The sequence below is a fragment of the Clostridium rhizosphaerae genome, assembly GCF_016765585.1.
Lineage (GTDB): Bacteria > Bacillota > Clostridia > Clostridiales > Clostridiaceae > Clostridium_AT > Clostridium_AT rhizosphaerae.
Map to the genome: position 1 here is coordinate 576713 of NZ_JAESWC010000018.1, position 57671 is coordinate 634383.

Annotated in this window: 58 protein-coding genes, 1 pseudogene and 1 other annotated feature (1 of these 60 cut by a window edge); of the genes and pseudogenes, 14 read left to right on the forward strand and 45 right to left on the reverse strand. The window is 31.8% G+C overall.

Going from position 1 to position 57671, the window contains the following annotated elements:
• Nucleotides 1-267 precede the first annotated feature (267 nt).
• The 3 genes from JK636_RS21545 to JK636_RS21555 are packed head-to-tail and all read left to right on the forward strand — an operon-like array spanning nucleotide 268 to nucleotide 2482.
• On the forward strand, nucleotides 268-495 hold the full coding sequence (locus JK636_RS21545; protein WP_202751042.1) for a FeoA family protein: 228 nt from the start codon (nucleotides 268-270) through the stop codon (nucleotides 493-495).
• 12 nt (nucleotides 496-507) lie between these two features.
• Nucleotides 508-2313, forward strand: a complete 1806-nt coding sequence (gene feoB, locus JK636_RS21550; RefSeq protein WP_202751043.1) for a ferrous iron transport protein B — start codon at nucleotides 508-510, stop codon at nucleotides 2311-2313.
• 16 nt (nucleotides 2314-2329) lie between these two features.
• The gene (locus tag JK636_RS21555) at nucleotides 2330-2482 is read left to right on the forward strand and encodes a FeoB-associated Cys-rich membrane protein (protein WP_202751044.1); all 153 of its coding nucleotides are present in this window, start codon (nucleotides 2330-2332) and stop codon (nucleotides 2480-2482) included.
• Between the two features lie 20 nt (nucleotides 2483-2502).
• On the opposite strand, the gene JK636_RS21560 is transcribed toward JK636_RS21555, so the two are convergent.
• The 9 genes and pseudogenes from JK636_RS21560 to trxA all read right to left on the reverse strand — a co-directional run bounded on the left by JK636_RS21560 (nucleotide 2503) and on the right by trxA (nucleotide 12741).
• Nucleotides 2503-3300 (reverse strand): ribonuclease H-like domain-containing protein, encoded by a 798-nt coding sequence (locus tag JK636_RS21560; protein ID WP_202751045.1) that lies wholly within the window; start codon nucleotides 3298-3300, stop codon nucleotides 2503-2505.
• Between the two features lie 83 nt (nucleotides 3301-3383).
• Nucleotides 3384-5075, reverse strand: coding sequence for an arginine--tRNA ligase (gene argS, locus JK636_RS21565; RefSeq protein ID WP_202751046.1), 1692 nt, complete (start codon nucleotides 5073-5075; stop codon nucleotides 3384-3386).
• A 208-nt stretch (nucleotides 5076-5283) separates the two neighbouring features.
• Nucleotides 5284-5604: a binding site (T-box leader), on the reverse strand.
• A gap of 73 nt (nucleotides 5605-5677) precedes the next feature.
• Nucleotides 5678-7735, reverse strand: a pseudogene (locus JK636_RS21570) (thioredoxin domain-containing protein).
• Between the two features lie 205 nt (nucleotides 7736-7940).
• On the reverse strand, nucleotides 7941-8309 hold the full coding sequence (locus JK636_RS21575) for a DUF1634 domain-containing protein (protein ID WP_202751047.1): 369 nt from the start codon (nucleotides 8307-8309) through the stop codon (nucleotides 7941-7943).
• A gap of 41 nt (nucleotides 8310-8350) precedes the next feature.
• On the reverse strand, nucleotides 8351-9184 hold the full coding sequence (locus JK636_RS21580) for a sulfite exporter TauE/SafE family protein (RefSeq protein ID WP_202751048.1): 834 nt from the start codon (nucleotides 9182-9184) through the stop codon (nucleotides 8351-8353).
• A complete protein-coding gene (locus JK636_RS21585) occupies nucleotides 9181-10392 on the reverse strand; it encodes an ROK family protein (RefSeq protein ID WP_202751049.1) in 1212 nt (403 codons plus the stop codon). Before JK636_RS21585 ends, JK636_RS21580 begins: the two co-directional genes overlap by 4 nt.
• Before the next feature lie 88 nt (nucleotides 10393-10480).
• Nucleotides 10481-11254 (reverse strand): prolipoprotein diacylglyceryl transferase, encoded by a 774-nt coding sequence (lgt, locus tag JK636_RS21590; protein WP_202751050.1) that lies wholly within the window; start codon nucleotides 11252-11254, stop codon nucleotides 10481-10483.
• Between the two features lie 236 nt (nucleotides 11255-11490).
• Entirely contained in the window at nucleotides 11491-12360 is an 870-nt protein-coding gene (locus JK636_RS21595) for an NAD(P)/FAD-dependent oxidoreductase (protein ID WP_202751051.1), read from the reverse strand.
• Between the two features lie 66 nt (nucleotides 12361-12426).
• Nucleotides 12427-12741: a thioredoxin gene (gene trxA / locus JK636_RS21600; RefSeq protein ID WP_202751052.1), complete on the reverse strand. Its 315-nt coding sequence runs from the start codon at nucleotides 12739-12741 to the stop codon at nucleotides 12427-12429.
• Nucleotides 12742-13132: 391 nt separating this feature from the next.
• On the opposite strand from trxA, the gene JK636_RS21605 reads away from it, so the two are divergent.
• Complete coding sequence (locus tag JK636_RS21605) at nucleotides 13133-13837, forward strand: cytochrome c biogenesis CcdA family protein (RefSeq protein ID WP_202751053.1); 705 nt, start codon at nucleotides 13133-13135, stop codon at nucleotides 13835-13837.
• 18 nt (nucleotides 13838-13855) lie between these two features.
• Nucleotides 13856-14485 (forward strand): TlpA family protein disulfide reductase, encoded by a 630-nt coding sequence (locus JK636_RS21610; RefSeq protein ID WP_202751054.1) that lies wholly within the window; start codon nucleotides 13856-13858, stop codon nucleotides 14483-14485.
• A 320-nt stretch (nucleotides 14486-14805) separates the two neighbouring features.
• On the opposite strand, the gene JK636_RS21615 is transcribed toward JK636_RS21610, so the two are convergent.
• The 4 genes from JK636_RS21615 to JK636_RS21630 all read right to left on the reverse strand — a co-directional run bounded on the left by JK636_RS21615 (nucleotide 14806) and on the right by JK636_RS21630 (nucleotide 16549).
• The gene (locus JK636_RS21615) at nucleotides 14806-15126 is read right to left on the reverse strand and encodes a rhodanese-like domain-containing protein (protein WP_202751055.1); all 321 of its coding nucleotides are present in this window, start codon (nucleotides 15124-15126) and stop codon (nucleotides 14806-14808) included.
• Nucleotides 15127-15318: 192 nt separating this feature from the next.
• Nucleotides 15319-15648, reverse strand: coding sequence for a thioredoxin family protein (locus tag JK636_RS21620; RefSeq protein WP_202751056.1), 330 nt, complete (start codon nucleotides 15646-15648; stop codon nucleotides 15319-15321).
• A gap of 197 nt (nucleotides 15649-15845) precedes the next feature.
• A complete protein-coding gene (locus JK636_RS21625) occupies nucleotides 15846-16031 on the reverse strand; it encodes a glutaredoxin family protein (RefSeq protein ID WP_476727382.1) in 186 nt (61 codons plus the stop codon).
• 164 nt (nucleotides 16032-16195) lie between these two features.
• The gene (locus JK636_RS21630) at nucleotides 16196-16549 is read right to left on the reverse strand and encodes a DsrE family protein (protein ID WP_202751058.1); all 354 of its coding nucleotides are present in this window, start codon (nucleotides 16547-16549) and stop codon (nucleotides 16196-16198) included.
• Nucleotides 16550-16826: 277 nt separating this feature from the next.
• Here JK636_RS21630 and JK636_RS21635 point away from each other — a divergent pair, with 277 nt between their 5' ends.
• Nucleotides 16827-17222 carry a rhodanese-like domain-containing protein gene (locus tag JK636_RS21635; protein ID WP_243428281.1) on the forward strand — a complete coding sequence of 132 codons (396 nt, stop codon included), beginning with the start codon at nucleotides 16827-16829 and terminating at the stop codon, nucleotides 17220-17222.
• Between the two features lie 148 nt (nucleotides 17223-17370).
• Here the strand turns inward: JK636_RS21635 and JK636_RS21640 are convergent, their stop codons facing one another.
• Entirely contained in the window at nucleotides 17371-17565 is a 195-nt protein-coding gene (locus JK636_RS21640) for a hypothetical protein (protein WP_202751059.1), read from the reverse strand.
• 420 nt (nucleotides 17566-17985) lie between these two features.
• Between JK636_RS21640 and JK636_RS21645 the strand changes: the two genes are divergently transcribed.
• From JK636_RS21645 to JK636_RS21655, 3 genes are all read left to right on the forward strand, one after another.
• Nucleotides 17986-18249 (forward strand): SHOCT domain-containing protein, encoded by a 264-nt coding sequence (locus JK636_RS21645; protein WP_202751060.1) that lies wholly within the window; start codon nucleotides 17986-17988, stop codon nucleotides 18247-18249.
• A 77-nt stretch (nucleotides 18250-18326) separates the two neighbouring features.
• Nucleotides 18327-19037, forward strand: coding sequence for a response regulator transcription factor (locus tag JK636_RS21650; RefSeq protein ID WP_202751061.1), 711 nt, complete (start codon nucleotides 18327-18329; stop codon nucleotides 19035-19037).
• Nucleotides 19038-19057: 20 nt separating this feature from the next.
• Nucleotides 19058-20464: a sensor histidine kinase gene (locus JK636_RS21655; RefSeq protein WP_202751062.1), complete on the forward strand. Its 1407-nt coding sequence runs from the start codon at nucleotides 19058-19060 to the stop codon at nucleotides 20462-20464.
• 71 nt (nucleotides 20465-20535) lie between these two features.
• Here the strand turns inward: JK636_RS21655 and JK636_RS21660 are convergent, their stop codons facing one another.
• The 5 genes from JK636_RS21660 to mltG form a co-directional block, all read right to left on the reverse strand.
• Nucleotides 20536-21786 carry a DNA polymerase Y family protein gene (locus tag JK636_RS21660; protein WP_202751063.1) on the reverse strand — a complete coding sequence of 417 codons (1251 nt, stop codon included), beginning with the start codon at nucleotides 21784-21786 and terminating at the stop codon, nucleotides 20536-20538.
• A gap of 207 nt (nucleotides 21787-21993) precedes the next feature.
• Complete coding sequence (locus JK636_RS21665) at nucleotides 21994-22950, reverse strand: acyl-CoA dehydratase activase (protein WP_202751064.1); 957 nt, start codon at nucleotides 22948-22950, stop codon at nucleotides 21994-21996.
• Nucleotides 22931-24028: a 2-hydroxyglutaryl-CoA dehydratase gene (locus JK636_RS21670; RefSeq protein ID WP_202751065.1), complete on the reverse strand. Its 1098-nt coding sequence runs from the start codon at nucleotides 24026-24028 to the stop codon at nucleotides 22931-22933. The genes JK636_RS21665 and JK636_RS21670 overlap by 20 nt, the downstream gene beginning before the upstream one ends.
• A complete protein-coding gene (locus JK636_RS21675; RefSeq protein WP_202751066.1) occupies nucleotides 24000-24920 on the reverse strand; it encodes an acyl-CoA dehydratase activase-related protein in 921 nt (306 codons plus the stop codon). The genes JK636_RS21670 and JK636_RS21675 overlap by 29 nt, the downstream gene beginning before the upstream one ends.
• 132 nt (nucleotides 24921-25052) lie before the next feature.
• Nucleotides 25053-26060: an endolytic transglycosylase MltG gene (mltG, locus tag JK636_RS21680; RefSeq protein ID WP_202751067.1), complete on the reverse strand. Its 1008-nt coding sequence runs from the start codon at nucleotides 26058-26060 to the stop codon at nucleotides 25053-25055.
• A 351-nt stretch (nucleotides 26061-26411) separates the two neighbouring features.
• Between mltG and JK636_RS21685 the strand changes: the two genes are divergently transcribed.
• Nucleotides 26412-28241, forward strand: a complete 1830-nt coding sequence (locus JK636_RS21685) for an urease accessory protein UreH domain-containing protein (RefSeq protein ID WP_202751068.1) — start codon at nucleotides 26412-26414, stop codon at nucleotides 28239-28241.
• A gap of 47 nt (nucleotides 28242-28288) precedes the next feature.
• Here JK636_RS21685 and JK636_RS21690 read toward each other — a convergent pair whose 3' ends face one another.
• The 11 genes from JK636_RS21690 to JK636_RS21740 all read right to left on the reverse strand — a co-directional run bounded on the left by JK636_RS21690 (nucleotide 28289) and on the right by JK636_RS21740 (nucleotide 37915).
• Nucleotides 28289-28504: a heavy-metal-associated domain-containing protein gene (locus tag JK636_RS21690; RefSeq protein ID WP_202751069.1), complete on the reverse strand. Its 216-nt coding sequence runs from the start codon at nucleotides 28502-28504 to the stop codon at nucleotides 28289-28291.
• Between the two features lie 93 nt (nucleotides 28505-28597).
• Complete coding sequence (locus tag JK636_RS21695; protein ID WP_202751070.1) at nucleotides 28598-31057, reverse strand: heavy metal translocating P-type ATPase; 2460 nt, start codon at nucleotides 31055-31057, stop codon at nucleotides 28598-28600.
• 182 nt (nucleotides 31058-31239) lie between these two features.
• Nucleotides 31240-31506: a metal-sensing transcriptional repressor gene (locus JK636_RS21700; protein WP_202751071.1), complete on the reverse strand. Its 267-nt coding sequence runs from the start codon at nucleotides 31504-31506 to the stop codon at nucleotides 31240-31242.
• Between the two features lie 130 nt (nucleotides 31507-31636).
• Nucleotides 31637-32347, reverse strand: a complete 711-nt coding sequence (locus JK636_RS21705) for a hypothetical protein (protein ID WP_202751072.1) — start codon at nucleotides 32345-32347, stop codon at nucleotides 31637-31639.
• Between the two features lie 137 nt (nucleotides 32348-32484).
• The gene (locus JK636_RS21710) at nucleotides 32485-33585 is read right to left on the reverse strand and encodes a C40 family peptidase (RefSeq protein ID WP_202751073.1); all 1101 of its coding nucleotides are present in this window, start codon (nucleotides 33583-33585) and stop codon (nucleotides 32485-32487) included.
• Between the two features lie 338 nt (nucleotides 33586-33923).
• A complete protein-coding gene (locus JK636_RS21715) occupies nucleotides 33924-34808 on the reverse strand; it encodes a LysR family transcriptional regulator (RefSeq protein WP_202751074.1) in 885 nt (294 codons plus the stop codon).
• A 124-nt stretch (nucleotides 34809-34932) separates the two neighbouring features.
• A complete protein-coding gene (locus tag JK636_RS21720; RefSeq protein WP_202751075.1) occupies nucleotides 34933-35310 on the reverse strand; it encodes a carboxymuconolactone decarboxylase family protein in 378 nt (125 codons plus the stop codon).
• A 154-nt stretch (nucleotides 35311-35464) separates the two neighbouring features.
• Entirely contained in the window at nucleotides 35465-35995 is a 531-nt protein-coding gene (locus JK636_RS21725) for a hypothetical protein (RefSeq protein ID WP_202751076.1), read from the reverse strand.
• Between the two features lie 27 nt (nucleotides 35996-36022).
• Nucleotides 36023-36376 (reverse strand): cytochrome b5 domain-containing protein, encoded by a 354-nt coding sequence (locus JK636_RS21730; protein ID WP_202751077.1) that lies wholly within the window; start codon nucleotides 36374-36376, stop codon nucleotides 36023-36025.
• A gap of 191 nt (nucleotides 36377-36567) precedes the next feature.
• A complete protein-coding gene (trxB, locus tag JK636_RS21735) occupies nucleotides 36568-37503 on the reverse strand; it encodes a thioredoxin-disulfide reductase (RefSeq protein WP_202751078.1) in 936 nt (311 codons plus the stop codon).
• Between the two features lie 130 nt (nucleotides 37504-37633).
• Nucleotides 37634-37915 (reverse strand): ArsR/SmtB family transcription factor, encoded by a 282-nt coding sequence (locus tag JK636_RS21740; RefSeq protein ID WP_202751079.1) that lies wholly within the window; start codon nucleotides 37913-37915, stop codon nucleotides 37634-37636.
• Between the two features lie 170 nt (nucleotides 37916-38085).
• Between JK636_RS21740 and JK636_RS21745 the strand changes: the two genes are divergently transcribed.
• Nucleotides 38086-39093, forward strand: coding sequence for a YeiH family protein (locus JK636_RS21745; protein WP_202751080.1), 1008 nt, complete (start codon nucleotides 38086-38088; stop codon nucleotides 39091-39093).
• A 91-nt stretch (nucleotides 39094-39184) separates the two neighbouring features.
• Here JK636_RS21745 and JK636_RS21750 read toward each other — a convergent pair whose 3' ends face one another.
• A complete protein-coding gene (locus tag JK636_RS21750; RefSeq protein ID WP_202751081.1) occupies nucleotides 39185-39490 on the reverse strand; it encodes a cytochrome b5 domain-containing protein in 306 nt (101 codons plus the stop codon).
• Between the two features lie 110 nt (nucleotides 39491-39600).
• On the opposite strand from JK636_RS21750, the gene JK636_RS21755 reads away from it, so the two are divergent.
• Complete coding sequence (locus JK636_RS21755) at nucleotides 39601-40119, forward strand: shikimate kinase (RefSeq protein WP_202751082.1); 519 nt, start codon at nucleotides 39601-39603, stop codon at nucleotides 40117-40119.
• On the opposite strand, the gene aroD is transcribed toward JK636_RS21755, so the two are convergent.
• Complete coding sequence (gene aroD, locus JK636_RS21760) at nucleotides 40104-40868, reverse strand: type I 3-dehydroquinate dehydratase (protein ID WP_202751083.1); 765 nt, start codon at nucleotides 40866-40868, stop codon at nucleotides 40104-40106. The two genes, JK636_RS21755 and aroD, sit on opposite strands and share 16 nt — an antisense overlap.
• A 279-nt stretch (nucleotides 40869-41147) precedes the next feature.
• Between aroD and JK636_RS21765 the strand changes: the two genes are divergently transcribed.
• The gene (locus tag JK636_RS21765; protein WP_202751084.1) at nucleotides 41148-43637 is read left to right on the forward strand and encodes a CoA-disulfide reductase; all 2490 of its coding nucleotides are present in this window, start codon (nucleotides 41148-41150) and stop codon (nucleotides 43635-43637) included.
• A 122-nt stretch (nucleotides 43638-43759) separates the two neighbouring features.
• Here the strand turns inward: JK636_RS21765 and JK636_RS21770 are convergent, their stop codons facing one another.
• From JK636_RS21770 to JK636_RS21780, 3 genes are read right to left on the reverse strand one after another with little or no spacing between them, the layout of a single operon-like run.
• Nucleotides 43760-44176, reverse strand: a complete 417-nt coding sequence (locus tag JK636_RS21770; RefSeq protein ID WP_202751085.1) for an EamA family transporter — start codon at nucleotides 44174-44176, stop codon at nucleotides 43760-43762.
• 43 nt (nucleotides 44177-44219) lie between these two features.
• Nucleotides 44220-45584 (reverse strand): sensor histidine kinase, encoded by a 1365-nt coding sequence (locus JK636_RS21775; protein ID WP_202751086.1) that lies wholly within the window; start codon nucleotides 45582-45584, stop codon nucleotides 44220-44222.
• The gene (locus tag JK636_RS21780; protein WP_202751087.1) at nucleotides 45585-46271 is read right to left on the reverse strand and encodes a winged helix-turn-helix domain-containing protein; all 687 of its coding nucleotides are present in this window, start codon (nucleotides 46269-46271) and stop codon (nucleotides 45585-45587) included.
• A 287-nt stretch (nucleotides 46272-46558) separates the two neighbouring features.
• Here JK636_RS21780 and JK636_RS21785 point away from each other — a divergent pair, with 287 nt between their 5' ends.
• Nucleotides 46559-47344 carry a Cof-type HAD-IIB family hydrolase gene (locus tag JK636_RS21785; protein ID WP_202751088.1) on the forward strand — a complete coding sequence of 262 codons (786 nt, stop codon included), beginning with the start codon at nucleotides 46559-46561 and terminating at the stop codon, nucleotides 47342-47344.
• A gap of 145 nt (nucleotides 47345-47489) precedes the next feature.
• Here JK636_RS21785 and JK636_RS21790 read toward each other — a convergent pair whose 3' ends face one another.
• The 10 genes from JK636_RS21790 to JK636_RS21835 all read right to left on the reverse strand — a co-directional run.
• Nucleotides 47490-49202 carry a methyl-accepting chemotaxis protein gene (locus JK636_RS21790; protein ID WP_202751089.1) on the reverse strand — a complete coding sequence of 571 codons (1713 nt, stop codon included), beginning with the start codon at nucleotides 49200-49202 and terminating at the stop codon, nucleotides 47490-47492.
• 266 nt (nucleotides 49203-49468) lie between these two features.
• A complete protein-coding gene (gene phoU, locus JK636_RS21795) occupies nucleotides 49469-50125 on the reverse strand; it encodes a phosphate signaling complex protein PhoU (RefSeq protein ID WP_202751090.1) in 657 nt (218 codons plus the stop codon).
• A 75-nt stretch (nucleotides 50126-50200) separates the two neighbouring features.
• The gene (gene pstB, locus JK636_RS21800) at nucleotides 50201-50950 is read right to left on the reverse strand and encodes a phosphate ABC transporter ATP-binding protein PstB (protein WP_202751091.1); all 750 of its coding nucleotides are present in this window, start codon (nucleotides 50948-50950) and stop codon (nucleotides 50201-50203) included.
• A gap of 11 nt (nucleotides 50951-50961) precedes the next feature.
• Nucleotides 50962-51849 carry a phosphate ABC transporter permease PstA gene (gene pstA, locus JK636_RS21805; RefSeq protein WP_202751092.1) on the reverse strand — a complete coding sequence of 296 codons (888 nt, stop codon included), beginning with the start codon at nucleotides 51847-51849 and terminating at the stop codon, nucleotides 50962-50964.
• Nucleotides 51849-52751, reverse strand: a complete 903-nt coding sequence (gene pstC, locus JK636_RS21810; RefSeq protein WP_202751093.1) for a phosphate ABC transporter permease subunit PstC — start codon at nucleotides 52749-52751, stop codon at nucleotides 51849-51851. The genes pstA and pstC overlap by 1 nt, the downstream gene beginning before the upstream one ends.
• 67 nt (nucleotides 52752-52818) lie before the next feature.
• Nucleotides 52819-53721 (reverse strand): phosphate ABC transporter substrate-binding protein, encoded by a 903-nt coding sequence (locus tag JK636_RS21815; RefSeq protein WP_202751094.1) that lies wholly within the window; start codon nucleotides 53719-53721, stop codon nucleotides 52819-52821.
• Nucleotides 53722-54002: 281 nt separating this feature from the next.
• On the reverse strand, nucleotides 54003-55328 hold the full coding sequence (locus JK636_RS21820) for a hemolysin family protein (RefSeq protein WP_202751095.1): 1326 nt from the start codon (nucleotides 55326-55328) through the stop codon (nucleotides 54003-54005).
• Nucleotides 55329-55449: 121 nt separating this feature from the next.
• Entirely contained in the window at nucleotides 55450-56769 is a 1320-nt protein-coding gene (locus JK636_RS21825; RefSeq protein ID WP_202751096.1) for a sensor histidine kinase, read from the reverse strand.
• Nucleotide 56770: 1 nt separating this feature from the next.
• The gene (locus JK636_RS21830; protein WP_202751097.1) at nucleotides 56771-57460 is read right to left on the reverse strand and encodes a response regulator transcription factor; all 690 of its coding nucleotides are present in this window, start codon (nucleotides 57458-57460) and stop codon (nucleotides 56771-56773) included.
• A 103-nt stretch (nucleotides 57461-57563) separates the two neighbouring features.
• Nucleotides 57564-57671, reverse strand: partial view of an Nramp family divalent metal transporter gene (locus JK636_RS21835; protein WP_202751132.1) — the 3' end only. Its footprint extends 1104 nt past the window's final position; the window shows 108 of its 1212 coding nt (coding positions 1105-1212); its start codon lies off the right edge, out of view; its stop codon occupies nucleotides 57564-57566.

Sequence of the window (57671 nt, forward strand, 5' to 3'; positions counted from 1 at the left end):
CTTCTACAGTGCAACAGTTCAGTTTTCTGTAGCATTTTTGTTGTATTTCTGTTATATACCTCCGTTTTCTATGCCATTCAATAATAGTTATTTGAAGATTTTTATTATGACACATTTTAAAATTATTTATTCATATTTTTTCCATTAAAGTTATATTATTTTAATTAGGATAAAAATATGTTAATTTTTTAACTCTTTTTCATTGACATGTACACCTTTAAGTGGTATTATTTACTTGAGAATGATTTTCAGTGCGAGGTGGTAATAATGAGCATTTACGATTTAAGACCAGGTCAAAAGGCTTTTGTAAGCAGTATTGTTGGAGATGAAAAGCTCGCCAAAAGGCTTTTAGCTTTAGGTGCTATTGAAGGAACAGAAATTCACGTAAAGGCAGCCGCTCCTCTTGGTGATCCCATTATAATAAATTTTAGAGGATTTGATTTAGCAATAAGAAAAAGAGATGCTAGAAACATCGTAGTAAAAAATGTAGTATAAAGGAGGCACAATATGATTACTGCAGCACTTCTAGGTAATCCTAACGTAGGCAAAACTACTCTTTTTAATCTTTTAACAGGTTCTAATCAACATGTTGGAAATTGGGCTGGTGTAACCGTTGATAAGAAAGAGGGGTTTCTTAATAAGAGCGTTAATATTGTTGATTTACCCGGTATTTACGCTATGGATACCTATTCAAATGAAGAAAAGGTAGCAAAGAATTTTTTGCTAAACGGAAATGTAGATGTAATTATAAATATAGTTGATGCCTCAAATTTGAACAGAAACTTATATTTAACTACTCAACTTAAAGAATATAACAAACCTATAATCTTAGTATTAAATATGATAGATGCCGCCGACGCAAAGGGTATTAAAATTGATTATAAAAAGTTGTCAGAAGCTTTAGATGTCAATGTACTTCCTATAGTTGCATCAAAAGGCACTGGTATTGATGAATTAAAAAAGCTGCTTATTAGCGGTAATTTTTTAAGCCACTTTAATGATAACAATTATCATTTACAGAATAATGAACATAATAGTAAATACTGTTTTTCTTCAGAAAAAGAAGCCTATGAATATATAGAAGGTGTTTTAAAAATCTGTCTAACATACGCAAAAGAAAATAATATTACAACAACAGAAAAACTTGATAAAATATTTATAAATAAGTATTTAGCTTATCCTATATTTTTAGCAATCATAGCTTTCATATTTGAATTTACCTTCAGTTGGGTTGGCCAACCCCTTGCAGACTTACTTGATAAAGGAGTTAGCGATTGGTTTGTACCTTTGGTAGAAGGCTTACTTTCAAACAGCAGCGCCTGGTTTAAATCACTTATTATAGATGGAATTATAGGCGGTGTCGGCTCAGTAATAGTATTTTTACCAGTTATCTTAGTTTTATTTTTGTGTATATCCTTTCTTGAAGACAGCGGATATATGGCTAGAGTGGCATTTATAATGGACAGAATTATTAGAAAAATGGGTCTTTCGGGAAAAGCATTTATACCACTTATTATAGGATTCGGATGCTCAGTACCTGGAGTAATGTCAGCTAGAACACTTGAAAGCGAAAAGGATAGAAAGCTTGCAGCTCTTTTAGTACCACTAATGTCCTGTAACGCTAGACTTCCTGTTTATCTTGTTTTCGCAGCTGCTTTCTTTAGAGGACATGAGTCATTAATCGTAGCTTCATTATATGCTGTTGGTGTAGTAATTGCATTTTTTATTGGAATTCTATTTAAAAACACCATATTTAAGAAAGATGATGAACCATTCATCATAGAACTTCCAGAATATAAAATGCCAGAGATAAAAAGCTTAGCACTTCATACTTGGGAAAAAGGAAAAGGCTTTTTAAAGAAGGCTGGTACAATTATATTTTCCATATCAGTAATAGTGTGGGTCTTATCAAATTTCAACTTTTCAGGTATGACAGATATAAATTCAAGCTTTATGGCTTCACTTGGAAGAATTATAAGCCCAATATTTATACCTCTTGGTTTTGCTTCATGGCAAAATTCAGTAGCACTGCTTGCAGGAATAATGGCTAAAGAAGTTGTTGTTGGAACAATGGGAGTTATTTACGGCAGTGACCTAACCACTATACTTCCTACAGTATTTAGTCCGCTTTCAGCTTACAGCTTCCTCTTATTTGTACTTTTATATACTCCATGTGTATCTTTAATAGCTACTATGAAAAAAGAGTATGGAGGAAAAATGGCAGCATTTTCTGTAAGTTATCAAGTGGTACTTGCTTGGATAGTTTCTTTCCTATTCTATAATATCGGAACTCTTGTAATGAGATTTATATAAAAGGAGGCGAATACTCATGCCTGTTGAAATAATTATAACAGCTGTAATACTAGCTGCTGCAGGTTATATTTTCTTTAAGAATACTAAAAAAAGTGCTTCTGGAGAATGCAACTGCGGCTCCTGCTCAAAGAGCTGTCCTAAATATAATATGGTAAAAGAAAAGAAGTAGGGTCTTCCCTGCTTCTTTTTTTAATAACTATTATACAAAATATTATTTAGTCCTTCACCGCTTGTATTTCCATTTAAAATAGCATTGATTATTTTTGATGCGGACCTTTTTGATATCTTCTCTATATCAAAGGATAAGCTTATATTGTTTTTCTTAATAAGACTTTTTAAAAACTTAAGTTGTTTTTCTGTTATTGAATCCTCTCTTACTAATTCTGTGCTGCTTTCAACCTGATAAACGATATTAAAAATCTTAGGAAGATTTAATACATCCTCATAGTTATGAAGCATTATAATGTCTTTAATATCCTCTTCCTTAGTTTCAAGATACTTGTAATAAAGCTCAACACTCATGCCACCGTCAATTTGGTCTTCTCTTTCTACTCCAATATATTTTTCTACTGTTTTAAGATTACATCTTTCCATGCCGAGCTGCTTATGAAATGGTCTTATTAATCTGTATAAATCTACATGTTCTGCTGGAGGAGTAAAATATATACTGTTTTTTTCCATCCTTCTAACTATAAAAGGCTCATCAAAGGCCATACCATTATAAGAACACCATCTGTTAAACTTGCTTAAATCGCTTCCAAAAGCATATAAGACTTCTTTCTCATCTTCAAGTTCTTCTGCATAATATTGCTTTAAATTCAGATCACTATCTTCATCAAAATATCCTAGAGTTATTAAGATTATATGATCCTTGTCCTTTTCAAAGCCAGTTGTTTCTATGTCAAAATAAGCAATACTTTTCATATCATATTTCTGAATTACATGCTTGCCTATATTAATCTTCTCTTTGTATTGTTTAGTAAACATTTTATCCTCCGATTTATTTATTCTGTTAAGATTATATAACAAAAAAACAGAAAACTCCATAGAAAACTCTATGGAGTTTTTTACTACATCTTTTCTACTACATCAAGCCCGATTAAATACAGGCCATTTTTAATAGACTGGCAAGTAGCTTCTACAAGTTTAAGCCTTGTATTTTTAACTTCCTCATCTTCAGCATTTAATATTCCATGAGCATTGTAGAATTTATTAAAAGCCTTTGCAATCTCTATAACATGTCTTGTTACGATGGAAGGCTCAAGTTTATCTATAGCAAGCAGTACTGCATCTTGTAACCTGGATATTGCCTTAACAAGTTCAAACTCTTCACTGCTTGTTACCTTGCTGTAATTTACAATTCCTTTTATTTCCCCAGCTTTTCTTAGAATACTCTTACCCCTTGCATAGGTGTATTGAACATAAGGACCTGTTTCACCTTCAAAGTTAAGCATTTCCTTCCAATCAAATATAATATCTTTTTCCCTGTTATTCTTAAGATAAGTAAACACTATGGAACCAATACCTATCTTTTTAGCCACCTCTTCTTTATTTTCAAGATTCGGATTTTTTTCATTTATTACTTCTAAAGCCTTTACAACGGCTTCATTTAAAAGTTCTTCAAGATATATAGCGTTACCGCTTCTTGTAGAGAACTTGCCTTCTGCAAACTTAACAAGACCAAAACCCACGTGCTTGCAGTCTTCAGCCCATTCATGTCCCATAAGCTTAATAGTTGTAAATACCTGCTTAAAATGAAGTGACTGCGAAGAACCAACTACATAAATATTCTCATAAAAGTCATAGGTTTTCTTTCTATACATAGCCGCAGCCAAGTCTCTTGTTGCATAAATAGTAGCTCCATCTGATTTTTTAATTATGCATGGAGGCATATTATATTCATCTAGCATTACTACTTGCGCTCCATTGCTTTCAGTTAAAAGTCCCTTTTGTGCTATTTCTTCTACTACAGCATCCATCTTGTCACTGTAGAAGCTTTCTCCGGCATAGGAGTCAAATTCAACTCCAAGCATATCGTAAACTCTTTTAAACTCTTTTAAGCTAAGTTCCTTAAAAGTATTCCAAAGCTTTACTTCTTCCTCGCAGCCATCTTCAAGATTTTTAAAATGTTTTCTTGCTATATCCTCTAGAGAAGGATCTTTTTCTGCCTCTTCATAAAATTTAACATAGAGTCTTTCAAGTTCACGAATAGCATTTTTATTTAAAGCTTCTATATCTACCCATCTATGATAAGCAGCAATAAGCCTTCCATATTGAGTTCCCCAGTCTCCAAGATGATTAACTCCAATAGCATTATAGCCTTCAAAGCCCATCATTCTGTATAGCGCGTTTCCTATAACTGTTGTAGTCAAATGACCTACATGGAAATTCTTAGCTATATTTGGTGAAGAATATTCTACTATAACATTTTTGCCTTCACCAATACTTGAAGCACCATATTTTTCTCCTTCGCTTAAAACCCTCTCCACATGATCCTTTATAAAGTTTCCCTTATCCATAAAGAAATTTAAATAAGGTCCTTGACTTTCTATCTTTTCAAAGCCTTCTTTATTTATCTTTCCCTTAAGCTCATCTGCAATCATCACTGGAGCTTTTCTTAAAACCTTTGAAAGCTGAAAACAAGGAAAAGCAAAGTCTCCCATTTCAGGTCTTGGCGGAATTTCTATCAATCTTTCTATTAGATTAAGTTCAAGGTCAACATGTTCTTTTATTCTTTCAGCAACTAGCTTTTTGTAATCCATAAAATCATCTCCTATATAATATTAACTGTTAGTGCCTTGTCAAAGCCTTATATCTAGCAGAACTATATAAATATGTAAATATATAAGAAGTTATCTAGTTAAGAAGGTATCTTCTTATCGCGATAAATATTTATATATATTCTTAGCTTTTATGAACTTTTGTAAGCACAAAATTTGTTTATGTATATAAAAAGCCCGTCTCTAAAAATATAGAGACGGGCATAATAACCGTGGTACCACTCTAGTTGATGTAAATATTAAAAAAACTCACATCCACTCGAAACTTTAACGCAGTCAGCGGCTTACCTTACACATCTAGAAAAACAACTTCAACTAGAATTTATAAGCCGTCAAAAAGCGGTAAAGATTCGCTATTTTGTCATCTTATAAATTAAATTTACGTAGGTTTTCTACACTTCAGGTAGCTTCTCAGAGGCTCTCTTCCTTTTTTATATTCTTCCGGTCTTTCACCAAACGCCGGCTCTCTTTGAGAATTCTAAAAAAGTACTCTTCTCGTCAAAGAATTTATAAATTTAATTGCAATATATTATACTGCTGCAAGCCTGTAATTGTCAATATGGTTATTAAATTTTGCTTTAAACTTAAAATTTGTTCTTAAAGTCCAAAAGATTTTTGAATTCCTCCAAATCTGTAACAGGCTCACTGCAGGAATAGTTTTGACAAATATATGCGGCAGACTTAGCATCAACCATTTTATATTGTGTATCATTTTCTTTTAATGCAAAGGTAGTAAATGGAAGATATCTATTGTCAATTTCATTTTTCATTGCTTTTATGCTCTCATCCTCTTTACTGCCTGCTGCAGCTACAGACTTACCTCCTATGTCAGCATATAAAAATGCAGTCATAAATAAAGAATGAGCGCTTGGCATTCTTTGAACATCACGTCCAAACACTTCAAACTGTTTTTCTGCCATTTCCTCAAGTTTTCTGCTTTCAGTAAGCCTTGAAAGCCGTATTAAATTAAGAACTGCTGCTGAATTTCCTGAAGGTATTGCTCCATCATATACTTCCTTAGGTCTTATAATAAGCTCTTCAGCATCTTTACTGTAAAGATAAAAGCCACCTTCTTTTTCATCCCAAAACTGCTTTATCATTTCCTTATTAAAGCTTACTGCCTTATCTAAATAAGCTTTATCTAATGTATTCTCATACAGTTCAATAAGTCCCCAAATGAGAAAAGCATAATCCTCCAAGTAAGCTAAATGAGCACTTTCTTTATCCCTATATCTTGCAAGCAGTCTGCCCTCTGAATTAACAAGCTTTTCAAATATAAATCTAACAGCCCTCATCGCAGCCTTAGTATATTCTTCTTTTGCAAATACTCTTCCAGCGTAAGCAAAAGCTGCAATCATAAGCCCATTCCATGAAGTAAGTATTTTGTCATCCTTATGAGGATGAACCCTTTTCTCCCTATAGTTGAATAACTTTTCACTTGACTTATTCAATCTCTCTTTTAAGTCTTCATCCTTTTCCAATTCATAAATTTCTTGTGCAATTAGATTTGGAATACTCTTGCCCTCGAAGTTTCCTCTTTCGGTGATATTATAATAATCACAATAAATTTTGCCTTCTTCTTCTCCAAGCACGCTTAAAACTTCTTTTACATCCCATACATAGAATTTTCCTTCAACTCCTTCTGAATCCGCATCCTCTGCACAATAAAAGCCGCCTTCCTCGGAGGTCATAACTGTTAAAATATATTTAAATATCTTTTCTGCTGTTTCTTTATAAAGTTCTTTCTTGGTAATCTGATAAGCTTCTGTATATGCAAGAGCCAAAAGAGCATTATCATATAACATTTTTTCAAAGTGAGGTACAAGCCATTTTCTATCTACAGAATACCTTGAAAAACCAAAGCCTACGTGATCAAATATGCCTCCCTTATACATGTCCTCCAAGGTCCTTTCTACTATTTCCAAAGCTTTCTTATCCTCATAAAGATAATAATATCTCATCAAGAACAATAGGTTATGCGGTATAGGAAACTTTGGTGCTTCTCCAATTCCTCCATATACAGGATCAAAACTATCCTTAAGTTCCTTATAAGCTTCCTCTACAGAAGCCCTGCTTAACCTGTTTTTACTTTTTCCTTTATCTGATTTTCCTATAGCCTTAACTATCTCTTCACTTGAGCTGATAAGTTCACTTTTTTTAGTTCTCCAAGCCTCTTCTACTGAATATAAAATGTCCATTAAACCTGGCCTTCCATACTTGCTTTTCTTAGGAAAATATGTACCAGCATAAAAGGGTTTTTTATCAGGGGTCATAATTATGGTCATAGGCCATCCGCCACTGCCTGTCAAAGCTTGGCATATTGTCATATAAATGCTGTCTATATCAGGTCTTTCTTCTTTATCAACTTTTATTGCTATAAAATATTTATTTAGTGTTTCTGCTACTTCTTCATCCTCGAAGGATTCCCGTTCCATAACGTGGCACCAATGACAAGTCGTCTTGCTGCACAGTTACGAATACCCAATAGAAAGGAATATTGGTTTGTCTTCTGATTTTGCTTTTGTAAAGGCTTCATCAGACCAAGGATACCAATCTACTGGGTTATATGCATGCTGTAATAGGTATGGTGACTTCTCATGAACCAATCTATTAGCCTTTTTATGCATATTTTCGTTCTGCATAATATCACTCTCCTCTCATATATTTTTCTTAGTATTCCCTTTATGTAAAAACATATGATGTTAACCAACCTTATTGAACATATAAACATCCACAAGCTATAAAGCCAAACTAATTTAAAAGAAGGTCTATAAAAAATAAGGCATCCTTTAAGCTTTATAATAAATCTGGGGCTCCTCTTTTTTATATCTTACCTATCATTTCTCTTCATTCCACTTTACCCAAGATAAAACTAACTATCAGAATTAGAAAAACAAATGAGGTAATTTTAACATACAAAAAATCTTTTTCCTTTATAAATACTAAAATTGACACGCCAACTCTAAACACTGGTGTCAATATTAATATTATTAAACCTAAAAGTATAATAGCATACGGTTTTAAAAGAAGTACTCCATTAAATATTTCTGTTGGTGTGGTTGGAAAGTAATTTCCGCTATATCCACTGTTTCCCGAAACCAGAAACATTAAAAGACCAGCAAAAACAATGATGGCACTCAAAACAACGCCTATTCTAAGAAAGTTACTTATAACTATTTCCATCTCTTCTATTTTACTATTATTTTCTTCAGTCATTATATCCCTCCTAAAATTCATTATGATGTATCTGCATTGATTTATAATTTGAAACCTTTTACAATCATCTGTATTGATACAAACACCAATACAGGTATGAAAATCATTCTAATAGTCTTACTTCTTAAATTCTGCATAATTTTTGTACCTATCGTAGCACCTATTAATACACCTAAAGCTACCGGAGCAGCTATTTTAGGATCTATATTTCCTCTTAATAAATAAACTCCTGCACTTGCCGCAGCTGTAACGCCTATCATAAAATTACTAGTAGCACTAGAGACCTTAAGAGGAAGTTTCATAAACAAATCCATAGCCATAACTTTAAATATACCGCTGCCTATTCCAAGAAGTCCTGATATTACGCCGGCAACATACATCATACTGAATCCGCCATATACTCCATCAACATTATAGCTTACCTTTTGTTTTAGTACCTTATCATAATACTCCCCATTTAAGCTTAACTTTTCTGCCATTGGGTGCGTTTTTACATCTTTAGGCAGTTCCTGTCCCTTCTTTTTAAGCATTGCAACTGCGGAATAAAGAAGAAGAACTCCAAATATAACATAAAGATATTTTGAATCTATTAAGCCGCTTATAAACGCACCTGTAATAGCACCAATAGTGGTTGCTATCTCTAAAAACATTCCAATTCTTATATTTGTTATTTTATCTTTTATATATGCTATTGCTGCACCGCTGGAAGTAGCAATTACTGAAACTATGCTGGCACCAATTGCGTATTTAATATCAATTCCAAATAATAATGTTAGGGCTGGAGTAATAATAATTCCACCGCCTAAGCCTAAAATTGAGCCAAAAATCCCTGCTGCTATAGATAAAATTAATATTTGTATAGTTAATAATGTCATTGTTGTCTCCTTTCTGCTCCGAGTGAAATTTTAGATTCTATTACCATCGCGGCTGCCCCGACGGCCATAGTATATTCCTTAAAATATCCACCCTTACTAAATTTAATATTTGCATTTGATGCATTAATTTTTTTAATAGCCACTTCTGTAGAAAGCTTATAAAAAATATCTGAGTTATATATTGTTGGTCCGCTTAAAATCACTAATTGCGGATTAAGAAGGTTTATATAATTTGTAAGCGCCGTTCCAAAAACAATAGCCGAATTACTTACTACTGCTTTCGATATTGGCTCACCTTTATTAGCTAAATTAAAAACATCTTTATAGTCAATAGAATCCAAGTAATTTTCTGTGCAGCTTTTATTTTCTTTTTTAAATTTACTTTTAAATTCCTTTACAATTGAATATATGGACGAATAGCTTTCCACGCATCCACAGTTTCCACAATAGCATTCCCTTCCATCAATACTTATAACCATGTGCCCAAATGCATCTTCTCTATCATTTATAGCCCTAATTATTTTTCCTGAAGTTATAACTCCTGTTCTTATACCCATTCCACAATTAAAATAAGCAATATTGTCATATCCTTTTCCAAATCCATAGAAATACTCTCCTAATACTGCACAATTAGCACCGTTATCAATAATTACAGGTAGTCCTAGTCTGCTTTCTAAACTCTCTTTTATAAGTTTAGATTTAAAACTTGATTTTCCCATATTTGTAGAGCTTGTTTTCGTTTCTTTTTCTCTTTCTAACGGCCCTATTACTCCCACACCAACTCCTAACAAATAGTCGCTTGTTATATTGATTCCATATAAGAGTCCCTTAACAGCTTCTACAATACGTTCTACTAAATCTTCAGACGAATACCAATCTTCTCCTGAAAATCTTTTCTCTTTTATAATCTGCATCTTTAAATTTGTAAGTACAATTTGGGTATAAGTTCTTGATATGTCAATACCGATGCTATAAAACTTTGATGAGTTTACATTGTATAGTGCAGGTTTTCTGCCACCAGTAGATTCTCCCACAGACTCTTCAATAATTAGTTCTTTAAAAATTAAATCGCTTATTATTCTGTTTAATGTGGTAAGTTTTATGTTAGTTAAATTTTGAATTGCCCGTTTAGTTAATGGTCCCTTCTTCTGAATCAAGCTAAAAATCATTTTTCTATCTTGCTGAAGTTCTTCTATTATCTTAGACATTACAGTTATACCTCAATTTTTAAATCATTTGTTTTATAAGAGGTATGATAACTTATAACCAAATTGGTCATAAGTTATCATAAAAAAATTAATTGGTTTGTTTTATTTTGTTTTTAAAATAGTAAAAGGCTAATGCTAGAAGCCACAATACAACTCCCGATAAGCTGACAAGCTGGGCTATTCTTATATTTCCAAGCATTAAGCTGTCAGTTCTTAGTCCTTCTATAAAAAACCTACCCATAGAATATAGACCGACATATGTGAAAAATACTAATCCTATTTTCTTGCTTTTCTTTAAGATTACGAGAAGAATAACAAACACACAAATATTCCATATAGACTCATATAGGAAAGTTGGCTGATAATAGATACCCTCTATAAACATTCCCTTTTGAATAAACTGAGGAAAATGTTTTATAAAATCATAGCTTACTGGTCCCCCGTGGGCCTCTTGATTAAAAAAGTTCCCCCATCTTCCCATTGCTTGAGCAAGTATAATAGATGGAACAGCAACATCACCTAATTTAAAAAAATTTATTTTTTTATGTTTTAGGTAGAGAAATGCAGTTAGTACACCAGCTATTAAACCTCCGTGTATAGCCAAACCACCTTGTCTGGTGTTTAGAATTTGGCTTATATTATTTTTGTAATAGTCAAATTCAAATAATACATAATATAATCTTGCACCAATAATACCTAATGGCAGTGCTAATAAGATAGTATTTATGAATGTATCATAATCAATTTCTCTATACTTGCAGGTGTACTGTGCTAGTATCATTCCAAGCATCATACCGCTTGCAATAAGTATTCCATACCATCTTATAGGCAAACCAAATAAATTAAATGCTGTTGGATTCAACTTACCACCCCTTTGAAAATTTTTACATTCATATTATAACTTATAAAGCTAAAAATGCCTAATTAAGCAGAAAAGTAATAAATTTTTGTTTTCTTATTATACTATTCAAACCTGTTTCTAATTATTTTATAGCAATAACAGTGCATAATGAATTGACACTCTCTTAGAAAATAGAATAACAAAAAATCGGAAACATTATTTGTATGTTACCGATTTTTGATAGAAAAGATATAGTATTATTTTTGTCGAGATAATCTATCTAAATACGAAACTGCATTTAAAGCTGCTACCTGCCCTTCACCCATGGACTTTAGATACTGATAAGGCTTTCCTACAACATCACCTGCTGCATAGCATCCTGAAAGATTGGTTTCCATATCTCTATTTACCTTAATATGACCATCTTCAACTAAAAGTCCAGGTACAAGCTGATCTGGTGATATATTATCTCTTAAAATAAATACTCCATCTGTTTCTAGTTCAATATTTTTTAATATAACTTTATCGACATGATTATCGCCAATTATTTCTACAGGTCTATCATTTATAATCTCTATATTCTCATTTAAATCATATTCACCCTTAAACATGGGTATGAAATAAACCTTTGAAGCCAGTTCGCTAACATAGTTCGCTTCTTCCATTGATTCCTTATTGTAACCAATTATAGTAACTACTTTATTCTTATATAATGGAGCATCGCAGGTTGCACAATATCCAACCCCTCTTCCAAGAAACTCACTTTCGCCTTTAAATGGCTTTCCAAAGGAAACTCCTGTAGCTAAAATTAAAGATGAAGCCTCATAAATTTTATCGTTAACCATTAAAGCATAATATTCTCCCATGGCATATATGCTGTCTACTCTTTCATATGCTATCTGAATATCCATTTCAGTTAAATGTTCCTTAAACTTTTCAGTTAGAACCTTGCCGCTGATTCCATAAAAACCAACATAATTATTTATCTTAGGTGCAAGGTATAACTTATTGCTTAAGTTTTCATAACCAAAAATTATTATGTTTTTATTTCGGATTTTTGCATTGATTGCTGCTGTGATTCCTGCAGGTCCACTTCCTACAATAGCTATATCATATCTTTCGCCCATCTTATCATCCACCTCTTAAGAGTAATGCTATATTAAACTAAATATATTTGACTCTTTCAATTATAGTTATATGTGTTTTTCAAGTTTATCCATAATAGCAGCTTTTGGCATAAATCCAACAAATTGATCAATAACCTGTCCGTTATTAAATACTAAAACTGTCGGAATGCTAAACACTTTATATTTCATTGCTATATCTTGATTTTCATCAACATTTACCTTCCCAACCACAGCTTTGCCTTCTAATTCATCTGCTATCTCCTCTATAACTGGTCCTAGCATTTTACAAGGTCCGCACCATGCTGCCCAAAAATCTACCACTACAGGTATGTCTCTGTTTATTACCTCGTTGAAATTTGATTGATTAATACTCATTGCCATAATCTTTTCCTCCTTATATTTAGAAACATGAAGTTCACTTTAAATGTTTGTTTGCGCAAAACTCATATACCCCTACCTGGTATATATGTATAATACTACTATATTCGAAATTCGTCAATGCCTTTACAAAGATGATCTGTTTTTAGGGTAATAGTACGTATGAGCATTTCTTCCATAGTTCAAATATTTTTTTCATGCCCACCCTTCCTCAAATTTCTTAAAAGCGCAAAAGATTATTAATCTTTTACTTCAACCCATTTCATGATATCATATCCTCATATCTAGATATCGCAATATAATAATATGAATATTGTGGTATAATGTGACTATAATACTTAATATCATTTAATATAAAGTATTATTAGATGCGGGTCAAAAGGATGGTGACATAATGAACAGTGTATCTTTTATATTGGCGTTTTCCGCAGGGTTATTGTCTTTTCTTTCTCCATGTGTTTTGCCGCTTGTTCCTGCTTATGTAAGTTATATTACGGGCACAGCCATTGGGGAAACGAAAAACAAAAAATCTAATCTATATGTTCTTTACAAATCATTTGGATTTGTTATTGGTTTCTCACTAATATTTATCATAATGGGAGCTTCAATTACCTCGCTTGGGAAAATTTTTATTAAGAATCAAGAAATATTCAGAAAGGTTTCTGGAATTTTAATATTTATTTTCGGGTTACATACAACAGGAATATTTAAAATTTCATTGCTTTACCGTGAAAAAAGATTTCTTACGTTTAGAAGAACAAATGGTACTTTTGGTTCTTTCTTGATAGGCATGGCTTTTGCTGCCGGATGGACACCATGTGTTGGACCAATATTATCATCAATTCTTGTTTATGCAAGCAGTATGGAAACCATAAGTAGGGGAATTTTTCTTCTAGTATTCTATTCTTTAGGTCTTGCTGTGCCATTTATTCTAACAGCCTTAGCTATTGACAGCTTATCAGTAAGGCTAAGAAATTTAGGAAAATACTTAAAGATAATTTCTGTGATAAGTGGAGTACTAATGATTGCAATGGGAGTTTTAATATTTACGAATAAGATAGGTATTTTAAGCCAATACTTAAATTTTATCAACTTCTAGTAAAAAGGAGAGATTTACATGAAAAGGACATTAATAGTTTTAGGTATATTATTTCTCATATGCGGTTCTACATATACAGTTTACAATTATAATAAATCACTCAGCAAGAGTCCTGCAGCTATAACTTCTAAGCAGAACTCTGACTCTACTCAAAATCAAATTTCAACTAATAACAGTCCTGTATCAGAACAGAATAATAGCAATACTGCTTCTAACAATAAAACTACCTTTAAGAATGCTAAGGTAAAAGCTGCTGATTTTAAACTCAAAGATTTAAATGGTAAAGAAGTTTCATTAAGTGACTTCAAAGGAAAAAAAGTATTCTTGAACTTCTGGGCAAGTTGGTGCCCTCCATGTAAAGCTGAGATGCCTGATATTCAAAAGCTTTATCAGGAAACCAAAGATTCTGATTTAGTCATATTAGCTGTTAACTTAGATACAGATAATACTACTGCGCAAAACTTTGTAAAAAACAACAAATATACTTTCCCCGTATTATTAGATTCAGATAATGATGCTGCAATCAAATATCAAATTGTATCAATACCTACTTCATATTTTATAGATAAAGAAGGAAATATTGTAGATAAACATATTGGTTCAATGACATTAGAAAACATGAAAAGTTATATAGACAATATAAAATAAGAATATCACATGCAATTTGCTTAAGATGAAGAAAGCCTTATAAAAATAACTTATAACCCTTTATGAGGCATTAACCTCACATTAAAATAACTTATTATCCTAATAAGTTTCTACTATCAATAGTTATTTTAATTAGGGTATATAAGCTATTTTGTTTTTTTCTCAACCAATTTTCCCGAAGACATAATGCACAATCTATTACCTAATCTCGTAATATCTTACCGTAGTCATTCACTCTTTATATACCATTAGAGCTTTACTATAAAAAAAATTAGATAGAGGCGTCACTAGAAATTCTAATGATACTCTATCTATATGGTTTATCTCTCAAGTTTTCCTCTATATCTTCCTGTACCGCCAGCTATGTTAACTATATTGAATCCGTGTTCCTTTAAAATTCCACAGGTCATTGAGCTTCTTGAACCAGAATGACATATAACATGATATTCCTTTGACTTATCAAGATATCTTTCAGGTGCTTCTAATATTGTATCCATTGGAATGTTCTTAGCTGTTGGTAAATGTCCACCTTTATATTCATAAGGTTCTCTTATATCTATTAGATCTATTTTACCTATTAAGCTATCTATTTCATTAACATCGATTGATTTTACTATAGGCCTTTGCATAAATGGAAACATAAAACTTCCTCCTTTTACTCGTAACACGTGGCAATCTATACTTGCCCGTTCCCACTCGCAGATTGCCCGTAAAAGGTCATTTAGACCTTTTACTTCCTTTAACTTACTATAATATTAGTATCTTCTTATATACTTATATTATGCTTATAATTTTATTTTGTCAATACTAAAAAATAAATATTATTATTTTATCTATTCCTCAAATATCATGTTATAGAATCTATTTATCTTACTATCTATATCCTGCATGCTGATATGTCTTGCTTCTCTAATAATTTCCTTACCCTCAATAAAAACAAGAACAGCCGGAATAGTAAATATATTGTATGCTGCTGAAATTTCCAATGATTTCTCTACATCTACTTGATAACTTTTAATTTTAGGATAATCCTTTAATAATTCTTCAACCTTCGGTTTCATAACATTACATACATTGCAGCTGTTACTTCCAAAATATAAAAGTACCATTTTATTATTATTTATTAATTCTTCAATAGTTTCCTTTGAATCTATGAAATCCATAATATATCAACTCCAATTTAATATAAGAATTTAATTATATGCTTATATTAATTCTAGATTTAACTTTTGTCAACATCATGTCTTTGAAAGAAGTAAAAGCTGTTTAATAAAGGTATAGCAAAAACTTAAGTGAACATAAATAGTAACCTAAAATTAAAAGGAAAGCTAAAAAAATCAACCTTCCTTTATGGACCATTCTATAATCCTAATATTTTATCAATGCCCTCTTGATCAAATCCAACAACAATATTCCCATTAATATCTATTACGGGTACTCCTCTTTGGCCTGACTTATTAATCATTTCCTTAGCTGCTGTTTCATCTCTAGAAACATCTTTTTCAGTAAATGATACATTATTTGACTTTAGGTAATCCTTTACCACTCTGCACCATGGTCAGGTTGGTGTTGTATAAACTATAGCATTCATTGTTTTTCCTCCTAGATTATATAATTCTCACTAATTATATTGTACTAACCACTTTAATTTATACTTATATTGCTAATAATCTCATTACTTTTTATAGTGTTTTCTTTAAATAATTATATTTATGGCTTAATGTAGGCATATCCTTCAGACTGCTTTTTAATAAGTTCACTAACACCTGATGGAACTACTGTAACAAAACTCAGAAGCGACTCTTCATCAACTTTATTTCCAACTAATGAATTTCTGCAAGCTATAAAGCGCACTCCTAACTTGTAAGTTGATGTCATTTTATTTATAGTTTCATTGTATTCATTATCCTCCAACACATAATCAATAACTGCATAGCCATTAGCAACTATCTCAACAATTACATTATCTCTTCCCAAATCTTTAATTAAATTATTTACATTGGCCAATACTGTACTCCGTTTTTCAGATTCATTTATATGAAATATAACCTTATATCCTTCCATAATAACTTCTCCTTTTTTTAATATACTTTTCTTTATTATGATTAAAATATATCTTTATATAATTTTCAAATCAAGACTAATATTCACCCTACTGCATTTTCCTAATTATATTTGAAGAATACAAATAATACACTAAGGAAACTACTAATAATCAATCACTATACTATACCAAATTTTCAATTAACATTATACCCTCCAGGGGTTTACTCTTGCTTTATTATATGTTACTATTATATCGTAATATATAAATATATAAATTAGGCGTAGAGGTGATATTTTGCAAAACGTAATATGGTGGTTATTAGCCGCTTTCATTATTTTCACATTGCTTAGAAAAAGATTTTTTATGTTTAATAATAAAAATGTAAAGAATATTAATGCTGATGAAGGTTATAAATTAATAAATGAAAATAAAAATATGATTATTCTTGATGTAAGAACCAAGGGTGAATTTGAGTCAGGTCATATACCTAAAGCTAAGAACATACCCGTTCAACAGTTATCTACAAGGATTAAAGAATTAGAAAAATATAAAGATGTACCTATTCTTGTACACTGTGCATCAGGTGGAAGAAGTCCATCTGCTGTAAGAGCACTTGCAAAAAATAATTTTACACAAGTTTATCATCTTAACAAAGGTCTTATGTCCTGGAAACATCAGTTAAAAAAATAGCTTAGAAGTAAAGAAACTACAGCAATGAAATTATACGCTTTCATAGTTGTAATTTCTTTATTTTAATCCTACATAAAATTAGTCCTTTATGACTAACATCTATCCACTTGCACTTACAAATCCAAAGCCTTGGATTTTATCCTAAACTTCACCCACTTTGACTATTACAGGTGTTTCCTCTGTTTTTGCGATGATGAGTTTTTTTCTTTCCATTCCCATTATTAAGAAAATTAAATCCTATATTTTTCTCAGATCCTAAAACTAAAAACAGAATAAGTATACCTAGTATAATATTCTTAGATTTACCATCTGCTCCATCTATAAATCCATTTAAAATATCCATTTTTTCTCCTCCAATTTGTATTATTTTAAACAATATATCTATATATCGTAATATTATAATACGGATACTGCTCTGCAACTGTGCACAAATAATTTCAAAAGCAAAGTATTTATAAAACATAACATTAGATCAAATTTTATCTTTTAAATATAATGTTCTTTATAAGTCTTAAATTTGTTAGAAGGAAATATGGATAATGCTAATATTAGTGAAAAATTAAACCTTTTTAATGAATATTGGAATCCTAAAATTGTGAGTGAACTAAATGACTCATACATCAAATTGGCTAAACTTAAATGAAAAGACCGTTGAGAACTTAGAAAAAATATAATTTTAATTTCTTCATAATTGCTCCACAATCACTCATTATAATTAATTACATAGAAATAAATTTCACTATTAAAAAGGAGGATTTTATTTATGTTTTGTGGTGGTTTTGGAGGTTTCAGAGGATACGGCTTAGGACCATCAGGTTCCATAGGATATGGATGGATGTTCTTAGCAATGGGCTTTAGGCTATTAATATTTATAGGGCTAATAGTCCTGGCTTTTAAACTATTTAAAAATTATTCTAATAAAAAATCTAGTGACAGCATGAGAATACTTGATGAAAAATTCGCTAGAGGAGAAATGAGTGAAGAAGAATATTTGAGAAGAAAAACTATTCTTTTACAAAAAAACTAGAGAGCAAGCTCCCTAGTTTTTTTAACATATATAAATTATAATATAATCGCAATTATAAAGGTTTTGAGGTGATATACATGAATAATGTATTTAAAATATTAGTTATAGATGATGAGCAGAACATAGTTGACGTAGTTAAAGCTTATCTTGAAAAAGAAGGTTTTGAAGTAATTACAGCTATGGACGGCAATACTGCACTTAAAATATTTAATAAAGAGACTATACATCTTATAGTTCTAGATTTAATGCTTCCGAAGGTCGCTGGCGAGGAAGTATGCCGCAAAATCAGAGCTGTCTCAAGCGTACCAATCATTATGCTTACTGCAAAAGTAGACGAAGATAATAAAATAGAAGGAATATCTATAGGTGCAGATGACTATTTAACTAAACCTTTCAGTGTTCGAGAACTTGTAGTAAGAGTTAGGGCCTTGCTTAGAAGATCCTATAGAGATGTTACCCCTATGGCTGATATTTTAACCTTTAATAATGGAGATTTGGAGATAGATATTAATAAAATGATAGTTAAAAAACAAGGTACGCCAGTAAGCTTAACAACTAACGAATTTAAAGTTTTAACTATACTCCTAACTAATCCAAGGCAAGTGTTTTCCAGAGAGCAATTGGTAGATAAAGCTTTTGGAATAGATTATGAAGGCTTTGATCGAACAGTTGACACATATATAAAAAATATCCGTCAAAAAATAGAAGATAATCCTAAGGAACCAAAATATATAATAACCGTCTATGGAATGGGTTATAAATTCATGTCGGGTTTATTTGAGGTTTAAAGCCTGTAAAGGAGGAAAAAATGAAATTATCTTTGATGAAAAAGTTATCCCTAGGCTTTCTTTCTGCAGTTCTAGGTTCCATTATTTTAGCAAGCCTTATATCAAATTACACTGTAGGAAAAGAGTTTAAAAAATATTTAGTTGATGAACATAAAACAAAAGTAGATAATGCCATAAAAATTATTAATGAGTTATATAGTACTGAACAAGACCCTTCAAGTATAAGTACTCAAGAAATTCAAAGATATGCTCAGCTTCAAGAATTATATATAGAAGTACATGATTTAAACAACAACATCTTATATTCATCCGGAAATTCTTATTTGCAGCACAGCAGTATGATGGGTAACATGATGGGTGGTATGATGAATGGCTTTTCTGGAATGAATATAGGAGAATATACCGAAAACAAATATCCTTTAGTTGCTAATAATAAAAATATAGGAACTATAGTAATAGGCTACTTTGGAGCCTCTTATCTATCTTCTGCTTCAGTTACTTTTTTAAGAACTCTCAATCACTCTTTTATGTTATCAGCTATTGCAGCGTTATTTTTTGGATTTATTATTAGCGCCATTATCTCAAGACAGCTTTCAAAACCTCTTGTTAAAATAACTGAGACGGCAAATAAGATGAGAACTGGAGATTTAGAGGTAAGAGCAAATATAAATACCTCTACAAAAGAGATAGATGAACTTTCTAATTCTATTAATTACTTAGCAGAAACCTTAAATAATCAAGAGATGCTTAGGAAAAGATTGACTTCAGATATGGCTCATGAACTCAGAACTCCCCTAACTACATTAAAAACACATGTAGAAGCATTTATGGACGGGATTTGGGAGCCTACCAACGAACGATTTGAAACTTTTTATGAAGAAATTGAACGGATGACAAAGATGGTTGATACCCTTCGCAACCTGGCAAAGCTGGAACAGAGTAATCTTAACTTAACCAAAAGCACTATCAATTTATCAGACGAATTAGAAAAGATTATCGACACATTTAAGCCGCTTTACATTAAGAAAAACTATGAATTATCTAGCAGCATAGCACCGGGAATAACAGCAATAATTGATAAAGATAAATTCAAGCAAATCATGAATAACCTGATTTCAAATTCTTACAAATATCTCAAACCTAATGGACAAGTTCATGTAGTACTAGAAAAGGAAAAACAAAATATTATAATTAAGGTTATTGATAATGGTATAGGAATACCTGAAAAGGATTTGCCTTATATTTTTGAACGTTTTTATCGGACTGATTTATCTCGTAATAAAAATACAGGTGGTTCTGGTATTGGGCTTACGATAACAAAAGCTTTTGTTGAGGCTCATGGAGGAAAAATATATGTAGAAAGTAAAGTTAATGAAGGGACTACTTTTATCGTTGTACTTCCAAATAATGCTACTGATAACAAATAAGAACTAGTATAAATCAGACTAGTTCTTATTTCCCATAAACTGTATTTGTTATTTTTTATACCGCTCATTATTTATAAAATTGAACTCATAATTTGGTAGTCTTCTTCTCCTACTCCTCCGCACATGCATCTTAAACCTGAATTTACGAAGCAAGACCTATAAACTGCATCCCTACCGTATTTTAGCCTTATATCGTCAATTGCTTTATTTATTCTTCTGTCTTTATCATAATCAAAAGTATCTAATAGAGAGTACTGGTAGTAGTCATTATTACAAAGATCAGTAACATGAACTCCAAGGTGTCTTAACGGCAATCCTCTCCATACATCATCAAACAAATAAGTACACATTTCGTATATTTTTCTTGTGGAATCTGTTGGTGAATCTAGCTTCTTTTGCCTTGAGTAAAACCCCATATCTGTACCTCTAAGTGAAATACTTATTACTTTACAGCAATTTTTAGAATCCCTAAGTCTCATTCCAACAGTTTCACATAAAGATAATAATACTTTATAAGCTGTCTCCTTATCCTCAACATTAAAAGCTGTAGTAGTTGAATTTCCCATACCTTTCATCTCTATATAATTGCTTTTTCTGACTTCTGAATTATCGATTCCATTGGCATAGTTCCATATAAGCACACCATGACTTTTCAAGCTTTTCTTTAAAGCATTTATATCGTAGTTTGCCAAATCTCCAATAGTGAATATATTTAAATTATGTAGTTTAGGTACTGTGGCTCTTCCAACCATAAATAGATCCTCTACAGGAAGTACCCACATTTTTTCCTTTATCTCATTAGGGAATAAAGTATGTATCCTATCAGGCTTTTTTAAGTCTGAAGCAACCTTTGCTAATAATTTATTATTTGAAATACCTATGTTTACAGTGAAGCCTAGTTCCTTCTTTATCCTTTCTTTTATTTTTTCAGCTAAAACCATATAATCTGGATATAAGCTTTCCATATTAGAGAAGTCTAAAAAACTCTCATCTACTGAAAACCTTTGGATGTTGGGTGTGTACTCCTGAAGTATATTGTTCAATGCATTGCTGCACTGCATATAAAGCCAGTACCTAGGAGGTACTATCACAATGTCAGGACACTTTATTCTGGCATTATAAAGAGTCTCGCCTGTTTGAATTTTATATTTTTTTGCCGGTATTGATTTTGCCAGGACTATGCCATGTCTGCTTTCTTCATCTCCCCCAACTATGGAAGGAATTTCTCTTAAATCAATTTTTTCACCCTGCTGCAGCCTATAGGCAGCTTCCCAAGATAAATACGCACTATTAACATCAATATGAAATATTAATCTACCCATAAAACATCATCCCTACAAAAGAATTATTTTCCCTACTCAGAACATTAGTTCGTATATATTATATCTCCTATTCCTTATTTTTAGAAGTAATTTTTTTAATTTTTCAGATTAATTTAGCAAGATACTGCTTATAAGGTTTAATCATATAATAGAAAAAGCGATACCTATTAAGATATCACTTTATCTAGACGTCCAGGATATTAATTTTTAGATTGCAATCTTGCTGCTCCACTTTCCGCATCTGTCTCCAAAACAACCAACTTCATTATCATTCTCATGAATTTTAACTACTTCGCATTTATTTGAGCAGCCTTCGCATTCAAAGCTTTTAGACACAAATTTACTATCCGCCAAATTAAAGCCTTTAAAATTAGTTTTTCCTGTCTTTTCTGCTGCTGACTTTGCAATAATTGCAGCGCCTATAGCACCCATCATATTATAATGCTCCGGCACTATTACTTCAAAACCTAAAGCACTTTCAAAAGCAGCTTTCATACCTTGATTTGCTGCCACCCCGCCTTGAAAGAAAACCTTGGGCACTATATTCTTGCCTTTTCCTATATTATTAAGATAATTTCTAACCAAAGCATCGCAAAGTCCTCTTATTATATCAGCCTCATTATAACCAAGCTGTTGCTTATGTATCATATCAGATTCAGCAAATACTGCACATCGCCCTGCAATTCTTACAGAAGTACTAGCATTTAACGCGTAATCACCAAATTCTTCTATAGGAATATCTAACCTTTCAGCCTGCCTGTCAAGAAATGATCCGGTGCCCGCTGCGCAAACAGTATTCATTGCAAAGTCGGTAACCACCCCGTTATTTAAAATTATGATTTTAGAGTCCTGACCTCCAATTTCAATAATAGTTCTAACTTCTTTATCAATTTCAAGAGCTGCCACTGCATGGGCCGTTATCTCATTTTTAACTGCATCTCCTCCAATTAAAGTTGAAGCAATGTGTCTTCCGCTTCCAGTAGTACCAGCGGCACCGATTTCTATTCCTTCATACTTGGTTTTTAAAATCTTAAAACCTTCTTGAATAGCTCTTATAGGTCTTCCTTTTGTTCTTAAATAAAGTTTTTCAGCTACATTCATTTTCTCATCTAAAAGTACAAGGTCAGTGCTTACTGAACCTACATCAACACCTAGATAATGCATTGTATCGTCTCCTCTCAAGTAAGTCTACAAAGGCTTCTATCCTTGTAACATAACCGGCTTCACCTGTCATCTCATCTACAACAAGAGACATAATAGGAAAATCTTTATCCTTGGAAACTTGCGGAAGAATAGCCTTAGAAACAATTTCAGGCATACATCCCATAGGGAAAATTTGAATAGCTCCATCAAAGCCTTCTTCATAGGCTAAAACAGCTTCCCCTACACATTCTCTTGCATGACCTCCGATTTGATGGGAAAGATATTCTTTTGCTCCCCTTTTTATGTCAAGTGAATTTAGCTTAGTGGGTACTAAAGCAGTATTTTTTACCCACCAGCTTGGAGTTAGTCTTCTTTTTGTTGAAACCCCATAGTCCATAAGCTTTTCTTCAATATATAAATTTGAAAAAGGTTCAATTATAGTATATATTTCACCTATTATAGCAATTTTTATTGGATTTATATTTGTATTTACTTCTATACCATTTATCTTGTTTTTATAGTTAGTTAGCAGCTTAATCATAGCTGTAGGATTATTACAGTTTAATGCATCTCGTTTAGCGCTGTTTAATATTATTTTACATTCACCTTTTATTTTTTCGTATCCAGCAAGATAATGCGCTCTTGCTTCAATTTCATCTATTAGGTTCATAACCTTTACAGCATTAAATAAAGCTTTTATCTGCTCGTACTTAGTCAGATTACTGCTTAATGATATTTTATTTATTCTATTATATAATTCCTTAATACCTATATCTCCCGGTGAATCTATTACTATAAATTGTAGCTCATGACCCAGCTTTTTCAATAAATTCATCTGCATTTCACAGTATTCTCCAAACCTGCAGGGTCCACAGCTTCCTGTAAGAATTACAGTGTCAGCACCTTGCTCAATTGCCTGAATATAATTTCCTATCATTATTTTAAAAGGAAGGCATATTTCTTCCGGTGAATAAAAAGAACCGATTTCCAGTGAAGAATTGCTGTTTAATGGCGGTATAACATAGTCTATATTGAGTCCATCAAATAACGCCTTTGCAGCTAAATATACATTACCCAAGTGAGGAAGTGTTATTTTCAATTAAAACCCTCCTTTCAATCATATCCACAAAAGCTTCTATTCTTGTATCAAGACCAGCCTCTCCTGTATGCTCATCAACCTTTAATATCATAAATGGAGACTCACCTATGTTATCCTTTATAAGCTCTACTATTACAGAGTCTATTCCGCAGGCAAAGGAAGATACATAAATAATTCCATCAACTAATTTATTTTTATGTGAATGAACCGCAAAGCCGTAAGAATTTCTTGCAAAAGTCCAAAAAGGCCTTTTATAAAGCTTTTTTACTTCATTGTCTATTAGTTCATCATTAATGCTTTCCTCTGTTATTACCCCAACACCAAGATTGTTTAGTTTTTTTACTAAATTCATATTAATAAAATTGTCATAAAGATTATACGGATGTCCTACTAAGGCAACATTGATACTATAATTCTCATTTTTTATTCCTGTTTTAAATTTATTTTGTTCAAATATTGCTGTTTTGAAGGCTCTTTTAATTGCTGTCCTGCTGTTAGTAATTTCTTTACCAGCTTCCATTGCAAAGCTATATAATTTACTTTCTGAAACAGCATAAAAAGGAGCCGTTATTGCTCTCGGCACATCAGGTATAGTATTTAAAATCATTTCAGGAAGCCCGCAAAACTTGGGACATATGTACTCTCTTTTTCTGATTTGCATTATTCTGGGTATTAACATAACATCACACTTATCTCTTAACGAAGCAACATGTCCATGAAATATTTTAATAGGAAGGCAAGCTTCATCCACACAGTATTTAACGCCTTCATCTAATATTTTCTTGTTTGTATCCTCCGAAACAATAATTTCAGCTCCAAGTTCATTAAAAAAGCTCTTAAAAAAAGGATAATACTTAAAGTATAAAAGTCCCTTTGGAAATCCTACTTTCATATTTGCCTCCATATAAAAATTTACGTACCATTCAAATATTTTTACCTTAATTTATGTAAATATTCCATTATCTAATAAAATCAAGATTTTATGCTTATAACAAAAAGAAGGCTGGAATAGTAAGCCTTCTTTCTATTTTATATATTTTTTTACATTGCTCATGTGTTCTTCATAAGTTTTACTAAAAACATGTCCTTTTCCATTAGCCACATAATACAAATAGTCATTTTCTTCAGGATATAATGCAGCTTCTATTGATGGCTTTCCTGGTGAAGCAATTGGCCCTGGTGGGAATCCTTTATACAAGTAGGTATTATATACATCCTGTATTTTTAAATCATCATAAGTAACCTTTTGAATTGTACCTTTACCTTTAGTAATAGCATATATAACTGCTGCATCAATTTGGAGAGGCATACCTTTTTTTATCCTATTATAAATAACACCTGCAATTCTGCTTCTTTCATTATCATTCGCAGCTTCCTTTTCGATTAAAGAAGCTATAGTTATAACTTGATTAATACTTAATCCAAGTTCCTTTGTTCGAATAATATATTTATCAGAAAACACACTTTTGAATCTATTAAACATTAGATTTGCAGCATCTTTCTCAGTATATCCCACTGGTATGTAATATGTATCTGGGTATAAAAAACCCTCCAAATCAAAATGGGTATTATCTCTTTTTGAAATCAAATCATTATAGGTCAAATCACTAATTGTTATATTTAAGAAATTATCCTTGTTTAGTGATAAATTCTTTTGCAATCTTTCACTGATTTGGTAAAGTGTAAAACCTTCCGGTATAGTTACTACTGCAAAATCTGATTGTCCATTTTGTAATTTTAATATCAATTCTTTATAGTTCATATTTGGCTTTATAATAAGTTTACTTTCTTTTATGCCGCTGCCCATTCCAAACAATCTTGCATACACAAGAAAGCTATTATTAGGTTTTATAATGCCCCTACTCTTAAATTGTTTTGCTACCTCGCTTAGAGAAGACTCATTTTTTATAATTATGTATGAGTTTTCCTTATTAATAGTATGCAGGCTGTGAAAGTATGAATATATTACACTTATTACTAAAACTGAAACAATTACAATACTAAATACTGCTATAGATTTCTTATATTTCAAATCAACTACCACCTCCATAGTTTGACAAATTCATTTTACATATCTAAAACCTAATATGCCTAACGTAACACTTTTATTATTCTACTAATATATCAAAGTATTAGAGTTTTCTCCACATTTTTGTTTTTTACCTTTACTTTTATTTTAATATCGAATCACAAATCATGTTTTCCATTTTATGTTAATTATTTGTTCATTTTATTTCGTCTAATCTTCATAAAATCCACACAATTATTTTATATACTTTATTTTATGATAAAAGGCACTAAAATGAGGCAAGCTTATAAATTGCTGCTGTTAATTAGTATTGAAATCATATAGTGTCTAGATTGAAAGCGAAAGGAGTAATTTATGAGTATTAAAACTGAAAAAATTAAAGTTTATGAAATGACCTGCGGTTCTTGTGAAAATCGAGTTGAAAGAGCCATAAAGAAATTGGATGGAGTATTAAATGTTAAAGCAAGCTTTTCCGGTCAGTTTGCTGAAGTTGAATATGATGATGAATTATGCAGCATAAACAAAATTAAAGCTGTCATAAAAGAGGCAGGCTACAGCACACAAAGTTCAAACGACTACAAGTTCATGGGTATCCTAATAGTTGTAGCCGCGGTTGTGCTGCTTGGATTAAAAACCAGTGGTTTTGATATGGAATCTAAGCTTACTAATGCTTCCTATGCTGTTCTTTTTGTAGTAGGAATTCTGACTTCCATACACTGTGTTGGTATGTGCGGTGGAATAATGCTTTCTCAAACCCTATCAAAAGAAAGTACTAATAAGTTTGAAGCTATGAAACCGGCTCTTTTTTACAACATAGGAAGAGTTGTTTCCTATACTATCCTTGGTGGAATTATTGGAGCTCTTGGTTCAGTATTTTCACTTTCACTTACCGCAAAGGCTGGTCTTCAAATATTTGCTGGTCTTTTCATGATTATGATGGGTTTTAATATGGCTGGTTTTAAGACCTTTAGAAAATTTCAAATAAGATTGCCTCATGCAGCCTGCAAAGCTAAGAACAAATCCGGTTCTCCATTTATTGTAGGTCTCTTAAATGGGCTTATGCCCTGCGGTCCGCTGCAAACAATGCAGCTATTTGCCCTTGGAACCGGAAGTGCTGCAAAAGGTGCATTATCCATGTTTATGTTCTCAATCGGAACTGTTCCTCTTATGTTAACCTTCGGTGCAGTTTCTGGTATATTAAGCAAAGGTTATACTAAGAAAATACTTAAATTCAGTGGCGTCTTAATAATCGTTTTAGGTCTTATAATGGGAAACAGAGGTCTTGCACTAGCAGGCATAAATATTAATCCAATGACAGCTCTAGCAAGTTCAAAGAGCCTTCTAGGAAGTAATTCAAGCGGAACCTCTAATTCAAACATTGCTAAGGCAACAATTAAAGATGGGGTTCAAACAATAACTATGACTGCCAACAATAATGGCTATACCCCTAACGCTTTTTACGTTCAAAAGGGAGTTCCTGTTAAATGGATAATAAATGGGGATCAAATTACCTCTTGTAATAATGCTATTGTAATTCCTTCTTTAAACAAACAACAGAAATTAAAGAAAGGTGAAAATATTATTGAATTTACACCTGGAGATAAAGACTTAAGTTTTAGCTGCTGGATGGGAATGATAAGAGGTGTAATAAAAGTAACTGACAAGCTTGATACAGTTGATACATCAAAATCTGATTCCTCTATACCTCCAGCAAGTACTGGTCCTAGCTGCTGTGCAGGTCCTGTAGCAGATGATGGCTCAGGTTCTGGAGCATCTACTCAGTCCAGCATTTATGGCAGTGATTTAACAAAGGTTCCTACAGATGTATTAGTTAATAAAGCATTATCAGCCGGAAAAATCCAGAGCGCCACTTTCAAGGGAAAAGGCTACGAGCTTCAGCCGCTCATTATCGTAACTGGCAGCAGCACAAGTACTAAATTAACCTTTGATCTAAATGCCTTTGACAACCCTGAAGGCGAATATACAATAGTAGATGCAAATACAGGAGATAAAGTTTCCTCCTTTACTGCTAAAAAAGGTATAAATGAGGTTGAATTTAGTCCTAAGAAATCAGGCGGCTATGCTATTGTTAAAGACAATAGTGTTCTTGGTATAGTTGAGGCCGTAGATAATTTAAAAACCACCGACTTAGAAAAAATTAGAAGCAAATATCTTGGTCAATAAAAACAATAAAAAAAGCTTTGGCAAACCTAATGCCAAAGCCTTTTTTATTATAGTGTTTCTATACCAGCAACATCATATCCGGCGTCATCAATAGCAGCCTTTATATCTACATCACTGACTTCAACTGTTGCTTCAAGTATAGCTGTTTTAGAAGCTAAATTTACATCTACACTAGTTACTCCATTAAGTTCGCTAAGAGCCTCCTTAACATGATTAACGCAGTGTCCACAGCTCATGCCTTCAACTAATATTTTCTTTTTCATATTTATTCTCCTCCATTATATTTATTATTTATAATTAGTAACTAGATAAGAAGATATATTCTTATCTAGTTATCTTCTTATCTTCTTTTCTAGTTATCTAGCTGGCTTAAAGCCCTTTAATCTTAAAGCATTTAGTAGTACTGATACTGAACTAAAGCTCATAGCAGCAGCTGCTATTATTGGGTTTAATAGCGGTCCGCCAAAAATGTACAGTATTCCCATAGCAACTGGTATACCTAAAGTATTATACCCAAATGCCCAGAATAAGTTTTCCTTAATATTTGTAATAGTCTTCTTGCTTAACTGAATTGCTGTTGGTACATCCATTAAATCGCTTCTCATAAGAACAATGTCAGCTGATTCCATAGCAACGTCTGTACCTGAGCCTATCGCAATACCTATATCTGCTTGTGCAAGAGCTGGAGCATCATTTATACCGTCACCAACCATTGCAACTTTTTTACCTTCTGCCTGAAGTTTTTTGACTTCATTTGCCTTATCCTGAGGAAGAACTTCTGCTAGTATTCTATCTATTCCAACTTGCTTAGCTATTGCTTCAGCAGTTCTCTTGTTGTCTCCAGTAATCATTGCAACTTCTATTCCCATTTTATGAAGCTGTTCAATTGCCTTTTTACTGTTTTCTTTAACTGTATCTGCAACAGCAATAATTCCTGCTATTTTTTCATCTACAGCTATATACATCGGAGTTTTACCTTCACCAGCTAGTTTATGTGAAGTCTCCTCCAAGTTTTCCAGTGAAATATTACTTTCAAGCATAAGCTTTCTGTTTCCAAGTAAAACATCTTTACCATCTATCTTAACTTCTATTCCGTGTCCTGGAATAGCTTTGAAGAAATCTAGTTTCTTAAATTCTAAACCTTTATCTTCAGCTCCCTTTACTATTGCTTCACCAAGCGGATGTTCTGAACCCTTTTCTGCTGATGCAGCAATCTGCAATAACTCGTCTTCTGTTATTCCATTGACAGTTACAACATCTGTAACCTTAGGCTTTCCCTCTGTTATAGTACCAGTTTTATCAAATACTATAGTTTTAATTTTATGAGCTGTTTCAAGTGCTACACCACTTTTTATTAGAACACCATATTCTGCACCTTTTCCTGTACCAACCATTATTGCAGTTGGAGTAGCTAACCCTAACGCGCATGGACATGCAATAACAAGAACTGATATAAATATGGTAAGAGCAAATACTCCTGTCTCGCTTCCAATAAAATACCATCCTAAAGCTGAAAGAAGTGCAATAGACATAACAACAGGAACAAAATAACCTGATATAATGTCAGCCATTTTAGCGATTGGAGCCTTGGAGCCCTGAGCATCCTCTACTAACTTTATAATTTGAGCTAAAGCTGTATCTTTTCCAACTCTAGTAGCTTTGTATTTAATAGCACCATTTTTATTTATGCTTGCTCCTATTATTTTGTCTCCGATAGTTTTTTCTACTGGAATACTTTCTCCTGTCAGCATAGATTCATCAACTGATGTCATTCCTTCAACTACTTCGCCGTCTACAGGCATTTTCTCTCCCGGCTTAACTACTATAATATCTCCAACTTCAACTTCATCAATAGAGATTTCTATTTCTTGATTATCTCTAATAATAATAGCTGTCTTAGGAGCAAGGCCCATAAGCTTTTTAATAGCTTCGGAGGTTTTACCTTTTGTAACAGACTCCAGGTATTTTCCTAAAGTTATGAGAGTTATAATAACCCCAGCCGATTCAAAATATAAATCATAGGCATAATCAATGTTGCCGCTGAATATCTGTACTATAGCAAATATTCCATATAGAAATGCAGCTGAAGTACCTACTGCAATTAAGGAATCCATATTAGGACTTCTTCTTATGAGGGACTTAAAGCCCACTCTAAAGAATCTATTTCCTGCAATCATAACTGGTATGACTAAAGCCAGTTGAACTAGTGAAAATGTCCTAGGGCTCGTCATCGGATCTATAAAGCTTGGAAGACTATACCCAAGCTTTTCTCCAAGCATATGCCCCATGGAAATAGCAAGCAGAGGTATTGTAAATATCATTGAAATAATAAACTTTTTCCATAAAAGCTTTATCTCTTTTTCTTTCTTTTCCTTATCCTCATCTACTGTAACTTCTTCCTCTAAAGCCTTATAGCCTGCTTTTTCTATAACTCTCTTTATATCGGAAATCCTAACCTTAGAAGGCTCATAACTTATACTTAGTTTTTCTGTTGCAAAATTAACGTTAGATTCTATAACACCATCGAGTTTTTTAGTAACTCTTTCAACGGTTTTGGCACATGCTGCACAGGTCATGCCTTCAATTTTTAAGGTATTGCTGCTTGCTTCAACAACCGCCTTATAGCCTGCTTTTTCAATAGCTGCCTGTATATCAGGTATGCCTACTTCTGTCTCATCAAAATTTATATTAAGTTTTTCAGTTGCAAAGTTGACACTTGCCTCAGAAACTCCCTGCAGCTTCTTAGAAGCTCTTTCTACAGCCTTTGCACAAGCTGCGCAGGTCATTCCTTCTATTTTTAATGACTTAGTTGCCATTTAATTTCCTCCTTTTAGTCGGAAGCACTGAGCAATTAAAGATTACTCGCTTCCGCTCACTAATTGCTCGTTAAAGTCCATTTAGGACTTTAACCTCCTTTTAGTCGGAAGCACTGAGCAATTTAAGACTCTCGCTCCGCTCGAAAATTACTCGTTAAAGGTCATTTAGACCTTTAACCTCCTCACCTATCTGTCATTTTTGATAAAATATCTATAACCTCATCAATTTTTTCGTCTGCATTGTCATGCTTAAATGCATCCTTTACACAATGATGTATATGCTGCTTTAAAATCAGTAAATTTGCTTTTTTAAGTAGAGCCTGAGCTGCAATAATCTGATTAGAAACATCAACACAGTATCTTCCTTCTTCAATCATTTTTATAATGCCTTCAATTTGTCCCTTTGAAGTTTTTAATGACTGAAGTGCTTTTTTTTGTTCCTCGTTCATAATAACCCTCCTAATCACCCACCCGGGGTGGGTGGGGTATATTTATACTATAGTATATTTATAAACATTTTGCAAGAGTATTATAAATAAATTTACCCTCCCCATCCGAGGAGGGACTTAATTATATAAATCATTTGCTTATTTTGTATGATTTAACTATTTGATCTGGGTTTTCTCCCATATCATCTTTACCAGCTTGCTTAAATATCCAGCCTGTTCCTTCAAGCTTATTTATATCTAATCCTGCTTTTATTAGGGGCTCTGCCTTAAGTATAAATGTCATATCTGCATCATTTAACCCCAATTTCTCAGTCCATTGCACCTCATTACCATCCCCAATAATTAATCTATAGTGCTGCTCAGACTCATGATACTTTATTAAACTCGGATCAGCCTTTAATATTCTTCTGAAAGCATCCTCTGAGCCGGTAGATTTAACTTTTTTATCACTAACATTATAAGGTTTAACCAGCCTATTTGGTGAATCCTGTCCCTCTTCCTTTGCTGCCGGACTATATAACCACTCATTTTTGTCAAGTTTATTAACGTCAAGTCCTGCCTTTACTAAAGGATCAGCAAGCATTACCATTGCAAAATCCGCCTTGTTTGCAGACATGTCTTTTGTCCACTCAAACTTTTCTCCTGTAGGCAGCTTGAATCCCCAATGTTGAAGTGCATTATGAAAGCCTCTATTTTGTGGATAAGCCTTTACAATTTCATTAAAAGCTTTAAGTCCGTTATCCGACTCCTTACTACCAGTTACTGTTCTGCTGCAGCCTGCTAACGACAGTACTATTATGGAAGAAACAATTAAGGCTGTTGTTTTTTTAGTTTTATTCATATAGTTATGTCCTCCTTTGACTTTATGCCCACTTGAGCATTCTATTTATTTACAAATACATAATAATTAAATTTTATGAAGAATATATGAAGATTTGATTATTTCATAAAAAAAGAGACAGCATAGCTGTCTCTTTTTTACATAACTCTTCTAGCAATAATATAATCTGCTCTATTATATGAAGAAATTTTTATAACATCACCTGTTCTTGGTGAATGTATATACATGCCGTTTCCTATATATATTCCCATGTGAGTTGGACTTCCTCCTCTTCCGTAGAAAACTAAATCTCCTGGTTGAAGTTCATCTCTTGAAACAGAATAACCATTTTTTATTTGATCATAAGTAGTTCTTCCTAGAGAAATCCCAAAGTGCCTGTACACATATTGAGTGAACCCTGAACAGTCAAAACCTGATGGTGATGTTCCGCCCCACAAATATGGCGTTCCTAGGAAATTAGAAGCATAAGCTACTACTGCATTGCTGGATGCCGGCACGGCTCCTCTAGAAGGAGTATATTTGGGAGTAGCTTGCCTTATAGCTTCAATTTGTTTTAAAGTTTCATTTAATTGCGCCTGCGATTCATTTACTGCAGATGCATATAAATTTTCTTGTTTTTTTGCTTCGTCAATTAATTTACTTTGTTGATCTTTGCTTGCTTTTAGTTTGTCCATCTTTTTAACATTTTCATCATTTAGTGCTAACAATTTAGTATTCTGATCATTTAAACTTTTTTTCTTATTATTTAATTCTTCCTGCTTTGATCTAATATTTGAAGTTATTTTTTCATCTAATTCCACAATGCTTCTTAAGGTTTCCACTCTTGAAAGAAAATCATTAAAACCTTTTGACTCAAGTATTATGTTTAGATATCCATCAATACCATTTATGTAAATTGCACGTATTCTCTTATTAAATAAGTCTTGTTCTGCCTTTATATCTTGTTCTGATTTTTTCAATTCACTTTCAGAATTTTTTATTTCTTCCTGCGTTTTGTTAATTTGTTTCTTATTCTCTTGAATCTGGTTCATAGTATCTTCAATCTGATTGTCCAAATTCTCTATATTCTGTTCTATATCAAATCTTTTATCTTGCGCATTTTTAAGTCTGTTTTTATCCTCTTGAAGTTGCTGTTTCTGACTTTTCAGTTGTTCAGATGCTGGTGCTGCTGATACTGGACTACTAATTACCGCCATTAATGTAAAAACTAATACAAAAACTCCTGCTCTCTTTTTCATCACCTTATCTCCTTACAATTTTTTCAAAATAGTTTTAGTTTGATTTATTGCCTCGCTTAGTTGTGGATTATATCAATAAAATATGAAGAACATATGAAGATTGTCTAGCAATAAATTTTTCTTTCAGTTTGCATCTTCTTCATAATTTCTACACAATTCGATATTATAATACAAATATAGTCAACTAGTCAAATTATCAAACATCCCTCATATTGATTAGTTGGTAATTATTATTTATGGGTTAAAACCCAAATTTAAATTTATCCTTATATAAAAAGAAGTCTGTTCCCCTAAACAGACTTCTTTTGCTGTACTTTTTCAAGTATAAAACTACAATTTTATGCATTCATATAACAAAATTTAATAAACTCATTGATAAATTTCTCATTGCTCCCCTTAAGATAAATAAAGTTGAACTCTCTGTATATTTGCATTCCTTCAATTGGAACTATCTTTATACCACCTTGCTTAAGCTCTCTTTTTATTGTTTCTTTTGAAATTATAGTATACCCTAAGTTCTCTTCTACTAGAGATTTTATTGCAGAGATACTTCCAAGTTCCATATATGGATTAAAACTATTTATATCATATCCTAATTCTTTCAGCATATTTTCAAATATTTCTCTTGTACCAGAACCTTTTTCCCTTATTATCAATTCACCTTTTAATATTTCTTCGATAGAAACCTTATCCTTTTTGGCAAATTCATGTTTATCTGAAACAGCAAGTACCATTTCATCGTCTTTAAATTTCTTATAACTAAACTTATTTCTATCAAAATTACCTTCAACTAAAGCTAAATCAAGTTTTCTATTCAATAATTTACTTATTATTTCCTCAGTATTATTCACTTGAAGAAGCATATCTGTATTAGGATGTTCTCTTTTATATTCTGCTAAAATATAAGGTAATACATACCCTCCTACTGTCATTGAAGCTCCAACTTTATATGACTTATGTATGCCGCTTTTATTTCTTATTTCGGTTTCTAAGTTTCTATATAGAATCTCCAATTCCTTAGCATATTTATATAAAATTAATCCTTCTTCTGTTAAATCAATTTCCTTTCCCGTCTTTTTAATTAAACCTACTCCATAATACTCTTCTAGATATTTTATATGCTGAGATACAGCTGGCTGAGTTAAATTTAATATTTCTGCTGCCTTGGTAAAGCTCTTAATCCTTGCAACAGTAATAAATGTTATTAATCTTACATCAAGCAAAATATCAACTCCTGAAATACAACTTTTCAAGTATTATATTATCATAATAATAATGCTAAATCAGCAAAAAACCGCAGACTAAAACTTTCTTAGTTCTGCGGCTCTTTATTAGAAATGCTATAAATTAATGTGGTTTTATTATTGTTCCGTTATTAAAATGATTCATTGAACCTACAAGATCAATTACAGATATTATCTCAACTATCTGCTTGTCAGTAAAACCAGCGTCTTTTAACTGCTTAGTATACATAGTTATGCACATCTCACAGTTATTCATTACAGACACTGAAAAAGCTATTGCAAGTTTTGTTTTCTTATCGATTTCTTCAGATTCCATTACAGTTTTCATCTTTTCTAATACTATTTTCATATACTCAGGATGATTAGCCATTGCCTGAAAAGTTAACGGTATTTCTTCTCCAAACATGTGCTTGATTTGTTCAAACATAGATTTTACTTCGCCTTCAGCTTCTTTTTCAGTAATCATTTTTATTGTTGCCATAAAAATCCTCCTAGACGTCAAAATTTAATTTGAATTATTAAGCTAACTATAGCTTGCTTAAGTTTAAGAATTATATCCTCTAATAGTTTTCGCAAAATAAAAACAAGCACTAAATTGATGCTTGTTTTTAAATTTCAATTTATTAATTATGTTATTATGTCAGAAGGTGAATAATCATAGTTAATATAAAAATTATCCCTGTAATCATGTGAAACTTTACACCTATTTTTTTATACCTAAAGATTCCTGATAAAATTTGAACTGCTAAAACTCCTAAAGCCAAAAGTCCAGATATATAACGCAGGTTAAAAAATAATCCTCTTGATATCATAATATATGCATGAAGCAGTATTATGCCAAAAGCTATAATAGATATTGGAACATGCCATTCTCTCGTGATTCTGGCTAGAACTAAAAGCTTTTGTTTAATTTCCTTTGAACTTATTCTTTTAACAACTCTTCTTATCACATACATAGATATTGAAAAGCCAAACCCATAAGCTGCTATCTCACCTATTGATCCACCCATCTTTCTCAGTGCTCTAGTGCTTATAAAACCTGATTGATTTCCAGTATGTGTAATAAGATAAATTAAAATTCCTGCGAATAATGCAAATATCCCCAGGGAATAAATCACTCTTATCCTTTCTTTTTTATTGCTAATCAAATGTTTATTATTGTTCATTATACCCTCCTTATACAATATTATAAATTATTTAAGTTTTCCAACTATAGTCAAGCCATTAAGGACATCTTTTCCATGTGGAGATTTATTTATAGCATCTGACAAGTCATTTCCTGCTGTTACTCCACCTTCATGTTTTCCGTTTCTCCAGCCTTTAGCATGGGTTACATCATAAACTACTCCATCTACTGCGACATAAGCCGGATTTCCATTTTGACCATTATATTTCTTCAATTCATCTAATGTAAATTCTTTGTTTGATGAAGCTTCTGTGCTAATATTGCTTTCTGAAACTGGCTTATTTTCAACGGCTGTTTTGTTAGAACAACCTCCAAGAATTATTAACGCGCCTAATATACAAGCTATAAAAACTTTTTTCATATTACCCTCCTATAGATAACATTTATCCATTAATATACTTTATCGATAATTTAAGTTTAAATAGCTTATATGTAAATTAGGAGGCAATTTTATGAATTTTATATGAACTAAAACAAAGTTATATTTTGTAAACTATTAAAGTATATAAAAAAAATCGCCTATTATGAAATAATTTCATAGGCGATCTTTTATTATATTCTCTTTTCTGCGATATATTTTTCTGCCGTTAAGGCTGCTATCGTACCATCGGCCACAGCAGTTGTTATTTGTCTAAATTGCTTTTCTCGAACATCTCCTGCAGCAAATACTCCTTTTATATTTGTCTTCATGTTTTCATCTGTAATAACATATGCCTGTGGTGTAAGTTTTATAAAATCCTTGAATTTTTCTGTTTTAGGCTCAGTTCCAATATATCCAAATACTGCGCTGAGTTCTATCTGTTTTTCCTCTGATGTTTTTGTATTTTTTATAAAGGCTTTATTTACAAATTGATCACCATCAACATTTATTAAATCCCAGTTATACATAACTTCAATTTTAGGATGATTTAAAACCTCATCAATAGTTGCTTTTTCACCTTTAAAATAATCATATCTCCTGATTAATATAACTTTTGAAGCAAACTTAGTTAAAAACAGTGCTTCTTCTAGAGCTGAATTTCCTCCACCTACAACTCCAACTACACTTCCCTCATACATAGCTCCATCACAGACAGCACAATAGTGAACTCCTCTGCTTGAGAACTTTTCTTCATTAGGAACAGGAAGTTTTTTAGGTGTTGCACCTGTTGAAATTATAACAGCTTTAGGCTTATATATAAACTTCTTGGTTTCAATAATTTTTTCGTCATCTTTAAGAACAACATTAAGTATTTTACTAAAGCTCTCTATCTTAGCTCCTAATTCCTTCGCTTGTTCTGACATTACATCTGAAAGTTCCCCGCCAGGTATGGTCTTGAATCCTGGATAATTTTCTATAGTATAGCTATTTCTAACCTGCCCTCCCAAAAGTTCACTTTCAAGTAGGGTCATGTTCATTTTAGCTCTTGCTGCATATATCGCTGCTGTAAGACCTGCCGGTCCTCCTCCTATAATCAGCAAATCTAATTCTTTAGTTTCTTTGTCCATTTTCATACACTCCTCGAGTTTGTAAATATAACTATATGTTTAGCAATATTCCTTTATTTATTAATAAAATTATTGTTTATGAGTTCTATAACAGCAGCCTTTAAATATAATGATATATTCAATTTATATTTTAATTACAGTAATTCGACTTTAAAGCTTCAATAATATTTATTATACGTTTGTCCTTAATGAAATAAGTAATATTAAGACCACTTTTATTAGAATCTAATATTCTATTCATTTTAAGTACAGCAAGATGCTGAGATAATGCAGGTTGAGTAACATGACTTAGTCTTTCATGAAGCTCACCAACAGTCATAGGTTTTTCAATTAAGTGACATACTATTGCCAGTCTATTTTCATTTGAAATCACCTTTAGCAGTTCTGAGATTTCTTTTAATTTCTCTAACATAAATTACCTTCCTTTAACAATATATAAGAGTTTAATTATGTACTTATACTACTTCTATGTATTTCTTATGTCAATAAGAATTCCTTATATCTTGATAAGAATAACTAATTTGTAAATCACCTCGCTTTATACTATTATTAATTTGTACTTTAAAGAAGGAGGTAATTCAAATGAATTGGATTAAACAAAATTTATCAGGAGTTTTATTTGCTTTTATAATAGCACTCCTAGCAAATTGGCTAGGTTCAATATTCCCAATTATAGGCGGAGCAGTATTCGGAATAATTATAGGTATTATTATTAATAACTTTATAGGAAAGCCTAAAGCAGTAGAAAAAGGTGTTACCTTTACCTCAAAAAAGATACTTCAATGGGCCATAATAGTTTTAGGGGCAGGTTTGAGTCTTACACAGGTATGGAAGACTGGCTTAACTTCCTTTTCAGTTATGATATTTACTTTATCAGCTGCATTTATAAGTGCTTACGGTTTTGGTAAGCTTTTAGGTATTTCAAGTAATTTAAAAACATTAATCGGTGTAGGTACTGCTATTTGCGGTGGTTCTGCTATTGCTGCTGTATCACCAATTATAGAAGCTGATGACATGGAAATTGCATACTCTGTTTCTACTATATTTTTATTCAATGTTATTGCTGTATTAATATTCCCGCCTTTAGGACATCTATTAGGTTTTTCTGATAAAGCTTTTGGACTTTGGGCAGGTACAGCCATTAATGATACTTCTTCGGTTGTAGCAGCAGGTTATGCTTACAGCAATGCTGCAGGTGCCTATGCAACAATAGTTAAGCTTACTAGAACTACAATGATTATTCCTATATCTTTAGTATTTTCATTTATAACTGCCTATAAAAAGAAAAAAGAGTCCATGGAAAATTCAAAAGTAAACTACAGTTTTAAAAAAATATTTCCTTGGTTTATTGTTTGGTTTTTAGTGGCATCTCTTTTAAATACACTAGGCATTTTTAGCGGCAATAGTATTCATTATATCAATATTGTTGGTAAATTCATGATAGTTATGGCTCTTACTGCAATCGGATTAAACTCAGATTTTAAGAAAATGCTTAAAACAGGAGCAAAACCTATGTTCTTAGGGGTTATTGTATGGTTTACTGTTGCTGTCGTAAGTATTATTGTTCAGCGTATTACTGGACAAATTTAGCTATAATTATAATTTAAAATTAAGATCTAAAATAATTTACACCAACATAAAAATGGCAGCTAAAAAATAAGCTGCCATTTTTATGTTACCGCTATCTCCATCTTTCAGTTTTTAATATTCCCACCTTTGGCAATGAACTAAGAATTTGAGTTGAGCTATGACATCCTTTGAACTGCTGTGTTAAATCTTTTCCGGCAATGAGTCCAAAATGTGATCCTCCTCCCCATGCTGGCTGAACACTTACATCATAAACTATGCCTTCCACTGCCACATAAGCTGGTTTTCCGCCACTGCCATCGAAGTTCTTCAGTTCGTCCAGAGTAAGTTGTTTTTGTTCCCTATAATACTTGTCTCCTAACAGTTCTTTGATTGTTTCAATATCAAGATATATAGACATGTATACCTCACAATTATTTATATCTATAAAATATATGAATTTTGTATTTATAATATTATGTTATAATTATGCTTATAATATAGACTTTAATGTTATAAGTGAGGCTGTATATGAAGAATTTTAAAACTATAAATAAGAATATTACTCTTATTGGAATGCCTGGCTCTGGAAAAACCAGCATAGGCAGAGAAATAGCTAAAATACTTTCTCTTCCCTTCTATGATATTGATGAGTATATTGAGAACAAAGAAAAAGAAACAGTAAGCACAATCTTTCTAAAAGGAGAAGATTATTTTAGAAAATTGGAAAGTGAAGCTATAGAAGCTGTGAGTAAAAATTGCCCTTCAATAATTTCAACAGGCGGAGGCTCAGTAAAAGTCTCATCAAATATGGAAGTTTTAAAAAGAAACTCAGTTATACTTTTTATTAATAGACCGCTTGAAAATATAATAAATGATATAGATATATCCGGAAGACCTCTTTTAGCAGATGGAACTTCAAGATTATATAAGCTTTATGAAGAAAGATATCATCTATACAAAAAGTACAGTGATATAGAAATTTTAAATGATCAAGATTTTAATATGACTGTTAATAAAATAATAGAACTGCTTCACATACTACTATGAAGCAGTTCTATTATTTCCCGTAGAGTTTCCACTTGAACCTGACCTGGAGCAGAGCTATTATTCGTCGCTCCAAAAGTAACTGCAGATCCGAAAAGTTCTCCAGATAGTCTGCTTATTACACCTTTTCCAGACATAGATATTGCAATTATTGGAGCATCAATATATTTTTCTTTTGCAATTCTTGATGCATCTATAAGTGTAATTACGTCTTCTGCAGTGTTTGGCATTACTGCAATTTTAGGAATATCCGCTCCAAGTTTATAAGCTTTAATCAGTCTGTTAATAATTTCTTCTTTGGATGGCGTTTTATAAAAGTCATGATTTGAAACTATAACAAATATATTATTTTTATGTGCCTCATCAATTAACTTCTTAACATCTTTTTCATCATTGAACAGCTCAATATCAACAATATCAATTAACTTTGTTTCAATAACTTCTCTATTTATTTCCATATAGTATTTAGTGTCAATATCTTTTTTACCGCCCTCTTTAGAGGTTCGCAAAGTAAAAATTAATGGTTTATCACCTAATACTTTACTTATCTCTATTAAAGCTTCTTTAACTTTATCTCTTTTCAAAGAATCATTAAAGAAATCAACACGCCATTCTACAATATCTATCCTTTGCTCTTTTAAAAACTCAGCTTCCACAATTAAATCTGATATGGTTTCACTTACCATTGAAACACAAATCTTAGGCATGCCTTCACCAATTACTGTATTTTTAACATTAACTATCTTACTCATTTGCTTCATCCTTTATTTATTCAAAAGATATGTTATATAGTCTTAGAATATCTTTTGTTTTGATTAAGTTCAAGCATTATTTATTAAGCTGAGTATTTATATTTCTCATACATTTCTCTAAATAGCTTAAGATGAAGTTCTTCATCAAGAATTATTCTAAACTGGTATATTAATAACAAAATTTATAAAAGCTAATAAAAAAGGTTGACACTTAAATTAGTATATCATAATATATGAATATAGTAATTTATTTTTGACGAAGATTCAAGGAGGATTTGTATGAGCAAAAAGGTTTTAATAGTTGGTGGAGTTGCAGGAGGTGCCTCTGCTGCGGCTAGACTTAGAAGATTGGATGAAAATGCAGAGATTATTATGTTTGAAAGAGATGAATATATATCTTTTGCAAACTGTGGTCTTCCTTATTACATTGGAGAAACTATAAAAGATAGAACTAAGCTTCTTGTTCAAACGCCTGAAGCTATGAAAGCTAGATTTAATATAGATGTAAGAAACAACAGTGAAGTTACTAATATAGATACAATAAATAAAAAAGTTACTGTTAAAAGCAAAACAAAGGGTGCTTATGAAGAAAGCTATGATTACTTAATATTGTCCCCTGGAGCTAAGGCACTAAGACCTAATATCCCAGGAATAAACAGCGATAAGATATTTACACTTAGAAATATTCCAGATACTGATGCAATAAAGGGATATGTGGACAAAAAAGGCATAGATAGTGCTGTTGTTATAGGCGGCGGGTACGTTGGAGTTGAAATGGCTGAAAACTTAAGAGAAAGAGGATTAAGTGTAACTCTTGTTGAAGCGGCTCCTCACGTTCTTGCTCCTTTTGATTCTGACATGGTAGTTATGGCTGAAAAGGAGCTAGTTGAAAATGGAGTAAATCTAATACTAAATGATGGAGTAAAAGCTTTCAATGAGATTAATAATCAGATTGAAGTTACCTTAAACAGCGATACTAAATTAAATGCAGACATTATTATACTAGCTATTGGTGTTGCTCCAGATACAAGCTTTTTAAAAGACAGCGGTTTGGATTTTGGTCCAAGAGGTCATATTGTAGTTAATGAAAAAATGGAGACTAATATTGATGGAATTTATGCTGTAGGTGATGCTGTTGAAGTTATAGATTTTGTTACTAAACAAAAAACCGCAATTCCTCTGGCAGGGCCTGCCAACAAGCAGGGAAGAATAGCTGCTGACAATGTTGCAGGTTTAAATTCAACCTATAAAGGAACACAAGGCACTTCAGTAATTAAAATTTTCGGTTTAACTGCCGCAGGTACTGGAGCTAATGAAAGAACTCTTCAAAGATCTAATATTCCTTATAAGGTAATATATGTACATCCTGTTTCTCATGCTTCTTACTATCCTGGAGCTATGCCTATGTCACTTAAACTTATTTTTAATGAAGAAGGCAAAATTTTAGGTGCACAAGCAATAGGCTATGATGGAGTAGATAAAAGGATAGATGTTATAGCAACTGTTATAAGACTTAATGGTACTGTTGATGATTTAACTGAATTGGAATTGTCCTATGCTCCTCCATTTTCTTCAGCTAAAGATCCTGTTAACATGGCTGGCTTTGTTGCTCAAAATGTATTAGCCGGAAGAACTCATGTATTGACTTGGAAGGATATCGAGGAGTACAGTAGTGAAGACTATATTCTTGTAGATGTTCGTACTGGAGAAGAATTTAATAACGGTCATATTGAGGGAGCTATAAATATTCCAGTAGACGACTTAAGAGAAAGACTTGGAGAACTAGATAAGAATAAGACTATAGTTGAATACTGCCAGGTAGGGTTAAGAGGATATATTGCAGACAGAATATTAAGTCAGCACGGCTTTAAAGTATTAAATGTTACTGGTGGATATAAAACCACTTCAACACTTAATTATAATCCAGCTAAGATTAGTTCTAAAAACATAAACAAAAGTACTTCTAACTACGCTGCATTTACCATTGACCCTGATACTCAAGCAGTAAAAAAAGATAAATTTTCAAATGGTGAATATGATAAAGAGCTGGATGCCTGCGGGCTTTGCTGCCCTGGACCTTTAATGCAAGTAAAGGCATCTATGGATGATTTAAAGGATGATCAAATACTAAAAGTTTGTGCCTCTGACCCTGGTTTTTATGAAGATATTAAAGCCTGGTGCAAAAGGACTAATAATGAGCTTGTAGATATATCTAAAAATGGCGGAAATATTACTGCCTTTATCAAAAAAAACACCAGCAGCGAAGCTGTGAATAAAAACATGTCAGCCTTTTCAGCAAAGGATAATAAAACAATGGTTGTATTTAGCGGCGATTTAGATAAGGCAATTGCTTCCTTTATTATCGCTAATGGAGCAGCTTCCATGGGTAAAAAAGTAACCATGTTCTTTACCTTCTGGGGACTTAATATTTTAAGAAAACATGAAAAGATTAGTGTCCAAAAGGGATTAATGGATAAGATGTTTGGTATGATGATGCCTAGAGGCAGCAAAAGACTTAAGCTTTCAAACATGAATATGATGGGCATGGGCGGCAAGATGATCAGAAAGGTTATGAAAGATAAAAATATTTCTTCCCTTGAAGATTTAATCCAATCAGCTATTGACAGTGGAATTGAAATTGTTGCCTGTCAAATGTCAATGGATGTTATGGGACTTAAAAAGGAAGAACTTATAGATGGAGTAAAAATCGGTGGAGTTGGCTATTATTTAGGCGAAGCTGAAGATTCTAATGTTAACTTATTTATATAAATAAATTCTCTGCTAAATTATTATAAAATAAGGCAGTATCAGTAGATTATTCAAATCAATTGATACTGCCTTTTCTCTAAGACACCTTGTCAATATATAAACTTAGGTGTTTACAGCATAACTTATTTCCATATCATAACAAAAGTACCTGCAGTAATTAATAATCCGGCAATTAAAGTCTTAGCAGTAAATTTCTCTCCCAATATGATAAATGATAATATTAAGGTAAGAACAATACTTGACTTGTCAATAGGTGCAACCTGAGATACTTTTCCTATTGCTATAGCTTTATAATAAAATACCCAGGATAATCCTGTAGCAAGTCCTGATAAGATTAGAAATACCCAGCTTTTCCTGCTTAAACTTGTAATACCGCTTTGAGCTCCAGTTGCAAAAACAATAGACCAAGCTAATATAATGATTACTACTGTGCGTATTGCTGTTGCCAAATTAGAATCTACACCCTTTATTCCAATTTTCGCAAGAATTGAAGTTAATGCAGCAAATACTGCCGATAGTATTGCATACAATTTCCACATATTTATGCACTCCTCCCATATATACTCTTATCTATTATGTCAATTACTTCTGAAATGTAACAATTACTTTTGTCCCTTCTCCTAAACTGCTTTGAACTTCTATGCCTGCACTATGAAGGTTTATTATGTTTCTGACAATTGTTAAACCAATACCGCTGCCTTCTGTTTTATGTCTGCTTATGTCTCCTCTATAAAGCCTCTCATATATAAAAGGCAAGTCCCTTTCTTCTATCCCTATTCCATTATCAATTATTTCTGCCATGACTCTATTTTCTTTTTCATATATAGCTACTGTAACTTTTCCGCCTTCTCCAGTAAATTTTATAGCGTTTGATATCAAATTGATAAATACCTGCTTTAGCTTATCCTTGTCCCCAGTAATATAATAATGTTTATTATTCTGTAAATCACATATTAAATCAATTTTTTTGTTTTCAGCCTCCATATAAAAATCGCTGCATACACCTTTTATGAGATCATCCAAAGCTATTTTTTCAAAATTCAGCTTTTCTGATTCTGCTTCAAACTGCTTTAAAACATTTAAATTATCTAAAAGTCTGCTGAACCTTATAACTTCTTCATTAAGACCATTTAATCTTTCTGTTGTTACAGGAAATATACCATCAATCATAGCTTCCAAATTATTTTGTAGTATGTTTAAAGGCGTTCTTATTTCGTGAGATATATCAGCAACCAACCTTTTCCTAAGCATATCCTGCTGTTTTAATTTTCCAGCCAATATATTAACATTTCTTCTAAGACTTTCAAGTTCTTCTATGTTGCTTCTTGTTTTTAATTTTGTATCAAAATCACCTTTTGAAAGTTTAGAATACATATTTGCAACTTCTTTTATAGGCATAGAAAACTGCTTAGAAAAATAAAGGCTTATAGCAATTACAATAATTAAAGTTGTAAGACCGCTGGCAATTATACTTTTGTTTATAGAAGTTTTAAAATTAACATCCTCTTCAGACATTAATACCGAAGAATATTGTCCTATATTAACATATCCAACAACCTTATTATCTGTAACTATTTCAAAAGTTTTTGTAGAATACACTCCCTTATCATTGGTAATCATAGTTTTAAAATGAAGACTGTTTCTAATGTCATTCGGATCCATTCCCCAAATAACTTTTTTATCGCTGTCTAACAAGGATAAACAGTAATTTCCCATGTATGCTTCATGCATTAATTCTGCACCAGAGGTTTCTATCCACTTCCCATCTCTTTTGTAAACCTCTTGGAAATAGGAAACAATCCTTTCATACCTTTTATCTTGAATATCCTTCATATATAAATCAAATTTGTTATTTATAGTTAAGTTTACGAACAAAGTTATAATAAAAATAGCTGAAATAGAGCAAATAACAAATAATATACTTAATCTTTTTCTAATAGTCTGCATCTATTTTTCACCACCAAATTTATAACCTACTTTTGTAACAGTTATAATATATTTAGGATTTTTAGTATCCTCTTCAATTTTTTTTCGTATATTTTTAATATGCACATCTATTGTTCTGTCAAATCCTTCAAAGTCTTCTCCAAACACCTTGTTTATAAGCTGTTCTCTTGTTAGGACTCTGCCTTTGTTTACTATAAGGAAATACAGTATATCAAACTCATTTGGTGTAAAAGGTACTTCTTCTCCTTCCACCTTAACAATTCTTCCTTCATAGTCTACCTCTAGATTTCCATCACTAAATATAAAAGTATCTTTTTTACTCAGAGATCCTAATCTTCTAAACAGAGCATTAACTCTTGCTGTCAGTTCCCTAGGGCTAAAAGGCTTCACTAAATACTCATCAGCACCAATATTTAGTCCTTCTATTCTATCCTCCAAAGCCCCTTTAGCAGTCAGCATAAATATATGTACATCAGATTTTTTTCTTAATACACTGCAGACTGCTTCTCCTGTTATGTCAGGCAGCATCAAATCTAAAATTACAAGACTAATATCATTAGAATTAAATATATCTATTCCTTTTAACCCGCTTACGGATGAATAAACTGTATAGCCTTCTTTTTGAAGATAGGCCGTTAAAACCTCTGAAACCTTTTCTTCATCCTCTATTATTAAAATACTGTTCACTATTCTTCTCTCCTTATACTTTTTATCTATCATTAAAAATTAGATTCATTATAGCACTTTCTTTTAAAGATATTATAAAGATTTTGTAATATCGCTAAAGTTATGAATAACATAAATTTGATTATAAACTTCTTTATATTATGATATCATATTAATAACATACCAACTCATAGTTTCAATTGGCAAATCATTATTTAAGCGAGCAAAAATCCTTATGTTTTTGAAGATTTCTGATAAGCCTAAATGCCTGATTTACTTTGAAATCTATATAGGAAAGGACGTTATTAATGATTAAACTTATTGCAAGCGACATGGATGGAACTCTATTAGATGATAAAGATAACCTTCCTAAAGAATTTTTCCAAATTGCCAAAAGGTTAAAAGAAAAAAATATAATTTTTGCTGCTGCCAGCGGAAGACAATACTTCAATCTCTTAAATAAGTTTTTCCAAATTAAAGATGACATTTTATTTATAGCTGAAAACGGCAGCTATATTGTTTATAAAAATGAGGAACAATATTCAAGCACTCTAGATAAAAAAATAATCGAGTCACTTTTAAACGTAGCAAGACAAATTGAAGGCTGTGAGATAATTCTCTGTGGAAAAAAATCTGCTTATGTTGAAAAAGATTATTCAAAATTTATATCTGAAGTTGAGCGCTATTATCTTAAATATGAAATAGTAGAAAGCTTAGATGATGTTGAAGATGATATATTAAAATTTACTATATGCGATTTTATAGATGCCGCTGAAAACTCAAACAATATAATTACCTCTCTATTTGGAGATGATCTTCAAATTTCAGTTTCGGGTAAAATATGGCTTGATATAATAAATAAAGATATTAATAAAGGAGTTGCTATTAAGTTTCTACAGCAAAAATTTAATATAGGACCTGAAGAAACCATGGTTTTTGGAGATTATTTTAATGATATACAAATGTTAGATTCAGCCTATTATAGCTATGCTATGGAAAATGCACCAGAAGAGGTTAAAAATCATGCTAGATTTATCACAAAAAGTAATACTGATAACGGAGTTCTTGAAGTTATAAAGAAAAAAATACTTTAGGAAACAGATAGATTCTGTTTCCTAAAATATTTTTATTAATTTAGATAATACCTTAGAGTGATATATAATATAACTTATTATTTATTAATACAAAAGTTATCATACCTAGAGTTGTTCCAGAATCAAAAAAGTTTCTTAGTATTTGCTATAAATCGAATATGGAAACTGATTTTGTTAATTTATCAACCATATTGCCTTGCTCTTGTATAGAACTGACTATTTGTTGAATAGAAGCAGTCTGTTCTTCAGCAGAGGTATGTACAATCTTAGTTATACTGGAAGCTTCTTCAGTAATGTCACTAATATGATTGATTGCTATAACTACCTGCTCCTCTACCTGTTTAACTTTGTTTAAATTATCTTTTAGCATTACTACTTCTCCAATTAATATATCTGTCGAAGTCTTAATCTCATTAAATGCAGTTTCTGTTTTTTGCATAGAACTTTCAGAAAGATGAGTAAGTTTTTTACTTTCTTCCATGTTTTCTTGTGTTTTTAATATAATGTCAATTGTTTGTTCTACCAATACATTTATAGTTTCTGTTGCTGTTTTTGACTGCTCTGCTAATTTTCTTACTTCATCTGCAACTACTGTAAAACCTAATCCTGATTCACCAGCTCTTGCAGCTTCAATTGAAGCGTTTAAGGCTAACAAATTTGTTTTGTCTGCTATAGATTTTATAGTATTAGTTATATCTTTTATTGAATTTGAGCTATGAAATAGCTTGTCTATACCTTCAGCTACCATCATTGTATGTTCTACATTATTATTGATTTTAGCCCTTAAATCTTCTAAGGATCTTAACCCTGATTCATTGCTTTTCTTCATTAAGTCTGTATTAGTTACTGTATTTTTAACTTGTTTTTTCATTTCACTAATTTTTTCTATTAATATATTTATAATATTTTCACATTCCTTAATTTCTTTTGTCTGTTCCTCTGCTCCTAAAGATACATTTGACACTGAGCTTGATATTTCATCGCTAGCTAAACCAAGCTGCTCCGAAGTAGAAGAAATGCTATTTGATGTTACATTAAGAGTTTCAATCATATTAGTTATATTAATCAATAAGCTTCTTATATTTTTTATTGTTAGGTTAACACTGTCTGCTATATCTCTTATTTCATCGTTTGTTTTTACACTGCATTCTATGTTTAAGTTTCCTTCTCCTAGAAGTTTTACACTGTCTGAAACCTCTCTAATACTGTTAATAAGTTTATTTATAAATAATTGAATAAATAATGTACCGATTAATATAAATACAATAGTAGTGGCCCCTATTATTATATTAACCTTGAATATAACCTTTTTAGTACTGCTTTGATCAACTCCGGTAAACCACATACCAACTTTTTTTCCACTTCCATCACTTATAGGTATAAATTTTGCTTTGTATTGATTATTATCAATAGTTATGTCTGTAACGTATTCTTTTCCCTGATCCAAAACTTGCTTTTTTACTGTATCTGATATTTTTATATCTGAAATTCTGCTTCCCTTTTTATCCTTAATACTAGAAGATACACTTTCAATCCCATTAAAAATTACAGAAGCAGTACCCGTTTCTTTAGAAATTTTATCTACAATAATAGTATCAGTTTCAAGAGGTATATCACCTCTATAAAGTTTTTCATTCATTAATACAAAATCACCATTAAACGCCTGATTTAGAAAGGATATTCCTGTTTTTGAAGCAACATTTAACTGTTGTATTTGATTGTCATCAGCCAGTTTCCTTACCTGCATGTTTGCAACTAAAAAAATTGTAATACTAAAAATACATAATAAAGATATGTACGCTATCATTAACTTTCCTTTAATTTTAAGTGTCAATTTCTTCTTAGTAAATAACTTCATATGTTTATACACTCCTTCATAGAACTTATTAGTAAAGTAATCCGTACAAAAGAAGTGTAACACTCTTATTTTTTCTTCATGCTAAGTTCCAGTTATATTTAGGTTAAGATTCCAACAGATTAATAAAATGCAAAATGAACTGCTCTTACAATACAGTGCTTTGTAAAAACAGTTCATTTACAACTAATTATAAACATATTCAGTTATATACTCTTACTTAGCACTTCTAACTAATGATGCTAAATATAAACTATCTATTAAAAATATTATTCATTTAAGTCAACATGCTCTCCAGTTACAAGATAAATAGTCCATTCGCATATATTAGTTGTATGATCTGCAGCTCTTTCAAGAAACTTGCATATAAATAAAAATTGAGTTGCTTGATTTATAGTAGATGGATCTTTCATCATAATTTGGAGCAATTCTTTGAAAACTTGTTTATATAAAGCATCAATTTGATCATCCATTTTACAGGTTGCATAAGCTTTTTCCACATTACCTTCAACATAAGCATCAAGTGCCTGTTTTATCATTTCCTTCACTATTTCAGCCATTCTTGGTATATCTACAAGCTGCTTAATATATTTTTCGCCTTTAAGCCTTTTTGTAATCTTTGCTATATCCACAGCATAGTCTGCCATTCTCTCAAGGTCTGTTACTAACTTTATAGTAGTAAATATATTTCTTAAATCCTGAGCTAAAGGCTGCTGTGTAGCAATTAATTTTATACATTTACTTTCTATTTCCTTTTGGAAATCATCGACTATATCATCATTTTTTATTATTTTTTCTGCTAGATCGCAATTTTGATTAACTAGAGCATCTATGCATTGATATATCTGTTTTTCTACAACACTTCCCATTCTCAAAATATCATTATGCAGCTCATGCAAGTTTGTATCAAAGGAGTTTCTAGTCATTAACCGCTCACCTCTTTATTATTCATTGATATGTTATATATTATATTGATTTTGTAAACAATTGCAATATATCTGTTAGCCAAATCTTCCTGTTATATAATCTTCTGTTCTTTTATCTCTAGGTTTGTAGAAAATATCTTCCGTTTTATTAAATTCTACAACTTCACCTGTCAGGAAAAATGCTGTATGATCAGATATTCTTCCTGCCTGCTGCATGTTATGAGTTACTATAACAACAGTGTACTTCTTCTTTAGTTCATCCATAAGCTCTTCAACTTTTCCTGTAGAAATTGGATCAAGTGCTGAGGTTGGTTCATCCATTAAAAGTACATTTGGCTCTACAGCAAGAACCCTTGCAATACATAATCTTTGCTGTTGGCCTCCTGAAAGTCCCAATGCACTCTTTTTAAGCCTATCCTTTACTTCTTCCCAAAGGGCAGCTCCTTTTAAGCTTCTTTCTACTATTTCATCCAGCTTTCCTTTGTTAGTTATACCATGTATTCTTGGTCCATAAGCAATGTTATCATATATAGACATAGGGAATGGATTTGGTCTTTGAAACACCATCCCTATTTTTTTTCTAAGTTCAATGACATCATAATCAGTATATATATTTTTTCCTTCGTAGATAACTTCTCCTTCAATTCTTACACTGTCAATTAAATCATTCATTCTGTTCAAGGTTCTCAAAAAAGTAGATTTGCCGCAGCCTGAAGGTCCTATAAGTGCTGTAACAGCATTTTCACTTATATCAAGATTTATATTTTTTAGTGCATGTGTATTTCCGTAATATAAATTAAGATTTTTTGTTTCAATTATGTTCATCTGACTTCCCCCTATTTCGTTCCTGTATATGAGTTATATATCCATTTACCTAATAGTCTAGCTAATACATTAAATAATAATACCATTATTACAAGTACAGCAGCTGCTCCACCCGCAATTTTCGCTGCATCCGGAACCATACCTTCCGAATTGAGTTTCCATATATAAACAGCTAGGGTTTCCGATGGCCTAAAAAGGCTGAATGGTGAAGTTTTATTAGTTAAACTTACGTTAGAAAAATTAAGTTTTGAAGCACTCATTCCTGCCGTATATAAAAGTGCTGCAGCTTCCCCAAATATTCTTCCTGCCGCAAGTATTATTCCAGTCAATATTTGAGGAATTGCTGATGGAAGAATTACTTTTTTAATAGTCTGCCATTGTGTAGCTCCAAGCCCAAGGCTGGCCTCTTTAACACCCTTTGACGCTGACCTAATTGCATTTTCACTTACTCTTGTCAGTGAAGGAAGATTTAATATAGCTATTGCCAGAGCTCCTGAAAGAACAGTGTATCCCCATCCTGTTAGCTGTACAAAAACTAAAAGTCCAAATAATCCTACAACAATAGATGGAAGTGATGCCATAGTCTCTATACTAAGTCTAATTATATTTAAAAGCTTACCTTCTTTAGCATATTCTGCTAAATATATGCCTGCACCTAATCCTAAGGGTATTGTTATAAGCATTGCTATAATTAATAAGTAGAAGGAATTAAAAAGCTGACGTCCTATTCCTCCGCCTGCTTCTGCAAACTTTGGTTCTCCAAATAAGAAGTTTGGATTTAAGGAAAATCTTCCATTATAAATAATATACCCAACAAACATCACTAGCAGCAGTATTACAAGTGAAGATATAATATATAAAATTATTGTAGCAATTTTATCTTTTATTTTTGCATTCATTATACCTCACCTCTTCTTCCTATTCTTCTTATTATTATAATAAATATAAATGAAATAACTAAGAGCAGTAATGCCATTGCCCATAAAGCATCATTCCAAGCAGTTCCAGCTGGTGTATTAGCCATATCCATTGTAAGTATGCTAGTTAATGTTGAAGTTGTACCAGTTAAACCTTTTACAAAGCTTATAGAGTTTCCTATAACCATTTGAACCGCTAAAGCTTCTCCAAAGGCTCTGGCAATTCCAAGCACTACACCTGTTAAAATTCCACTTTTCGAAGCAGGTATTATCACTCTGCTTATAGTCTGCCATCTGGTAGCTCCAAGCCCATATGAGGCTTCTATATAGTCTTTTGGAATTGTTCTTATTGCATCTGAAGATATACTGGTTATAGTAGGAAGTATCATAATACTAAGTACAAGTATTCCCGCCAGCAAGCTGAAGCCAAGTCCGCCGAAGCTTCCTTTTATGAACGGCACTAATACTGTTATACCTACCCACCCGTAAACAACAGATGGTATTCCAACAAATATTTCCATAGCTGGCTGCATAACCTTTTCTCCAAGTTTAGGAGAAATTTGATTCATAAAGATTGCTAAGGCTATTCCTATAGGAGCACTAATAATAACTGAACCAATAGAAACAAAAACTGAACCAAGCATAAAAATTAGTGTTCCAAATTGAGGACCGCCTTTTTCAGCTGTAAGGTCCGGCTTCCAATTCCCTGAAAGCAAAAATTTGCCTATAGAATATTTATCTTTGATAAAAATATTTAAACCTTTTGAAGCAACAAAGAATATTATTGCCAACGTAAGTACAATTATGAACAGTCCGCATATAGTTGCGAAAGTTCGTCCCAAATATTCATTTTTAATTCTTTTTACTAAACTTTTTTTCTCCATAATCCCTACCTCAATATTTATTTAATACGGACAGAAAGACTGGTGCATTTGCAGCCAGTCAGGGGAACTATCTTGAAACCTTCATATCTGATACTGGTATATAATTTAATTTATCTACTAATGGCTTAGCATTGCTGCTCACCATATAATCTAAGAAAGCTTTTGCAACTTCTTTTGGTTCACCTTTAGTATACATATGTTCATATGACCAAATTGGATATTTTCCGCTTGTTATACTGTCCTTATTAGCTTCTACATTATCAAGCTTTAATACCTTTATATCTTTTCTAACGTCAGCAGTTAAATATGATAGTGCTAAATATCCTATAGCTCCGTCAGTAGCTTGTATTGCATTCTTTACTGCACCACTTGAGTCTTCTTGAAGTGCAGTACCTTCTGCTTCATCTTTTCCATCTAAAGCATATTTTTTAAAAGTAGCTCTTGTTCCGGATGACTTTGGCCTGTTTATAAGCTGTATCTTAACATCGTCTCCGCCAACTTCCTTCCAGTTTGTAACTTGTCCTGTGAATATTTTTATTAAATCAGCCTTGCTTAAATTATCAATTTTTATTTTGTTGTTTACTACAACTGCAAAACCTACAACAGCAACTTTATGATCAACTAAAGTTTTTGCTTCTTCTGGCTTTAATTTTTCTTCTGCAAATATATCAGAGTTTCCTATGTCCACATTACCTTGTAAAACCTGAGTAAGCCCTGTTCCGCTTCCCCCTCCTTGTATGTTAACAGTAGCTCCTGGGTTTGCATCAGTAAATATTTTTGATACCTGCTCAGCAAGAGGTTGAAGAGCTGTTGACCCTGATGCAGTTATGCTTCCTGATAATTCTTTATTAGATGGTGACTGAGATGAATTTCCACTTTGATCCGCCTTATTTCCACAGCCTGCAAATGTACCAGCTACTACAGCTATTGCTAGTCCTGCAACTACAGTTCTAAACTTTCTTGATTTCATTTATTAAAACCTCCATTCATTATCTTCAATTAGTTTCTACATTTTCTATTTTAACTATTCAACATTAAGTCAATATTATCTCAATGTTAATTAAACTTAACATAGTTTAAGTTTAATGTTAAAATAGGTTTATCGAATATGGGATTCCCCATGTCACAAGCAAAGTTATAGGCTTTCTGATTATGTGTATACTCTATGCTGTCATATTGAATTCTGCAAGAAATTCAATCATAAAATAAAGGCAATATAAAAAGGAAGTCAAATTAAGACTTCCTTATTTATCACTGCATACAAATTTTCAATAATTCTATTCTTTTTTCATTTATCTTCTCAACTTTGATAACTAAATTTTCATATTCAACTACAGGTTCTTCATTCTCCTTAGGTATGCTGCCTAAAAGATCAATAACAAATCCGCCTACAGTATCAAAATGTTCTGATGGAAGATTTATATTAAGCTTTTCGTTTATCTCGTCAATACCAACCATACCACTTACCATATAAGTTGAATTATCCATCTTCTGAATATATTCACTTGATTCATAATCCTCATCATATTCATCAAATATATTCCCCATAACCTCTTCTATTAAATCCTCTATAGTTACTACGCCTGAAAATCCACCATATTCATCTATTAAGATTGCCATATGATTTTTACTCTTTTGAAGTTCTCTAAATAATATATCAATATTTTTTGTTTCAGGAACAAAATATGCTTGTCTAAGTAAATCTCTTATACATATTTCTTCAGGCTTAGTTTTAGTTACAGCTATAAATAAATCTTTCATAAAAAGAATACCGATAATATTGTCTGTTTCTTCTTCATACACTGGTATCCTTGAATACTGCTCTTCTAAAACCTTATCAATTATTTCTTTTACTGAAGTCTCTATATCTAAAGTAAATACATTAGTTCTCGGAGTCATTATCTCTTTGGCTAAAGTGTTATCAAATTCAAATATTCCATCAATCATCTCTTTCTCTGTTTCGTTAAGAACTCCGTTTTCTTCACCCACATCAATCATCATTCTTATTTCTTCTTCTGTTACTTCCTCTTCCGCATCTTCAGCTTTTACATTAAAAATCCGCCCAAAAAAGTTAGTAGATGCTGTCAGCACTTTAACAAACGGAAGAGTTATCTTAGAAATAATCAGTATAGGCCGAGCTACAAACATAGCTATACTTTCAGAATTTTGAAGTGCTATTCTTTTAGGTAAAAGCTCTCCTAAAACTAAGGTTAAAAAAGATAGTATAATAGTAACAAGAATTAATGAAATTTCATCACTTGCTCCAGCTATAAAAGAAATTCCAATCCTACTTATAAACTTTGAAACATATTGTGAAATACCCACTGCTGCAGAAGCACTTGCCAAAAATCCCGCCAAAGTTATTCCAACTTGAATAGTTGCTAAAAACTTACTTGGCTCTTCTAAGAGTTTGATTAGTAATTTTGCTTTCTTGTTTCCTTCATTAGACATATAATTTATCTTTGTTTTATTTAGTGATATTACAGCTATTTCACTAGCTGCAAAAAATGCATTGATTAAAACTAAAACAAAAATAAAAAGAACTTGAAGCAAAATACTATCAGGCTCGCTTTCCATTAAATAAATTCCCCCTAACCAACTTTAAAAAATCATTCATTAATTACATATATAATATATTAGTAAAATTATACCACAAATTTATTTGTTTTGCTAAGCTTAAATATGACTGTATGAGCTACTATGAGCATATAGGAATTGTAAACCATATGCATAGTCCGCCTTCCTCTTTATTGAAAGCTCCTATTTCCCCCTCATGCTTATTTATAATATCCTTGCAAATTGCAAGTCCTAGTCCTATTCCTCCCTTTTCTCTAGATCTTGAACTATCAATTCTATAAAATCTATCAAATATTCTATTTATCTGTTCCTCCGGTACACCCACTCCATTATCACTTATTTGTACTAAGACTTTATTATTAGTTAACTTGCAGCTAATATCAATATTACATTTATAATCACAATACTTTAAGGAATTTTGAACAATATTCCAAAAAACTCTTTTTACTTTTACTTTATCTATATTAACTGTAATATCATTATCTATGTCATTTATATAGGTTAAAGTACTTACATCATGCTCTATCTCTTGTTTTATCTCTTCTTGTATATACTTAATGTATTCCCTAAAGCCTGTCTTCACTTTATTATACTTGCTATCTTGATTAATGTTTCCATAGTCCTCCAACTCTTCAACTATATTTTTTAAATCATTTGCTTTCCTAAATATCGTATTATAGTATTCATTTTTCTTTGCTTCTTCTACTTTATTTTCAACTAATCTTTTTGAATATCCTATAATAGATGTAAGGGGGGTTTTTATATCATGAGATATAGCCTGCACAAGCTCCTGCTGGCTATCTTCAGAATTTTTCAATCTTATCCCCATATCTTCAAAATTTCTGCACAAAAGTCCAAATTCATCCTCACTGTAGTACGGTATTTTAATTATTGTATTTCCATAATTCATATTATTAATTGCCTTGCTTAACTTTTTTAAAGGATTAGCTAAAATTCTATATACAAGGTAAAGTGTCAGCGCACCAAAAGTAAAAATTACTACAGTTATTACTATTCTTACTCGCTTCTGCCCTAAACTTCCATCTATATTATTAATTTTAGCCGGAAAATATCCATATACTATATAGCTTAATTTTCCTGATGCTTTTACATAGCCCTGCTCCATGATAATATTATCCTGTTTTACAGAACTTGAAGTAGAAAAAATTAATTCTCCCTCTGTATTTTTTACCTCAAAACTTACATTATACTTTTTAGAATAAGTATTCAAGGTTTTTTCAGCTCTTTCAGGTTTAACAGGGTATTTCTGAACTGCATCTATAGCTTCCTGCAAAATTACCTGTCTTTTATTTTCTTGCTGATTTATTTCTGCAATAATACGTTTTACAACAACCTGTCTATAAAACGCTCCAATTAAAATTATTTGAATTATAAAGCTTATTAATAATATAGCCGTAATTTTTTGATAAATACTTTTCATATTATTCACCTACAAATTTATACCCTACACCCCAAATTGTCTTAATATACTTTCCTTCCTTATCTACCTTTTCTCTAAGCTTTTTTATATGAACAGTTACTGTGTTAATATCTCCATAATCATCATATCCCCATACCCCATCATATATTTGCTCTCTAGTCAATACTCTATTGGGGTTTTCCATTATGTAGCATAATATCTGGAACTCTCTTGTTGATAAATCCACTTTTTTCTCATCTACTATTGCTTCAAAGGAATTTTTATTTATTTGAATACCATCATATTTTATCACTTCGGTATTTTTTGAATTTGCCGTAAGTATTCTTTCCTGTCTTCTCAAATGAGCTTTTATTCTTGAAACTAATTCATTGTCATCAAAAGGCTTTGTAATGTAATCGTCTGCTCCAAGCTCAAAACCTATCACCTTATCTACACTTTTATTTTTGGCACTTAAAAATATTATTGGAATATCAACATCATCTCTAATTTTTTTACATATTTGGAGCCCATCAACATCAGGAAGCATAATGTCCAATATTATAAGATTATAAATATTATTTTTTATTCTCCTTAATGCTGTTAACCCATCACTAGCATTCTCTACAGCAAAACCTTCATCAGTTAATATATCGGTCACTAAATTAACTATGTCTTTGTCATCATCAACTATGAGTATTTTATACTTTTCCATAGTATTCCTCCAACCTTTAATCAAAAATAAATTGCATTATATATATTTAATTATATCCTAAATTTATGTGCAAACAATAACTAGGCATAACAAAATAAGCTACCTATATTAAGTAGCTTATTAGTAATGCAATATTTAACACTGTAACTATAATTCCAATAACCCACAGTGCAATGTTATCAACTATGCTGTTTGCATACTTACCCATAAC

Coding starts and splice junctions, on each gene's coding strand:
- argS (WP_202751046.1), bottom strand. CDS start 5,075: ATGGATTACAAAAAGCTAGTTGCTGAAAGAATAAAAGAACATGTTGAC.
- JK636_RS21605 (WP_202751053.1), top strand. CDS start 13,133: ATGAACAGTGTATCTTTTATATTGGCGTTTTCCGCAGGGTTATTGTCT.
- aroD (WP_202751083.1), bottom strand. CDS start 40,868: ATGAGTAAGATAGTTAATGTTAAAAATACAGTAATTGGTGAAGGCATG.
- JK636_RS21710 (WP_202751073.1), bottom strand. CDS start 33,585: ATGAAAAAGAGAGCAGGAGTTTTTGTATTAGTTTTTACATTAATGGCG.
- JK636_RS21750 (WP_202751081.1), bottom strand. CDS start 39,490: ATGTCTATATATCTTGATATTGAAACAATCAAAGAACTGTTAGGAGAC.
- JK636_RS21575 (WP_202751047.1), bottom strand. CDS start 8,309: ATGACTGAAGAAAATAATAGTAAAATAGAAGAGATGGAAATAGTTATA.
- JK636_RS21645 (WP_202751060.1), top strand. CDS start 17,986: ATGTTTTGTGGTGGTTTTGGAGGTTTCAGAGGATACGGCTTAGGACCA.
- JK636_RS21665 (WP_202751064.1), bottom strand. CDS start 22,950: ATGCATTATCTAGGTGTTGATGTAGGTTCAGTAAGCACTGACCTTGTA.
- trxB (WP_202751078.1), bottom strand. CDS start 37,503: ATGGACAAAGAAACTAAAGAATTAGATTTGCTGATTATAGGAGGAGGA.
- pstB (WP_202751091.1), bottom strand. CDS start 50,950: ATGAACATAATTGAAACAAAAAATCTTAATTTATATTACGGAAATACA.
- JK636_RS21580 (WP_202751048.1), bottom strand. CDS start 9,184: ATGACATTATTAACTATACAAATATTAATTTTATCTATAGCAGCAGGG.
- pstC (WP_202751093.1), bottom strand. CDS start 52,751: ATGGAGAAAAAAAGTTTAGTAAAAAGAATTAAAAATGAATATTTGGGA.
- JK636_RS21555 (WP_202751044.1), top strand. CDS start 2,330: ATGCCTGTTGAAATAATTATAACAGCTGTAATACTAGCTGCTGCAGGT.
- JK636_RS21620 (WP_202751056.1), bottom strand. CDS start 15,648: ATGGATTTCATAGATTCAAAGGAAACTATTGAAGAATTAATAAATAAT.
- JK636_RS21825 (WP_202751096.1), bottom strand. CDS start 56,769: ATGAAAAGTATTTATCAAAAAATTACGGCTATATTATTAATAAGCTTT.
- JK636_RS21705 (WP_202751072.1), bottom strand. CDS start 32,347: ATGAATAAAACTAAAAAAACAACAGCCTTAATTGTTTCTTCCATAATA.
- JK636_RS21725 (WP_202751076.1), bottom strand. CDS start 35,995: ATGAACAATAATAAACATTTGATTAGCAATAAAAAAGAAAGGATAAGA.
- JK636_RS21815 (WP_202751094.1), bottom strand. CDS start 53,721: ATGAAATCAAGAAAGTTTAGAACTGTAGTTGCAGGACTAGCAATAGCT.
- JK636_RS21660 (WP_202751063.1), bottom strand. CDS start 21,786: ATGGGTAGATTAATATTTCATATTGATGTTAATAGTGCGTATTTATCT.
- JK636_RS21685 (WP_202751068.1), top strand. CDS start 26,412: ATGAGTATTAAAACTGAAAAAATTAAAGTTTATGAAATGACCTGCGGT.
- JK636_RS21740 (WP_202751079.1), bottom strand. CDS start 37,915: ATGTTAGAGAAATTAAAAGAAATCTCAGAACTGCTAAAGGTGATTTCA.
- JK636_RS21595 (WP_202751051.1), bottom strand. CDS start 12,360: ATGGGCGAAAGATATGATATAGCTATTGTAGGAAGTGGACCTGCAGGA.
- JK636_RS21765 (WP_202751084.1), top strand. CDS start 41,148: ATGAGCAAAAAGGTTTTAATAGTTGGTGGAGTTGCAGGAGGTGCCTCT.
- JK636_RS21820 (WP_202751095.1), bottom strand. CDS start 55,328: ATGGAAAGCGAGCCTGATAGTATTTTGCTTCAAGTTCTTTTTATTTTT.
- JK636_RS21695 (WP_202751070.1), bottom strand. CDS start 31,057: ATGGCAACTAAGTCATTAAAAATAGAAGGAATGACCTGCGCAGCTTGT.
- JK636_RS21785 (WP_202751088.1), top strand. CDS start 46,559: ATGATTAAACTTATTGCAAGCGACATGGATGGAACTCTATTAGATGAT.
- JK636_RS21700 (WP_202751071.1), bottom strand. CDS start 31,506: ATGAACGAGGAACAAAAAAAAGCACTTCAGTCATTAAAAACTTCAAAG.
- JK636_RS21630 (WP_202751058.1), bottom strand. CDS start 16,549: ATGGAAGGATATAAGGTTATATTTCATATAAATGAATCTGAAAAACGG.
- trxA (WP_202751052.1), bottom strand. CDS start 12,741: ATGGCAATGAGTATTAATCAATCAAATTTCAACGAGGTAATAAACAGA.
- JK636_RS21690 (WP_202751069.1), bottom strand. CDS start 28,504: ATGAAAAAGAAAATATTAGTTGAAGGCATGAGCTGTGGACACTGCGTT.
- JK636_RS21770 (WP_202751085.1), bottom strand. CDS start 44,176: ATGTGGAAATTGTATGCAATACTATCGGCAGTATTTGCTGCATTAACT.
- pstA (WP_202751092.1), bottom strand. CDS start 51,849: ATGAATGCAAAAATAAAAGATAAAATTGCTACAATAATTTTATATATT.
- JK636_RS21755 (WP_202751082.1), top strand. CDS start 39,601: ATGAAGAATTTTAAAACTATAAATAAGAATATTACTCTTATTGGAATG.
- JK636_RS21790 (WP_202751089.1), bottom strand. CDS start 49,202: ATGAAGTTATTTACTAAGAAGAAATTGACACTTAAAATTAAAGGAAAG.
- JK636_RS21615 (WP_202751055.1), bottom strand. CDS start 15,126: ATGTTTCCATTTATGCAAAGGCCTATAGTAAAATCAATCGATGTTAAT.
- feoB (WP_202751043.1), top strand. CDS start 508: ATGATTACTGCAGCACTTCTAGGTAATCCTAACGTAGGCAAAACTACT.
- JK636_RS21610 (WP_202751054.1), top strand. CDS start 13,856: ATGAAAAGGACATTAATAGTTTTAGGTATATTATTTCTCATATGCGGT.
- JK636_RS21720 (WP_202751075.1), bottom strand. CDS start 35,310: ATGGCAACAATAAAAATGATTACTGAAAAAGAAGCTGAAGGCGAAGTA.
- JK636_RS21585 (WP_202751049.1), bottom strand. CDS start 10,392: ATGTCTAAGATAATAGAAGAACTTCAGCAAGATAGAAAAATGATTTTT.
- JK636_RS21745 (WP_202751080.1), top strand. CDS start 38,086: ATGAATTGGATTAAACAAAATTTATCAGGAGTTTTATTTGCTTTTATA.
- JK636_RS21830 (WP_202751097.1), bottom strand. CDS start 57,460: ATGGAAAAGTATAAAATACTCATAGTTGATGATGACAAAGACATAGTT.
- JK636_RS21775 (WP_202751086.1), bottom strand. CDS start 45,584: ATGCAGACTATTAGAAAAAGATTAAGTATATTATTTGTTATTTGCTCT.
- JK636_RS21675 (WP_202751066.1), bottom strand. CDS start 24,920: ATGAAAGTAGGATTTCCAAAGGGACTTTTATACTTTAAGTATTATCCT.
- JK636_RS21730 (WP_202751077.1), bottom strand. CDS start 36,376: ATGAAAAAAGTTTTTATAGCTTGTATATTAGGCGCGTTAATAATTCTT.
- JK636_RS21545 (WP_202751042.1), top strand. CDS start 268: ATGAGCATTTACGATTTAAGACCAGGTCAAAAGGCTTTTGTAAGCAGT.
- JK636_RS21650 (WP_202751061.1), top strand. CDS start 18,327: ATGAATAATGTATTTAAAATATTAGTTATAGATGATGAGCAGAACATA.
- JK636_RS21655 (WP_202751062.1), top strand. CDS start 19,058: ATGAAATTATCTTTGATGAAAAAGTTATCCCTAGGCTTTCTTTCTGCA.
- JK636_RS21560 (WP_202751045.1), bottom strand. CDS start 3,300: ATGTTTACTAAACAATACAAAGAGAAGATTAATATAGGCAAGCATGTA.
- JK636_RS21640 (WP_202751059.1), bottom strand. CDS start 17,565: ATGGATATTTTAAATGGATTTATAGATGGAGCAGATGGTAAATCTAAG.
- phoU (WP_202751090.1), bottom strand. CDS start 50,125: ATGACTAGAAACTCCTTTGATACAAACTTGCATGAGCTGCATAATGAT.